Raw genomic sequence first — 57,098 nt, 5'->3', positions numbered from 1 at the left:
GACCGCGGCGAGGTTTGTGCAGGTCCAGCACCATCACGCGCATCTCGCCTCGTGCCTTGCCCAGCACGGCCGCGCAATCGACGCACCGCCGGTGCTGGGCATTATCCTCGACGGTCTCGGATACGGCGATGACGGCACGATCTGGGGCGGCGAGTTCCTGCTCGGCGGCTATCGAGGGTTCCGGAGGCTGGCATACTTCGAGCCGGTCGCCGTGCCCGGCGGCGACAAGGCCAGCCTCGAGCCGTGGCGCAATGCCTATGCGCATCTGCGGGCGGCTTTCGGTCCGGATTTCCTGGCCAAGCTTCCTGCCGATCGGCCCTTCGTCCCCGCCTTGGCCGAAAAGCCGCTTCGGGTGCTGGACCGGATGATCGAGAGGGGCGTCAATGCTCCGCTTGCCTCCTCGGCGGGGCGGCTTTTCGATGCCTGCGCGGCAGTCCTCGGCATCTGTTTGGAGCGCCAGAGCTACGAGGGGCAAGCCGGCATGGAGATGGAGGCGCTCGCCAGCCCGTTCATGGATGCGGCCGAGGCTTGGCCAGCAACCTCGCGGAAGGGCCCGGTTATCTCCTGGAAAGGTCTGTGGGAAGCGCTTCTTTGTGATCAGGCTTTGGGCGCCGAAACCGGGCTGATTGCTGCGCGCTTCCACAGGACGCTGATAGAGATCATCTCGCGGAAGGCCATCGGACTCACTAACGAAAACGGCGTCGGCACGGTCGCACTGTCCGGTGGCGCTTTCCAGAATCGGCTGCTGCTCAAAGGCGTACTTGCCGAGCTCACAGTCGCAGGATTGGAGGGGCTGGCGCACGTAAGCATTCCCGCAAACGACGGCGGTCTGGCGCTCGGCCAGGCAACGATCGGCCTAGCCCTTTCGCATTGAGACCAATCGTTGAAGAAAAAATATCAGCATCGTCCAAATAAGGCGCTGCGCATTGTGACGTGCGGCGGCCAGCTTTGCGCATTTCGTCCGGGCCGTGAGTGGCTGATCGCGTATGGCCGGGTAAAAGGACTAGCCAGGAATGATGCTCCGAGGGAATCGTCGAGGACGGGTACGCAGCCAAGGATCGTGTCGCTTGGCAGTTAATGGGGCTCTGCCTCACTTTGTGTGGTTCATTCGCCGTTGGCGAGGGATGCCGCTATGTGCGGGCATGCGAACGAAAACAAAATGGTCCCCCGGCCCAGGGGCTAAAATACGGGGTGTCGCGCTCACTGATGATGACAGTTGGCTTGTTTCCGCTGCCGGACCGGCGTTCGGCATTTTGCCCAGATTGCGGACGACGGACCCGAAGTCGGCATGGCTGGTCCAACCGCAGCCTTCAGAATCTGCCGGTCCAGGGCAAGACCGTGACGGTGAAGCCTCGGTTGAGCCGCTGGCGGTGCGCACATCAGAAATGTGAACGACAAACATTCACCGACCGTCTGCCGACGATTGCTTCCCCTTGGAGGGTCGCGGAGATTGTCGGTCTGCTCGGCCATAGCACCGGCGGCCGTCCCGGCGAGCGCTTGATGCGACGGCTCGGCATGCCGGTCTGCGACGACACTATCCTGTGGCAGCTGAAGCGAGATGCCGCGGTCGCTCACAGCAACTCCACCATTCGGGTCGTTGGCATCGATGACTGGAGCTGGCGGCGATCATGGCGCTACGGCACGATGATCGTGGACCTGGAGCGCCATTCGGTTGTCGACATCCTGGATGACAGAAGCGTGGCGAGTGCGTCGCAATGGCTAGAGCGGCACCCTTCCGTCGAGATCGTGAGCCGAGACCGATGCGGGCTCTATGCGCAAGCTGTTCGCGAGGGTGCACCGCAAGCGCGCCAGGTGGCTGATCGGTTCCATCTCATGTAGAATCTGCGGGTCGCAATCGAGGAGCAGATGAGCCTTTCGGGCCGCGCCACGGGGCCTGCATTGCTGCCCGATAAGGGTATCGGGAGCGCGCAAGTCGATCTGATGCAGGATGATCCGCACGTTGACGCAACGCATCGGCGCCGGGTGCGCCACGCTCATCGACAATCGCGGCAGACGGTGTTCGAAATGGTTCACGCCTTGCGCAAGGAAAGGGCTGTCCTGTTCCGAGATCGCCCGTCGTACCGGCTACGGCCGGCGCAGCATCGCCAAATGGCTGAATTTCGACACGCCACCCGACCGACGCAGGGCCGCGTCGAGCCGACGTCACCCTTATATTTCGAGGCGTTTCTTAGCCAGTCCTGGAGAGACGGCAATCGCTGCGGACGACACCTGTTCCACGATATCAAACAGCGCGGCTACACGGGCAGTTTCTCGAATCTGGAGCGGCTTCTCCCAAGCTGGCGCCGCGCCGAGAGGACGGGCGAGGACAGTGCGTCGCCTGCTTCGATCATACGCCATCAACCAGCCCGCGATGCTGTCCCCATCCAGGATCCGGCGACCGGCCATGTGATCTCGCCGGTAGTCGCCGCGGCCCTCTGCATGAAGGCCCGGGGTATGCTGACGATCAACCAGGCGAGAAAGGTCGACGTCCTGAAGCAAGGATCACATGAGTTTGCCACGATGCGCAGGCTTGCCATGCGCTTCCGCGGCATTTTGCGGGGCCTGTGAATTGGACAAGCTCGACACTTGGATCGAGGATGCCGTCAACTCCGGGCTCGTCGCCATCACGCGTTTCGCTCGGGTCCTACGCCGTGACGTTGACGCCGTTCGCAATGCCATTGAATTACGGTGGAGCAACGGCCAGGCGGAAGGGCAGATCAACCGCCTGAAGACGATCAAGCGTGCGATGTACGGCAGAGCGGGCTCCGAACTCCTTAGGGCACGCATGCTGCCACTCAACCGGCCTGATCACCACACAAAGTGAGGAAGAACCTGGTTAAGTGCAAAGCGACAATTGCCTCGACGGCGGGTCCCGGCAGGTTTATGCTGCCCAATGTTACCGCAATCCGGAATGGCGATTGAGTACCTTCACGAGTGAAGGGATTCCCGCGGTCTTAGAGATGAGTTGTCGAATGGCGCGAAGTGGCACAGAATCGTGTGTTTGATATCGATCAGGATCGCGAGCTATTTCAGGCGCAGAGAGGTGTTGCGCCCGATGCACAAGTTGCTCCCGGTCCAACGGAAGTGAATGGGGTGGAACTGCTTTGTTGGCCAAATTGTTGACGGAACGTCCGGCGCCCATTGTTGCTACATGTCTGGATTCTTGGGGCGTTTTGGATGATGCAATCCACCATCTCACTCCAAAGGGCAGTGGAATCTGGAACAATGTCGCTTTTGTACGCACGACATCCTTCGTGCCCGATTGGCATATCGTCTTTAACTCTGCTTCTCTTTTTGGGCTCCCTGTTGATATCGAGGCGAGCCCAAACAGGACAATTTTTGCAATCGGCGAACCGCCGACGAAAGCTCATCGCGCATTTCATGAAGGGCAGGGGAAAAATACTATCGTCCTGACGTCTGACGCAGAGCTGGCTGCTCGGCAGAATGCAGGGCGCCGATTCGTTTTGGCTCCACCTATCACTCGGTCTTGGTCTGTAAACAAGACATATGACCAACTTCTGGTCAGCGAAGTCGTGGACAAGCCGCTTCGGCTCTCATGGATTACCAGTAACATCGCCCTGCTTAAAGGGCATCGATATCGGCTGGCGTTTCTGGAACGGCTGAGAGAGGAGCTCGATTTTGACCTGTTCGGCCGAGGTTTTCGGCTGATTGGAGATAAATGGAACGCACTCGCACCTTACCGTTACAGTATAGCTTTCGAGAATACTCGTGCTGATTACTATTTTACAGAGAAGCTTATGGACTGCTTCGTTGCTGAAACAATGCCGATCTATTACGGCAGCCCGGCAATCACGAGGTTCTTCCCTTCGGACTCAATGGTTCTGATTGACCCAGAGGACAAGAACGTAATCCAAAAAATTCAAGAAATCATCAACTCGGACCTCTGGAAGGAGCGTCGCGGCGCAATACGAGAGGCGAAGCGGTTGGTCCTCGAGAAATACAATACGTTTGCTTATCTCGCGGGCTTCATCGAAAGCGTTCAGGATAAACCCTTACCGCCAGAAATTATACACATCGATTCGCCTGAGGTCGATTTTGGAATAGACGAATGAAGTACTCCAACGCTCGCTTCGCGTGCCCGGCGGTTGGTGGTCTGGCGAGATCGGTACGGAAAGCTCGGCGGAGAATGCCTACTGCGCAGAACGGCCGGTACGGGCGCACGAGGTCATGCGCCCCCGGCTGCCGCTGATTAGACGAACTGGGGAAGGCCAGGAACTGAATTGAGGACCTCGTCCACGAGTTCGTCGCCGACACGTTCCTTGGTGAAGGCGATCGTCTCGTTGGCGAGGCCGGCGATCTTTGCCATGCTGAGACCCTCACTCATCAATTGCTGGCCGAGCCCCATAAGGCCGCCACCCTCTGGGTCGTCGCCATGATACTTCGCTACTAATTCCGAAGCTCCCGGAATGGCCTCGATCATGCGGGCAACGGGACCGTCGGCCGCGTGGCTTTGCAGGAAACCCAGCATTAACCCAACGGCCTTCTCTGCGAGAGCCGGGCCGATGCCGGCACCAGTGGCGATGCGCGGTAAGAATTCTTCCATGCAGGGTCTCTCTCTCTTTACACGGGGCCGGTCCGGCGCCCAGCGCCCTTGGCCGAACCACAATTGAACTCCACAAAAATAGGCCGAGCGGAAGTGCTATTGCGCGTAAAACCGCCTCTGTCAACGCAAGCTGCGTCGGACGTGCGTATTTCGCAAAAACGAGACAGTCGTTCCGCTAAATCGGGGACAGCAGTTTCACTAATTCGCGGACAGCAGGATGGGGTCGGCGCTCGGTTGCCTGGTTGAAGTCATTTGCGATTGATTTCGCCGTTTTCGGCGCCGGTCAAGGGCAGCGGTGTTTTTTGCTTTCTCATGCTCGCCGATCATGGCGTGCCACTGGGCGATCGGCAGTTGGGCGGTGATCAGCGTTGATTTCCGGCGATAGCGTTCCTCGAAGATTTCCAGCAGATCGAGACGCTGCTGGTCGGTCAGGCTGTGGGTGCCCCAGTCGTCAAGGATGAGCAGTTGCACCCGAGCCAGCTTGTCGATGAGACGGGGAAAGCGGCCGTCGCGACGCGCCAGGGCGAGATCTTCGAACAGAGGCGGCATGCGCAGGTAGAGCACGGAATGATTCGAGCCGGGCGGCCTGACGTCCGAAGGCGCAGGCCAGCCAAGTCTTTCCGGTGCCGGTCTGCCCGGTGATGACGAGGTTTTCATGCGCCTTCAGCCAGGCGCCTTGGGCCAGCTGTCGCTTGGCACTTAATTGGGGTCTCCCTCACTTTGTGTGGTTCATCTGCTGTTAGTGGCGCTGTCGCTATGGACGGGCATGCGAACGAAAACGAAATGGTCGCCCGGCCCAGGGGGTGACATCGCCACTGCGGTCCTTCGACCAAGTCGATTCAATTCTGAATTTCGGCCTTTAGATGTTTGTAGCGATTGAATCAGCGACCAAGATCCGGGCAATCGCGGTTATGGTGACCGCGAGCCACTAAGCTTGTGCCGTACCCTTACAATGATTCATCAAGGCGTTTACCTCGGCAATCACGAGATCCGGCGTGATGTCGAACTTGCATCGGACTTTGACCGGACAATGCCGCACTTGGTCCAGACCACACCCGCGACATTCAATAACACTCATAAGCATGCTGACCAGGGGACCTCGAAACCCCCAAATCTCCGGTAGATGTGACGCCGTGAAAATGCCGATAGTAGGGCGGCCAAGCTGGGCAGCGACATGCCCGGTGCCTGAATTGTTCGAAACGACGAGCGCGGCCGAATTCACGAGATAATTGAATTCCAATTCCGACAAGTCGACAGCCGTCCGAATGTTCGCGGCTCCACGATCCCGAGCTATGTTCGCAACCTCCTCAAGCGCTTCCAGGCATTCGCCACGGGCAACGAGGACCACCTCACCACGGGTCGAAAGAGCAGCGACAACTTTGCCAAAACTTTCAATCGGCCAATCTCGCAGGCTGGAATTGGAGAACGGAGCCACGACAATCGGGGCATTGCCTGTAGTCGAATTCTGTGGGTGACCCGCTCCGCTTTCGAAATAGGCAGCTGCCTTTGCGACCAGAAAGAGGAGGATTTCTGACACATGCTGGAGACGCGCCTGCTTGCGGTCAATGAACCAATCAAGCCATCTACGAGGGATTTTGTTAGCAAGCCCTATTTTTTGGACCAGCTTGTAGAGGATGGTTCTGCGCAGTTTCAGATTGAATGGCGCTATCGCAATATCGATCTGATGCATGCTGTACGGATCAACTATCGCCGCACGGTGCCTGGCGGGGACTTCAAGCAAGATGGGCCTTGTTTCTTCCGGAACACGCATATCAATGGCAAGATCAAACTCGCCGGTCAGCAGCGGCCTTATGTCGGCGGCTTTTTTGCGCGTTTTGACTTTTGGGTTGCGAGGAAAAAAGTCAAAAGCAATGTGATCGTCGGCGAGGTCGAACTGTTTTGCAGTAGCGATGTTCCAGCTTCCCACCACCAGCGTAATGTGGGCATGCGCAAAACGCTGACGAAGGTCCTTTAGGGGCCCTAGAGACATCCAAAAGTCGCCGACATGATCAAGCTTGAGGACCAAAATTCTCATCCTTGCGCTTGACTGTTCCGGCTCTTCCCAGCTGCGGTATATAATTTGATTGCGGTCGTGCTTTGTAAAATATGCCATTGCCATTCCGAAGATTATACGGTCAACACTGATAGCCAGTGACGCGTGTGTAGGGTTGGAGTGCTCCCCACTTGTCCGCGTCTCCGCAAGAATTCTGCCATCAGATCCAAGCCGCGCTCCAGCAGGAGCTGTCGGGCGAAGTCTGCATCTCTAGCGGTGGTAGCGCGCCAAGAAGCCAGCTATGTCCCGACCCGCAATGTGAAGGGCTTCGTCACGGTCTTGCATGCAGTGAGTTCGAGAAACGCCGAGTAGACGGCGATCGCCAAGCCGCCGTCCCCAGATCTCGAGCATAACGGCAGTGGCCTCGCTCTTTGGTCGATGCTGATCCTGAATGAGACCGTCGCCGCCGGCGACGACATCGCCGGCCGGATTGACCGTCTCCGGCACGCCCTGTCGCTGTGGTCCCGCATCATGGTGGTTAACAAAGGACCCGCCGCAGGCGCTTTTTTCTGCGCGTCCGGGTCGTCCAACATGAAGTGGACGAATCAACCCTGTGATGAAGTCGACCGCCTGCCAGCAGTGAGCTGGCAGGCGGCGTCGATGAACACGTTTATTCGCCGAGCTTGGATAGCGGCATCGCTATCACGCTGAGAGCCTGTTATGCTGGTCCAGCGTTTGATCGCAGTCTTGATCCGTGCGAGCAGCTTGTGAGGGATGCAACCGAACGAGGCGCTGCTCCCACAGTCGTCGCAGGCCCTCCATCACAGCGTCACGCTTAGCCTGATCCGGCGCAATTGTATTGAGGAGATCTCCCAACATGGCTTCGCCCTCAATCCGCATCAGCAGATTAAACAAGTCGTGTGAAATTCGCACACTGTCACTGTTGAAGTGGGTCGTGCTGATCTCGCAGTGAGTTTCCCGACGATCTGGCGCTTTGTAAGCGCGGGTTTGATGGAGGGACACATAGGGCGGCAACGAAACCGCAAGCGCAGTCCAATCCTGCAGCGTTGCAGCCCGCTTTTTTACCAGGAAGGGCCCGACCACAAGTCCATCCAGCTCTGTCGTCAGAAAGGTGGCAATCGCGTCTGCAACCGAATCCACGATCGGTTCGGCATTGTTGTTAAAGGACGTATTGAGCAGAATTGGAGTGCCTGTGCGCTTCTTGAACGCATTGATGACCTCCCAGTACGCGGGATTGGCGTTGTGCGATACTGTTTGCAGGCGAGCGGTACCGTCGACGTGCGTGATGGCACCGAGCAAGGCGCGCTTTGAGTCACGCACGCGAACGACGAAATTCATGAATGGAAATTCGTGCCTACCGTCCGGGAGGTCGAAAAATTCGCTCGCATCCTCCTCCAGCACAGATGGCGCGAAGGGCCGATAGCCTTCGCGCTTCTTGACCATCGCATTGATCCGGTCCTTGTTTGCGGCGGGCCGAGGGTCGGCAAGAATGCTGCGGTTGCCCAGCGCACGTGGCCCAAACTCCGAACGACCCTGCACCCAGCCGATCACGGCGCCGTTGGCGATCCAGTCGGCTGCACTGCTTGCCACGTCATCAGAGCGTTCAACCTCGAGATGTCCGGCCCATGCATTCAGTTCCTGTTGCACGGCGCGCTCGCTCCCGAGATCAGGACCCCAATAGACCTCCTGCAGTCGCTCACACGGCGCGGGGCGGCCCATCTCGTTAGAGACTATCAGCGCAGCTCCCAATGCGCAGCCAGCGTCGTGAGACGCGGGTTGCACGAAGATGTCTTCGAAAAGCCCTGAATACAGCAGCTTACCGTTCATCGTACAGTTGTGGGCCACCCCCCCCGCCAGGCACAACCGCTTCATGCCGGTGGCCTCACGGTGATGCCGGAGAATGTGGAACACGATCCGCTCAAGCGCTTCCTGCAGTGACGCACTCACATCTCGATGCTGCTGGGTGAAGGGCATTCCCTTTCGCCTGACCTCGATATTGCGGAGCAACGCCGGACCGATGCGGTCGAGGTGAACACGGTAGCCACCGCCGTTGGCGGAGAGCTCGTAGAACTGCTCGAAGAGCTCGCGATAGGGAGCGGGGTCGCCGTAGGGCGCGAGTCCCATTACCTTATACTCGTCGAACAAGCCGTAGCCGAGATAGCGGATCGTCTCGAGATAAAACAGCCCAAGAGAATTGTTCTCGGGGAAAGCCTCGAGTTGCGTAATTTCTGTGCCAGACCCTACCGCCAAGAGGCCCGATAGGAAATCACCAGAGCCATCAATCGCTAGAATGAGACTTTGTTCGAAGCCCGACATTGCAAAGGCGCTCACGGCGTGCGCCTGATGATGACTTACGAATGAAATACGCGAACTGTCCAACTTAGTGCCGAACTCACGCGTTAACAGATCCTGCACCAACGTTTTAGCATCCAACGGAATGGAGAGAATGTCCGGGTGGGATGCGGACATACCTTCAAGCATGGCGTTGGCATAGGGCTCGCTGGCGTAGAGCGCGACACGATCAATGTCGTTGAGCTGAACCCCCGCCGCTGACAGACAGTATTGAATCGAACGAATTGGGAGCTTGTTGGAGTGTTTCATCCGATTGAGGCGTTCCTCTTCGACGGCTGCTATCACCCGTCCGTCTCGGACGAGCACCGCGGCGCCATCGTGCATAAAGGCGTTCCGAAGCTCGAATCGGTTTTCATGGACTTGGTCAAGTCCGCCGCTAATTCCTAGACACAGCATTTCTTTCTCCACATAGTGACGGGCAAGCCAAATTGGCCTGCCTCCGTTTCCAACTAAATAGGCCGCATTGTCGCTTGCAGCTGCAACCGCCTGTCAGGCATCACCGGCATCAAAGAACGCCTCATAAGGGGTCCGCCTGAATCAACATGAGATGCTTCGATCGTGGCGCCTGCCGTTCCATGACGCCGAGAGCTTGGCTGGATCACCGCGCCGTGAACTGGCCCGATTTCATTCCCCGAAAGACCGTCGCACAGCGAGTGACACGTGCTGCACTGTCCACCTGCTTCCCGGTCGCACATCCGATAACGCCTTCGGCTGTGCAGGAGGCCGCATCGCGTCATGCGTCGGCCAAACATGGCACCGACTGGAAGCACGGCAATACCGCGTAGATGTAAAGTGCGCTGATGTTGTATGGTAGCGCTGCCGGCCGGGTCTCCAATCCGCTGCCCAGACGAGCCGACCGGATCTGCCTGCGGCAATAAGCCCGCCCACAAGCAGAATCGCGCTGGGCAGCGGGCTCGCCTGCAAGACTTCGCAGCTCAGGAACATTGGGGACGACTAGCGTCGAACCGCCGACATGGTCGGCCAGTTGCAACTCACTTCTCGGCACGACCTCCACTGCACGTCAGGGCGCATGGAAGATTTTCTCCTTGGATGGGTGATCGGTGCGGACGTGCTTTTGTCCATGCAAGATTTCCGAAGAGTTATGAAATCGTTTGTTTCGATCAAAGTCATCCACGCTATGAATAGCTGACGGACATGCGCTTCAAAGGGCTTCAGGCTTCCTGGATGGCTACTCCGATTTGAAGCGCGTGGCATTCCATGCGCTCTGTCACAACATTTCAGCAAAGGGTATGAGAGCAAACCCACACTTCTTTTTCGAAATTCGCTTCGAGCATTCGGGATGAGGTGCTGGGCGATTCACGCAGTCCACGGATCGAAGAGCTCTATTCCGAAGCCTTCGAAATCCTTCATATTACGCGTTGCCAGAGTGAGCTCCTGGGCAATCGCTGTGGCTGCGATCAATCCGTCCATTGACGTCAGCCCGCGGCCGCGGCGCTTCGCAAGACCCATCAGATCGCCCCAGGCCAGAGCAACCGGCTCGTCGACGGGGAGGACTCTCTGCTCGAAACGCTGAGGCAGGTCTCGGGCAAGCCATTCGGCCAGCGCCTCACGCTTCCGACCCTCGCCCATGAGAGCAACGCCGCGCCGGATTTCCGCGATCGACACCACGCTGATGAACGAGCGATCCTCGTCGAGCTTGTCCAGCCATTCCAGAACGCGTGCGTCCGGCGCCGGCCTTGTCACCTCGGACAGGGACATTCGTGTCCAGCAGTAGCCTCACAGCGGCAGATCACGCGGTTCATCGCGTTGACGCTCAAGGTCGAGTTCCGCGCCGCGTAGCGGCGACTCCAGCAGAAACTCCGCAAGCGTACCCTTGCGCACCGTCTTGCGTTGCCATTCCTCGGCGGAGACGACAACGACGCTTGGCCTACCGTTGCGCGTGATCGTTTGCGGCGCCGCCTGCGCACGCTCGATGACTTCCGACAGCCGCGCCTTGGCCCGAGCGACGGTCCAGTTGGCATCCTCTTTTGGAGCAGACTGCATTCTGGCCTCCGTGACCATTGTGACTACGGTGACTATATAAAAATGCATAGTGACCGCAACAGGGGAGGGGGACTTTTTTCTAGAGCCCGGACGCCTTGGTGAGATGTTGTCGCAAAAGTTGAGTTCTGCGACGGTGCAAAAGTCAGTTGCAAAATCGTCGCGACAAAGGCTCGGCAGCTCCCCGAAGTAGCCATTTCAGATTGCTTGCAGGTGCGGATAAAGTCCTTTATGCATCGGCACATGATCAAGTCCGCGCCCATCGCTGCAATCTATTATGCGACGCTTCCATAAGGAGCGGCGCGTTTCGATCATGCCTTGAAACAAGCCGCCGTCAGGCGGCTTGTTCATTGAGAGGACCCCCTGGCGGCAATACCAGGAGGATTCCCTATGGCACTTCCCGATTTATCAACCGGTCATTCCGAACCATGTTCGGCCGCTTTGAAGACGCTCATTGAGCGCGGCTATGTAAATCAAGGGACCGACCTGCCGGGTGTCGATGCCGCCTTTGAAGCAGGCGTCGTACCCGCTTACGCTGGTTTCGATGCGACGGCTGACAGTCTTCATGTCGGCCATCTTCTTCTGATCATGGCGCTTCGTCATCTTCAGCAGACTGGCCATAAACCCATCGTTCTCATTGGGGGTGGGACCACCCGCATCGGCGATCCCAGCTTCCGTTCGGAGGCGCGGCCGATGCTGACGGACGACCGGATCGCCGCCAACATTGAAGGGATCAGAAAGGTCTTTGACCGTCTCCTTGTCTTCGGAGACGGCCCGACGGATGCCGTGATGGTGAACAATGCCGACTGGCTGGACAGCATTCGTTGGATCGACATGCTGAGAGACGTCGGCAGGCATTTCTCCGTCAATCGGATGCTCTCTTTCGACAGTGTGAAGTCGCGGCTGGAAAAGCAGGAGAACCTGAGCTTCTTAGAATTCAACTACATGATCCTCCAAGCGTTCGACTTCCTTGAGCTATCCCGCCGGACCGGTTGCCGTCTGCAGATGGGTGGAGCCGACCAGTGGGGGAACATCATCAATGGCATCGACTTGATACGGCGGACGGATGGAAAGGAAGTCTTCGGAGTGACTACGCCGCTTCTGACGACTTCTTCAGGTGTCAAGATGGGTAAGACGGCTGCCGGAGCTGTGTGGCTCAACGAAGATCGCCTTTCGCCATACGATTACTGGCAATTCTGGCGTAACACGGAAGACGCTGATGTCGTTCGGTTCCTGAAGCTTTTCACCGATCTGCCGATGGACGAGATCGAGCGATTTGGACAGGCTGAAGGAACCGAGCTAAACGCCGTCAAAGAACGTCTGGCCAACGAAGCTACGGCCCTGGCACATGGAACTAACGCCGCCAAACAGGCGGAGGCCACGGCTAGCCAAGCATTTGGGCAGGGCGAAGCCGCAGAGGGGCTACCGACGCTTCATCTAAATGACGCCGAGGGCTTGGCCGGAGTAGCCCTTGTGGATTTGCTGGTACGCGCCGGATTGACCTCCTCCAAAGGGGAAGCGCGAAGGGCGATCTCGGGACGAGGTGTGCGGATCAACGGCAACTTCGTCGAGATTGATACAATGATATCGTCCCAAGACCTCCCGATCCGGCTTTCGCTCGGCCGGAAGCGCCACACTGTTGTAAAGTAGGGTTTCAGCAAATGCTGTCGCAGAAATTCTGCCCGCTTAGCGGGGTGGGTTCAACTGATCCCTGCAACACACTCCGCGAACTTTTCAGCTGGGGTTTGATAAAGCAAGGTCTTTCGCGGCCTCTCATTGAGCTGCCGTGCGATCGCGCTGAGCTTAGTCTGGCTGTGCAGGGATAGATCGGTTCCGCGCGGCAGATATTGGCGCAGTAATCGGTTGGTGTTTTCGTTGGAGCCGCGCTGCCACGGCGACCGCGGATCACAGAAGTAGACCTCGACGTCGGAGGCCAAGGTCAGGCGCTGGTGATCGGCGAGCTCTTTACCTCGGTCCCAGGTCAACGACTGGTACAGTTCGCCGGGGAGTTTCCGTGCCTGTTTGATCAGTGCCGAGACGACGCTTTCGGTATCCTTGTTGGCGACCTTGACCAGCATCCCTTCAGCACATCTTCGACGGCATCTGCGACGAACATGGCATCGAGCACCGGCTCACAAAGATCAACCATCCCTGGGCGAACGGCCAGGTCGAGCGGATGAATCGGACCATCAAGGACGCCACCGTCAAGCGCTTCCACTATGACGATCACGATCAACTGCGCCGGCATCTCGCCGACTTCATCTTAGCTTACAATTTCGCGCGCCGGCTTAAGACCTTCAAGGGCCTAACACCCTACGAGTTCATCTGCAAAATCTGGGCAAAAGAGCCCGAACGGTTCCGACTCGATCCCACCCATCAAATGCCGGGACTAAACACCTAGCCTCCACCTTCGTTGCTTCATTGCTAATGAGCTTAGCAGGTGTTCGATGGTAAGCTCGCTGGTTTCTGCGGGTATCGCCCCGAGCGGCTTGAACGCACACGCCACAGAGCAGAGATCGGTCCATTTTGTTACGAACGAACATCTTGCTTCCGGTAGAGCTTTCTCGAACCAAGGTCCGAAAAGGGTCGCGAGCTGTCCGGTTCCCATCTGTCTCAGTAGGGTGGACAACCGACATGCAGCGGTTACCCGCCCATGCTCGTGTGTTGTTGGTTTGAAGGCTGAGGGTCTGTCACTATCCACTTTCCAATCATACGAATCGGATCACTGTCTTCGTGGTCGATATGGCAGGGCTGCTCGTGTCGTCCTGCACACTCGCGATCGTTCCCAACTTGTCCCGGGGAGCCCGTCTTTACGGGGTAATCGAAAACGTCGTGACAGATGCCAACCATCGCCGGACTGGGCTACTGGGCTGGGCCGCGCCGTCCTTCATGCCGCGCTCGACAAAGCATGGAACGCCGATTGCTACAAGGTTCTGTTGGCGACTGGATATCGGAGGGAGTCCACTCTGCGCTTCTATGAAGGTGCAGGGTTCCAGCAAGGCGGAAAACTTACTTCGAAATTCGCCGCTTGGAGGACGCTTTGGGTCGATTTTCCACCTTCCCTGACGGCCCGGAGGGGTGGGAATCGGCCGCTCGCGTCGTCCCGGCTGCCTAGCGTGGCGGATGAATTAACAGCCAGCGATTTGGCTCTTGCTCGACGAACTCTTTCTGGACGTGCCTGAGCACGTTCCGCTGCCCGGCAAACGGAACCATGTTGACCGCTTGATCGAAGGGGACCCACTGAAACTCGCTGTGTTCGGCATTCAGTCGCACCGTCTCTGTCGACCCCGCGAAACCCACGAAAACCGGCAGGAGGCTAATGGCGTCGCGGTCCGCTTCATAGAATTGCTCGCATATGTCGGCCGAATAGAGCCTCTGCAGCGTCAAGCCCGTTTCCTCCTTAGTCTCTCGCCAGGTCTTCCTTACGATCCGGTCATGGGTCTCGACCACGGCATCGGCGACCGCCGCCTCCCATTCCACGGCGCAAACGGCAAGGATCGCCCAGCGTCGATCCGAGCTGATATCGCGCAAGCCATCTGTGAACATAGCGCTCACCCTGCCGACGCAGGCGAGCGATGCGGTGTTGCGGATGCCGGCGAGCACTTGCGGATCAAGACCCACCGCGCAGGAACTCCAGTCGGTCAAGCAGCCGGTTTGCCGCCGCGGAATTGTTGCCGAGCTCGAACTTGCGAAGCAAGATGAAGCGGCTTATGTTACCGGCCAACATTTCGGTCAGAAGCCCATCCAACCGCTCGCGCGCACCAGCGTCGGCCGGCGCAGCCGATGAGGGCGAGATGAGCGATCCCGCAATCCTGGCATTTCCTCGGCGCGATACCGGTCGAGCCATTTGCGAACCGTCCGCGGGCAGACGCCTGCGGCTTTGGCGACGGCCTCAGGCGTCTGTCCGCTCTCGACCTGCATTACAATTCGCTCTCGACCGAGCGGCGTCAGACGGGTACTCTTATGGATGTTCATCCGGTCCCACTGGAATCACTGAAGCTTCGACAACCTCAGCTTTCCCGGTTCGGACCGGATGGATAACCTTCTGAAAGCTCACAACTAGCTACCAATGCGATCAGCTTTCGGGCTATCGGGGGCATCCAGGGAGGATGGGTATGTTCTTGGCTAACGGGCTCAAGCTGCGGGACCGCGGGTGCACCCTGGCACTGATTTTGGCGATCATATGTGTATGTGCGCCTGCACTGGCGGCAAACGCGTCGGATCAGGCGTGCCGGTCCATCGCCAAGCTCACAATTCCAAGCGTGATCTTTACCGAGGCTAGCCTTCAAAAGCCGCAGGAGATCCCCGCAGATCCCTTCACTGCATTCACCGGCGCCTCGCCTCAGGCGGTAAAAGTGGGCGGGCACTGCCTTGTCCGAGGTGTTATCGGGAAACGCCAGGGGGTCGATGGTCAATCATATGGCACCCGGTTTGAGGTGCGTCTTCCGACGACCTGGAACGACATGTTCCTTTTCCAGGGCGGCGGCGCAGTTGATGGCTTCCTGGCGCCGGCCGTCGGGACCATTCCTTGCCGGAACTCGACCGCGGCTCCCGGGCTCTTGCGCGGCTACGCTGTTGTAAGCATGGATGGCGGGCACCCAAGCCCCGATCCGGCTTTCGGGGTCGATCAAGCCGCACGCATTGATTTTGCGTACGCCTCCATTGGCAAAGTCACTTCGGTCTCGAAGCAGGTGGTGGCCAAGTTCTATGGGGCGGCTCCGAAAAAGTCGGTGTTCATGGGATGCTCGAATGGCGGTCGTGAGGCGTTGATAGCGGCTCAGCGATATCCGCTCGAGTTCGACGGGATTGTTGCAGGTAGCCCGGGTTTTCGTCTCAGTGCCGCCAACATTGCCCAAGCCTGGGATACTCGCGAGTACATGAGCATCGCTCCCAAGGATGAGGCCGGCCATCCCATTCTATCCCGCGCCTTCTCCCAGCAGGATCTGAACCTCGTCGCCAACGCGGTTCTCGCTGCCTGTGATGCCCGCGATGGCATTGAGGATGGCGTCATCAACGCCTGGCAGCAGTGCCGGTTCGACCCAAAGGTCCTGTCCTGCCAAGGCGATAAGACGGACAGCTGCCTCACGGCTGGTCAAGTGCAGGCCATGAGCCGCGCGTTCGCGGGTCCGGAAAGCTCCGATGGCGAAAAGCTTTACAGCGATTGGCCATATGATACGGGCGTTGCGGGCGCGGACTGGAGAATGTGGAAGCTGGGCAAATCCCCCACTTCCCAGTCGGATGCAAACAACATCGTTCTGGGAGCCCGCTCGCTTCAATACTACTTCATGACGCCCCCGGCGCCGAATTTTGACCCCCTGAAGTTCGACTTCGACAAGGATCCGGCACGCGTTGCGGATACGGCCAAGCTCAATGATGCGACCGGCACGTATCTCGCCAGCTTCGCTGCCCACGGTGGAAAGCTGCTCTTGTTTCAGGGACTTTCCGATCCGGTCTTCTCGGCCAACGATCTGGTGCGCTGGTACAAGCAAGTCGTCGAGGTCACAGGCGGCGGCGATTTGGAAGCGACTCGCCGTTTCGTGCGCATGTTCATAATCCCGGGGATGACCCACTGCGGCGATGGCCAAGCCTTCGACGACTTTGATCCTTTGGCCGCCATCGAGGGCTGGATAAACCAAGACAAGGCTCCGGACTCTCTCGCGGCTGGCAGCAAGGCATTCCCTGGCAAGCACCAGCCGATCTGCGCTTATCCCACTCAAGCTGCCTATGACGGTAAGGGAAATCCCGATGAGATCGCGAGCTATTCGTGTCGGGGATAAGAGACCTCGTCATTTGTTCGCTTCAATCTGCGCGCATTCCCGGAACAGGTCTCCCGGACCAAGGATCGGTTGGAAAAGCTAAACCCGGAATTTGTGGGCCGTGCCATAACGCAGTTGATGATCATGCCTGACTACGAAGCGTCGGCCGCCGATAGTCTGGATACAGCGCTCGCTGTGCTCGATGAGGTATTGTTATCGCCTGAGATCTGACCGCCTCATCCCAGCGGACAAAACGGGGCAGGGGAGGGGGCTTTTCAGAGCCCGGACGCCTTGGTGAGATTGACGCGGAAACGATCGCGCCGGCGCTGATACTTTCGAGTCATCTCGGCCGAGGCGTGACCGAGCTGCTGTTGCACATAGCGTTCGTCGACCTCGGCCGACGAGGCGAGGCCGGCCCGCAGGGAGTGGCCGGCGAATTTCTTGGCCCGTTCGCCCTCCGACAGATCGCCGCGCACGCCGGCGGCCAGGGCCGCGCGCTTGACCAGGCGTGCGACCTCCTGGTCGTTCAAGCGATCGGCACCGACGGCTCTGCCTTGACCAGCAACGCGCCGGAACAGAGGTCCGTGCGCAATGTGCGCCAGTCTTAGCCAGGTCTGCAGAGCGGCCACCGGGCAGGTGGCGTCGGAGGAGCCGCGGCCGACCTCGACCTCGCGCCAGCCGGTTTTGCCGCGCAGGGTCACCAGCACGCCCTTGTCAGGAAAAAACTCAATCCAGCCCGAAGAATCCTCGGTCTGGTCGCGACCAATGTCGAGCCCGACGATTTCGGATCGGCGAAGGCCGCCGGCAAAACCCAGAAGCAGCATGGCGCGGTCGCGCAGACCACGCAGCGTGCCGCGGTCGAGGGTCTCGAGCATGGCGATCAGATCCTCGGGCAGGATCGCTTCCTTCTGCCGGGGAGGGGAGGCGTGGGTGTTGCGAACGCCAGCCATCACCGTGGCGATATGCCGGTCCTTGCGGTCCAGCGGCTGGCCGCGCTGGGCAAAATTCCAGGAGAGCGACGAAAGCCGGCGCTCGATAGTTGAAACGGTGTTGGGCTTTTTGTCGCCAGTGGCCGTACCTGACGCGCAGGCGGTGATGTAGAGCCCGACGGTCTGCGGATCAGGTGGGAGCACTTCCAGACCCTGCCGGCGCGCCCAGGCGCAAAAGTGCTTCCAGTCGGCTGCGTAGGCGCGGCGCGTGTTGGCCGAACTCGCCGCCTCGATATAATCGCGCGCGCGGCCGGCGAGCGCCTCAAGATGCGCAGGCAGGCTGGGATTGGCAATGGCTGGAAGGGGAGGGGACGAGGCTAGGTCGGCATCGCCCATCTGCATGACGATATCGACGATGTCGGGCATGTCGTCATCGCCGGAAGCAGCCGATGATCGTTGCGCGTCGCCAGCCATGCTCATGCCGCTTCGATATCCGTTTGGGAGAAGTCTTTGCCGACGAAAAGCAGCGGTTCATCCGCACGCTTTGCCAAAGCATAGGACAGGCAATCGGCAAAATTCAGCGCCGCCGGATGGTGGCCCTGGCCGTAGGCCAGCCAACCCTGGGTCGCAAGATCAACCAATTCGGAGTCGACAGGAATGATGTCGGCCTCGATTTTGCGCAGCCAAAGATCGATCTCGGCCAATACGTGTTCGCCGCGCCTGCTGACCAGCACCATGCGTGCCTCGAGCACGCAGGTTGCCGGGACCAGACGGATTGGGTCCAAGACCAGCGCTCGTTCCAGCCTTGCTGCCTCAGGCTCGCTCCGAAGGATCGCTACAACGGCTGAGGTATCGATCACCATCAATTAGGGATTCCATGCTCGTCATACCCGATGATCTCCTCGTCGCTGCGACTATCCAGTTCAGGCAATCGTGCAACTCTTTCTCGGATGGCGCGCAATTCTGCCAGCAGACGCTCCTGAGCGGTCTCTCCAAAGCCCAAGCGATGCAAGCGCTCGCTAAGGGCCTGATGAATGGCTGCTGTCTTACTGATACCCTGGCGGCGTGCGAGTTCATCGGCGAGAGCAACGGTGGCCGGATTTTTGATGTTCAGGGACACGAAAGACTCCAAAATTCTACCTTTCTGGCGTATTCTACCATGGTCCCCTAGCCCTCGTATACAACGAATGATAATGCAACATTATCATTCGTTTTACAGTTTCGACAGGCGCAGCGCTTTTTGTCCATTTTTGTTGCTAAAAGCGCCGCCGTGATTCATCTTGTTTTCGATGATTCTGCGGCCCAAACCCTCTCCGCACCACTACGCCACGCTTGCCGGTGCCCCTTCGACCGTGCCGATGGCAACAGTGCCGGCCTGGCTGCGCCGAGCCGTCGCGGATGCGCAAGGCCTTGCGGGAAAAGAATTCGAGGACATTGCCATCACTGTCGGCGCTGCCATCGGCGCGCTCGATGCGGTGGTCCGCCGGCAGGAGCGGTGGGCCGGCGCCTGGCGGTAGCGGCTGGCGCTTTCAGCGGCCGCGGCAACAGCAAAACAGGCCGGCCGCGTCGAGGATGAAAGCGCGCTGCGCGACGCCGTGCTGCTCACACGACCGGGCGATTTTTTGTCCGTCGGTCCCGCCGGATCGATGCTGCTGGCTTGGCGCCGGCTGGCCGGCACGCCTGCCGAGAAACTGCTGACCGAGGCGAGCATCGGCGCGGTGCTGGATGACCTCGGTCTCCGCCGCGACGACAACGCAGTCAGCGACCTGGCGGACGAGCTTCGACAGCTTTCCGCAGGTATCGGAATGGTCGGCATGCTGACCGGCGCGTTCACGGCCGCCGAAAAATATGGCTTCGCACGAGCCTTCGGATGCTGGCTCGCCGACGCCCTGCTGGCGCAGCGGCTGGGCTGGGCACACGCGGTGCCGCTGCTGGGCGCTGAAGCGGCCCTGGGCGCAAGCGCGCGCCCGCGCCGATCGGCAGCCGGCTCTGTGGCGACAGGAATTGAGACAAATCCTGAACGTGCCAAAAGTCTGCTGGCCGCCCAGGCGCGCGCTGCGCTGCGCGCCATCGATCTTTTCGCCGAGCTCGAGCGCCGAGCGGGCCGGCTGCTTGCCGTCGCCCCAAAACTCAGGGCCAAGGCGGCGGACCGTGGTGGAGCAACTCTTGTCTGACGATGCGACCGTGGCATCACAACAGATCGCCGGCATGAGCGACCGCGGCCTTCGTCGCCTGTTCGACCGGCTGGTCGAACTCGGCGCCGTGCGCGAGCTGTCCGGCCGCCCGGCCTTCCGCATCTACGGGATCTGACGATCATGGCGGAGGCAGTGCGCAGGCGAGGAGGGAGCCGGTCAGATGAGCGTCGATCAGGCGAACGGCGATCAGCTGACCAGCTGTTTGACCGGGAGCTGGATCACCTGCCGCCGGAGGCGCGCTGGCGCGAATGGATGCATCGCGTCGAGGCAACGATTTTTGCGGCGAGCGAGCCGGTCAACCGCGAAACGCTCGCCCGCATCGTCGGCAAAAGCTGCAGCATTGATCTCCTCATCGACGACATCCGCGAAGAACTGCGCGGTCGACCCTATGACCTCGTCGCCGTCGCCGGTGGATGGAAGCACCTGACCCGGCCTGCCTATGCAGACGCCATCCGCAGTGCAGTCGGCGGTAGCGAGCGCGCGGCAGACCTCACGCAGTCAGAGGTGCTGGTGCTGATGTGCATCGGCTACTTCCAGCCGATCACCCGAGCCGAGTTGTCGTCTTTCTTCGGCAAGGAGATCAGTCGCGATTTTATTGGTCATCTGCGCGGTGCCGGCCTGATCGCTTCCGGTCCGCGTAGCCCGACGCCGGGAGCGCCCTACACTTATGTCACGACCAAAGAATTCCTGCTGGAGTTCGGGCTCGACACGTTGCGCGATTTGCCGGATTTCGAGGCGCTCGAGGATGCCGGGCTGCTGTCGAAGGAGAAGCTGCTGGCGGGGGAGATCATGCCGGACTTTGCGGGCGTCCGAGAGGGTGTCGGAGGCGAACTCGACGAATAGCCGCGGCTTATTGTTTGTGAGGCTTGTCCGAAATTCGTAGCATATTTCTGATGTCTCAACCGTGATCTCGTCCGAAATAGGACTAGATTGTTCGGACAAAGTCCCCAGCGTTAACCCGCCAATCGCCGCCCGAAGCTCGAGTTGTCGCGGAGCCTCAACAGGTTTCCTAGGTTAGGTCGACGCGACTGATAGGTGGTTTGGAGCGTCGGCGCATGTCCCAATCACAGAGGCGTGGGGCACGTTGGACAGGTTGACCTGGCTTCGCTCAAGGTGCTCACTCCAACGACGGGGAGGGGACACGGCATTTGACCGGCCTGCGATCACTGATGCGCATGATCGCGTTTACAGGGACAGCAGGCTCAGCCGCGTTGGCCGGAACGGAAGAGCTCTCGCTCGCTATGCCGGGACAAGCTTCTTGACCTCGATCTCAGCCGAATTCGGCATGTCATCGGCTTCGTACTTGCGGACCCTGGCGATGATGTCCTTGGCGCGCGTGATCTTGTCGTTGCGCCATTGGGCCACTTCGTTCGCCGACAGGTTCTCGAACACTTTGAAGAAGTAGTCCTTCTGGGTGTAGCAGCCATAAAAGCCCAGGCCGACGATCCATTTTTCGAGGCCGTACGAATCGTAGACATAGCCGGCTTCTGCGTTCCAGAATTTGACGAGGCGGACGGTTGGCTTGATCAAATAGGAATTGTTGCCGTTGACAGTCTCGAGCGTGCTGTTGAAATCGTTCGGGTTCGTGCTTTGCCACTCATCGGGACCCTTGGGGATCTGATACGTCGTGCCCCACGAGAACAAGGCGGGCACTAGGTCGAACTTGATATGGTTGAGCTCCAGCACCACCGTGGGGCTCGATTGGTAGAGTTCGGAGTTGGCGTATTTCTGCTCGGCGAACTTACGCAGTCGGGTGAGGTAGGTCTGTGGGTTCAGTCCGCCTTTTTCAAAAACGATCATGTAGTCAACGTCCGAGTGCGCATCCATCTTGCGGGGAAGGATCGTGCCACGGGTGTGCGAGCCGAACCGGAAATGCGACGTTAGGCCATCACCGGCGACCGTGAAATAACTGGCCAGCCGGGAGCTCAAGGTCGTGACCGAGGTCGCGATCGAGGCCTTCTCGTCGGCCGAGAGCACCGCGTCGCTTGCACGGGATACGAGGTAGCTATTGACAGTCATTGGTGGGAACCTTTGTCGACCGCGTGCTTGGCTTCGCCGGCGTTAATGCCGTCGCGGGCCTTCTTAAAATCGCGGTCTGAAAAAGCAGGGCTTGCCTGGTTCAGTTCATCGCGCCGCGTGGTGAAGCCTTTCAGGGCGGTCAGCACGGTTTCGGCATCGGGCGTGTTGTCGAGTTCGACCTCGCGGAAAACGCGGGAATTGTTGCGTAGCGCCAGGTACTGGTCGCCCGAACTCTTATGGTCAGCCGACTTCTCACCGGGTTTCAGGAACGTCATCAGCGACGTGAGGACGGCAACGCAAAGCGCCATGGAACCCGCGACGACAGGATAGTCCTTGAAAAAAGCAGCGCCCGCTGCGGTGCTGAGGATCACCGAGGGAATGCCGAAGACATAGTTCCACACCGCCCAGCGCGCTGAAGCGTTGAAGTGCGCTTTGCCGGAATGAATACAATCTTCTTCCATGCGGAGAAGTTCGTCTGTCACGCGTTCCCGCGTCACGTCGGACATGATGTCTCCTTTGCAGAGAGAACTAGCACGCCTCGCATGGTCAAGCTGCGGAATTTCAATCTATCCCCTTCTTTCAGCGGGTTAATCTGGGACGGTCTGTCGAAGCAACAGCTGCGGCTTGGTTAGGGAATACTGCTGCCGGAGGCGCTTGACGCGCCGCAGTGCCGACGTCTCTTTCCTGCGCTACTAGCTCCCGTCGGACACGGGGCTCGATGCGGCTGAGGCCATTTTCGCTTCTAGCCGAGAGGCCTTTTCCGGGGTGTCAATGTACTGAGAAAGAGCAGGTTTCGGCCCGAAGATATGCCGCCAGACGATCTGGATTTCATTGTTGTGTCGGCGGACCTCGGTGCTGATCGTCGGTACGAGATGCGCATGGGCACAAATCAGCGCATCGCTTGACCGGTCCTGGCCGACGGTCATCCTGTACGCGAATTGAGCGATTGTTCGATTGAACCGGCGAATTTTGTGCTTATCCGTGACGTCGCGGTGCCGTGACAGGACGCCAAACGGCTGACGCTTGCTTGAACCGAGCACCAGCATGCGGGCGGTCAGGGGAAAGATCAGCTCGATGTCACCGGAGTGATCGTAGGGGGTGCGTGCGAGCAGCGGTTTGCGCGGGTCATAGGTGCACACCGGATTGTCGGAGGTGAGGAATGGGATGTCGGTCTTGTTGTGAAGAACCTCGAATCCAAGCCGAAAGCAGAGATCGCCGAACGTCTGGAATTCGTCCTCCATCGCGAGCAGAGTTTCTTGCGGATTGATGCCGACCGGGACTGTGTCGAACTGACCGGCGTAGCGTTCCAAGTCTGGGGGCAGTTTACCGATTTCCTCGAGCACCTTGCATTCGCTTCGCAGCTTAGCCTCCAGCATAAGCGCAATGCGATCACGGGTCGCCGGAACGCGCGTGCACATGATCGTTTGCATGCCTTGGACATTGAAGGATAAAGCCGGTGAAAGACGACGTGCTTGAAGCGCACGGACGGTCTCCGGCCAAACGGTCTCGATCGGATTCCAGAGGTCTTCGAATCTGTGGTTTTCTTGACCGCCACCGGGGAGTTTCTGAGAGTAATAGTAGTTCTCGTACCCAGTTGCCCTCGGCTGCTTCGGCAGCGGTGCCTCTGGCGCCTCGGCCCGATAGACTTGGACGCGGCCGCGGTCATCGGCGAAGCCTTCCATATAGGTGACCGAGATGAAGTGGTGTTTTCGGTTTGTCCGTCCCGCCCCGCTGCGGACCGGATTGAAGATGCTAAATGGCCTCACATCGCCGTCGATGGGGACGTCTCCCCATTTGCCAAAATAGAAGGGTGACTGCTCCATGGTCCTGTGGTCGGTCTCCCCGGTCACTGCACCTTGTCGGGCATGACCCTGCGGATTGGCATCCTCAGCTTCGGCTCTTCACGAAGCGCCGCGTGGCGTCCGTTTTCACCACCCGGATCGAATTGTACTGGCTGGCGAGTACCTTGTAGTCGACGATCAGCTTGCGGGTCATCAGATAGGCCAGAGCGGGGTTTATGCGCCTCGGCTCCCAGCCGTACCGCTCGGCGACCTGGCCTGTATCGTGGGGCATCAACGGGTCGTTGATCAGGTCGGCAGCGATACGCAGCGCGTCATCTTCGGGCGACCAATCCATGAAATATTTGTCGAATGTGGCAAACAGGTCCTCCTTGGGCAAGACGCGGCCGAAGCTGACGGAAACCAGATCGCGCAGCTCGTGCAGAGCGTCCTCGATGTCCTCCTCTGACGCTTCAATGGTGGCCGCCAGCTCATCTACCCCTTTCTGAGGGTGCGAGAACATTGCATCCGACGTCTCCTCAACAAAGATCTTGGCAATTGCCGTTGCGACCTTGGAGTAACCCGTCGCCGGCTGCACAGCCGCAATGGGCGCTGGGCCGAGCTGCGGCTTGCGTGTCACGCCATGGATGTCGTTCACCAGATTGCGCACGCCTTCGTCTAGGCGCGCGGCATCAAGTTCTGGCGAGAGCATGCCCGACAGAAGCGGCGGCAATTCCCGTGCCGCGACACCGTAGCGAAGGGCTATGAAGCGCGCCTGCCCAGAGATGCGGCGGACCAGGCCGGCATCCATCTCCTGCTGGACCCACGGCTTCTGCATGGCGCTCGGAGTCAGCAGCACGATGAAATGCGTGCAGTTGCCCAGTCCCTCGTCGATTTTGCGGCGCAAGGAATCTCCGGAACGGATCTCCCATTCCGCCCACCAGGTATCGATTCCATCCGCCATCAGGGCGCGCGCGACCGTCTCTGCTAGCTCGCGATCGTCGAACGAGTAGCTGAGAAAGGCTTTCGGGGAGCCCTGTTGCAGGGGCAGGAACACAGTCGACGCCTGCTCATTGTCGCTCATCTTGTCCTTCACCAGCGCGAGAAGCTGCGGCGAGCCCTCAATACTGAGCCGCAAATCGTCAAGGGCTTCTCCAAGGACCAGGACAGTGGGAAATTCGCCTGTATCAGGATGGCGAATGGCACTGAACCTCTCCCACAGCTGTTCCTTGATGCTCTCGACAGCCGCAGCTTCAAAATCCTTTGCAAAATCCCCCGAATCAAACGGCCGGCCATTGTATCGCATGCCCATATTGAGTCCTCGTGTTGGTCCCTTGATATGAACATACGCAGAACAAATATCAAAGGGAGGCCATTGAAAAACCACGGTAGATTACGGGTCCGGTACCGGAAATCTTTCGAGTTTCCGGAGCTGAGGGATCCATATTGAGGACAATGGCGTGACGGCAGGACTTGAACCTGCGACCTCCTCGCCCCTAGATAGCGGTGTCACGCACCACCCAGGTCGAAAGCGAGGCGCTCTATCCTCTGAGCTACGCCACGATCTGCCTATGCATCGTTGTCCACGACCAGCTGCGGCTTCTTACGCTTCAACCGGTTCGATCTCTCCTCGGCCGCCTTCTTGATCTCGGCGGCCTTTTCCAAGGCAAACGGCCTGGCGGCCTCGATCAGGCCATCGAAATGATAGCGGTTCGTCATGCTGCCATTGGGCGTGTTGCGCCGTTCCTCCCGGCCAAGAAGTTTAAGGGCCTCGAGGGCGGCAATGCGTTTCTGAATGGTGCGGGGCGTCACCCCGATTGCCTTGGCGATCGTCTCGACCGAGGGGTGGGGCAGGTTGTCGGGCAGCCACCAGTACTGGACCAGGTGGATGATGATGTTCATGTCGAGCGCATCGAGGCCGAGAGCCTGCTGCTTCTCGATGATGATGTTGGGGAAAGCGCTCCAGCCCGTGGCCATGAGTGCCTTGGTCCACTTCTTCTCGTTGGTGCGTAGCTTGTCGACGTCTGCTTTGGCGGTTTCTGGCTGGGCCATATGAGGCTCCCTGTGGTGAACTGCATCCAGATATGGTGGTTTCCCGTGATGACGCAAGGGCATTGGGGACGGTTCTGCATTCAGGGGGAGGGTGTTTCAAGGTTCGTCCGGCCTATGTCCCTGGATTCAGGGGCCGGGGAACCGCGCTGCGCCCGAAGAAGAGGACTTGATAATATGAAGTGTTGATCAGACGAACCGTGCTATATGCAAGCGATAAGATAGGGACCCCCCGACCAGAGGTTCACCCGGGGTGTTGACAAAGAGAGCGTCAATACCCATACTTTGGACGTGAGCATCGCTCCGGGGTTGGCGCCAGGCGCCAGCCGAACTTTTCAAAACGAAGGCCCGGCTAGTCCGGGTCTTTGTTTTTTATCCATTCAAAGCAGCTGTATTTGATGCCGCAGGATGCCAGGTCCTCGGGCGGCAGGTGCGCGTCGATCAAACGCTTGTGGTCCATCAGGGCCCTGTAGGGCCGGTAGGACGGGTCATAGCCGCCCTTGGCCATCGGATAGAGGTAGAGATCGGCGATTTGCAGCATCGGTGTGGATTTGGTTCTGCCGCGGGGCTCCCCGCGCACGATGTCCCTAAACTCCTCGGCAGTTAACGACCCGTAGCTGGCGGAGTTGGCGCCGTCGAACGGCATCCCTTGCGTCTTCAGGATCCGCGTGTAGGCCACCAGGTCGCGGTCCTCGGCTTTGCCGGCGCGCTCGAAGAACACGCGCAGCTTGCGGTCCTGGCTGCGGGCATATTTGGCGGCGCGCTCGATCAGGATGCAGTAGGCGGTCTTGCACATGAACCAGAGCTGGTCCCGGTACCGGTCGCGGTAGCGGGCAACATAGCCCGGTCGGTCGATGACTGCGGCGATGCCGATCACGGGCAGCGCAAGCAGCATTCCCTGCAAATCTCCCAGGAATTCAAAAGCGGACTCCGGCTTCTTCAGCCAGCCGAAGTCGCCACGACCGCCCCGGATCGCCCAGGAGTGAAGCGGATAGGTGATTCCGTGCTTCTGGCAGAAGGCCTTGTGGCGGGCATAGAGCTCATCGACGTCTTCCTCGTTGATGAGGATGCCGCCGAGGGCGAAATAATCCATCTCGTCCCGCCGCTTCTCCTTTGGTTGTCGGTCTGGCTCGCGGCTGCCGCTATCATCGAGGTAAAGGTGGATTTCACGGTCCGTCACGGGCAGGCTTTCATTGTCCGCACAGCTTGGCGCAAAAACCGCAGGCTGCATAGCAATCTGATGACCCGGCCGGGCGAGGGGTTGAGCGCGGCGGCTTCTTGGCATTGCGTTCCGCTTTTCACGGATCATCCGTCACAAGGAGCAGCTTGCCCTCGTTCTCAAATCCGATATCCAGTTTAGATTAGCCTTCTCAATCGGGGATGGACGCGGATGCTTCTATGGCCAAGACCTCCAAGCCCGCGATCTCCTGCATCACCTTGCCGGCGATGCCCTGCAGATCGCCGTACATTCCGACGGTCGACTCGATGACACCCTGGATCTGAGCCTCCCGCTTTGCCCACAGGCGGATTGTGGCTTTCCTTTCCTTGGCAAGGTCGTCCTGCATATCGGAGAATTTCTCGACGATCGCCTCGACCCGGTGGCGAAACCTGGGGCCAGTCAGATAGCCGTAGACCTGCTCCATCTTGGTGGCCTGGCCGTCCTGGGCGAGGCGGGAGTTGGCGAGCTCGATGAGGGACTGCCGGAGCATGATCGCGATCGGAATCGCGCATTTGGGATGGGCGATGTAGACGCCATCCACCAGATCGAACGTTTCGACCCCCGCAGGCAGCGCCTCGGAGATCATCAACGCGATGTCTGCCTTGGCGGCGCGCTGGTCTGTCCGCAGCTTGCCCAGCCAGCCTTGGCTCCAGTTCTTGGTGCGTTTTGATTCCCACAGGATCGCGCCGCACGGCTGGCCGGCCGGTCCCACCACGCGTTGCAGCACGTCACCACCGAACTCACCCTTGGCGACCGGTTCGATGATGTCCATCGGGAACCGGCTGGCGATCAGCGACTCCAGCTCGAGCTCAAGGACCTCGCCCTGAAGCTGCTGAGATCCTTGCTCGGCGCGGCGCTTCAGCTCCTCGATCTGGCGCTGCATGCCGGCAATCTGTTCCTCTTTCTCGGCCACCTTCATCTTGAGGCCGTCTTCGGCTTCGGTCCTGGCCTTGACGCGGACGGCGTCCAACCCTTCCTGGATCCTCTTTTCGATGGTCAGCGCCATTTCGCGCTTTTCATCGTCGAGCGCCCGCTGCTGCTTCATAAATTCGGCCTGCTGCAACTGCGCCGCAGCGAGCTTTTCGTCCCGCGCCCTCAGCGTCGTTTCCATCTCGCCCAGCCTCCTGTCCTTGTCCTCAAGGTCGGTCGAGACGAGAAGTTTTGCCTTGCGGGCCTCTTCGGCGGCGATGGCGGCACGTTCGAGCTTGAGTTTTTCGGCGACCTGGCTGTCGATGTCATCCCGGGCGGCGTCGATAGCCGCCTGCTTGCGTTGAACCTCCTCCTCCCTGGCCGTCATGGCGGCGTTGCTCTGCGCCAGTCGCCGTTCATATTCCTCGCGCGTGGCCGCAATCAGCGGCGCCGCGAGCGACTCATTGAGCTTGATGTCGGTCTTGCAGCTCGGGCAGCTGATTGTCGGCTCACTGAGAGTCCTGGGCTGGACAGTCATCAGGCAGATCCTCGCAAGGGAACGTGGTGCAAAAGAACGCCTCAAAGTATACAGGATTGCAGAGCGGCCGAATAGAACAAAGAGTGAACTTGCCAGTTATCCCCCGGAGAGGGTACCTGCTTGGTCACCTCTTCGACCGAACCGTGGTGAGGGGAGCAAAAGTGCTGACCGCAGATGAAGGGCTATGAGTTTCTGGATCAATTGCTGTCCGAGGAGCGCACCGCTCTGAACAGCAGCCTCGATCGGTTTCTCGTGTTGAACCCGTCGCTGGCCGATCTTCAGATCAACGTTGTATTCGAGAAAGAGCCAAAGGGTGATGAAATCATCCGTGTGGGCCGCAAGGTATTGCCAGACATTGAGCGTTTCCAGGAGACCCTCAAATCATATCTTGCGCAACAGGAGATAGCGCTTCCGGTGCTGCAGATCGATGTCGGGACACCTTAAGATCAAGGCTCGGCCAAAGCGGAGGCCGTTGCGGCGAAGCCGGTAAGCGCGAACGGAACTTTCAAATCGATAGACTACTTGGCCTCGAGTTCTATGAAACGGAAGTTGCTTCGCAAGTGCCCCAACGCTAGTGTTCGCTTCAAAGTACGCGCGGGGGCGCAGTGGGGTTTAGATACAGAAAGTCATTGAGGCTTATTCCCGGCGTTCGCCTGAACGTCACCGGGAAGGGGCTCAGCAGTGCCTCCTTTGGCAAGCCCGGCTCCACATTGAACATGGGCCGTGGCGGCATTCAGAGCACTGTTGGTCTTCCCGGTTCGGGCATGTCCTATTCTTCCAAGCGCAGCGGCAAATCCGCTCTTTTTCTGGGTTTATTGATCGCAGCACTCGTGGCCCTGATCTACCACGCCGCCAGAGGGAGCCGTGCGGCGCAAGTCTCCTTGCTTGTTATCGGCGTCGTCGGTGTGGGGGCGGCCTTGATGGCCCAGAATTCCGACACAAAATCCAGCGCTATGCCAAACCCGACATTGGCACCCCGAACCGATCGCCAGGAACCAGGGCAGACCAAACCGCTGCCGCCGGCAAGCCGCGACATCAGCCCTTCGAATCTGCCGCCATTTGTGAAAGCAGCCAAAGCGCCGGTTCAGCAGGACGCACCTGTTGGCGATAGCTGGCCCACCTCCGCTGGTGATCAGAAAACGCCAAGCACGTTATCGGGAGCCGATCCGGGTTCCTCGGTAGCGGTCGAGCCGCCGCCAGGCGAGCACTTCCCAACGGCAGTCGTGACCAGGACGGCGAATATCCGTTCGGATCCTTCAATGGCCGGGGCCGTGGTGAGTCAGGTGCCGGCGGGCAGCACTCTGACAGTCGTCGAAATCAACGGTCGCTGGACGCGGATCAGCAAGGACGATGTCACTTTAGGGTGGATCAACCGGTCGCTACTCGCGGCGCAGCCTTCCTACCAGTAGCACACCGGGCTCCTGCCACCGGGCCTGCTGTAGGCGCTCCGGCCCCCGCATAAACGCCCATTGCGCATCAGGTCGTATGGGCAATCGCATCTGCCTACCACGGCGTCTCTGACAGGCTCGCCCGAGGCATGCTCGGAAACGCTGCCGTCATCTGATGCAGCTGCTGGAGCGACCGGTGTGTTCGAAGTCAGCTCGACCGGCTTCGCCTCGCTGAGATAGTCGCCATGGATCCATCCGATCTGTGCGGAGACCGTCACATTGTACCAGTCTCCCTGTTGACCGTTTGTCTGGACCAGGTCGCCCAGTGGAAGCGTGGTGATGATACGCGCCTCGGTGTCCGGCGCGACCCTGACACGGACGTTTTTGGTGGTGTACAGCCAGCGAACCAACGTGGCGGGGCTAGGCTTCTGGGCAGCCACCGCGTCGGGCTTTGCATAGGCAATCGAGCTGCTGCTCGGTTGTACCCGAGGCGCCGCGGTGGTGGTTGCCGCGGGGACCGCGGGCGGGGCGGGGGGTGGCGACCGGGCGTCGATGCTCGACATGGCCCACCCGATTGCGCAGAAAACCGCGATGCCCCAGCCGATCCGTTGTTGGCTGACCATTTCACCCTCCCTGCACAATACAAAACAGAGCAGTCCGCGAAAGTCGAATCGACTTTTGGGTGGCTAAATCTCAAGTCAATTGACAGCAGAAACCGAGCATCTGTAGATAGGGAGGGGATTGAAAATTGGGGCGGGCAAGCGCATCGACGCGCTTTGCAATTCCGGTTTCAATAATTTTTGGACGCTACCTGCCGAGTGCCGGGAGACCCGGGCTTGCGGGAAGCGATATTTCGGCGAAAAAGGCGAGTAAAATGTCCAACCAATTTGATCAGATACCGTTTGGGGCGGCAGAGTTCGCGGATAACCCCGAACCTCGGTGCCCGTGCCTCCTTCTGCTCGACACCTCCTATTCCATGAGCGGAGCGCCGATCGACGCGCTGAACCAAGGCCTTGTCGCTTTCAAGGACGAGCTCGCGGCCGACAGCCTGGCGATGAAACGTGTCGAGGTCGCCATCGTCACCTTCGGACCGGTCAACATCGTCGCGCCGTTTCAGACCGCTGACCTGTTTACGCCTAGTACGCTAGCGACCAGCGGCGACACCCCAATGGGTGCGGCGATCGAGCAGGGCCTCGAGATGTTGCGACGTCGCAAAGATGAGTACCGCGCGAACGGCATCTCCTATTACCGGCCCTGGGTGTTTCTGATGACGGACGGCGCGCCCACGGACAGCATCGTCGCTGCCGAAAACGCGGTCAAATCCGGCGAGGCGGCAAAGGCGTTTTCGTTCTTCGCCGTTGGCGTCGAGGGTGCCAACATGGACATCCTCGCCAAGCTCTCCACACGCCAGCCGCTGAAGCTAAGTGGCCTCAAATTCCGCGAGCTGTTCTCATGGCTGTCCGCATCGCTGTCGGGCGTCTCTCAGTCGCAGGTCGGACAGACCGTGGCCCTCCAGTCCCCCGCAGGCTGGGCTGAGGTGTGATGTCTTGGCGCATAGCGTCGGCTAGCGCCATCGGCACTTCGCATGTCACGGCCGGCAAGCCCTGTCAGGATAATTCGGTCCATGCCCTGATCGAGAGCAGGGAAGGTCCAATCCTCGCGGCCGCTGTCTGCGACGGCGCTGGCAGTGCGGCGCACTCGGAGGTTGGGTCTTGGCTAGCCGGGCAGAACCTGCTGGAGCTCATTTTCGTGCACTTCGCGGAGAACGGTGCGCTCGATCAGATCGACCGGCCAAAAGCGTTGGGCTGGGTGACCGAAATTGCCGAGCGCATCGCTGCTCATGCGCGCGCACTCGGGCACGAGGTGCGCGATTATGCATGCACGCTGCTTGTTGCCATCCTCGGCCCCACAAGCACGGTGTTCTTTCAGGTCGGTGACGGCGCAATGGTCGTTTCGCACGGCAGTGAAGACGGATGGTCCTACGTGTTCTGGCCGCAGCACGGCGAGTTTGCCAACACGACCAACTTCGCCACGTCATCAAATGTCGCGGATGTCCTCGAATTCGAGTTCGCGCCGCGGCGCATTGACGAAGTCGCGCTCTTCTCCGACGGTATCGAGAACCTCGTCCTGCACCAGGCTTCGCGCAGCGTCCATCAGCCCTTCTTCGATACGATGTTCCCGGCCGTGAGACGATCGGCGGTGGCGGGCGAGGACTCTACGCTGTCGGATGGGCTGAAGGCCTATCTGCTTTCGCCGCAGATCTGCGAGAGGACCGATGATGACAAGTCGCTGATCCTGGCCACGAGATCGCCAGCTGAACCGAGGGTGGCCGCAAAATGAATGCCAAGGTCCGCGAGGTGTTCACCCTGCGAGGGGAAGCCCTCAAACTTGGCGAGATCGTCGGCCAGGGCGGCGAGGGCGCCGTCTACGACTTGGCTGCACACAAGAACCATGTCGCCAAGATCTACCACCGGCCCCTCGAGCAGCAGAGGATCGACAAGATCCGTGCGATGGGCAAGATCAAGACCGGTTCACTCGAAAAGCTGACGGCCTGGCCGACGGGGCTGGTCTGCTCCAAGGATAGCAAGCCCATCGGGCTGATCATGCCGAAGATCAGCGGTCGCAAGAGCATCCATCAGCTCTACAGCCCCAAAAGCCGCAGAACCGACTTTCAGCGGGTTGATTGGCGATTTCTGACCCGTGTGGCGGCAAACACCGCGAGAGCATTTGCGGCCGTTCATGACAACGCCTGCGTCATCGGCGATGTGAACCACGGCGGTGTGCTGGTTGCGCAGGACGCTACCGTGCGCCTGATCGACTGCGACAGCTTCCAGGTCTCCTATCTGGGCCAGCAATATCTTTGCGAGGTGGGCATCGAGACCTTCACACCGCCGGAGCTGCAGAGCAGATCGTTTTCGGGCATCGTGAGGACGCCCAATCACGACAATTTCGGTTTGGCCGTGATGGTGTTCCTGTTGCTGTTCATGGGAAAACACCCCTTTGCCGGCCGCTACGCGGGAACCGGCGACATGCCGATCTCGAAGGCGATCGAGGAGTACCGCTTTCCCTACGGGGCGAACGCCCCCGCGGTCGGAATGGCGAGGCCTCCGAGTTCCCCCGAACTCGCCATCGTCGGCCCACGACTTGCAAAGATGTTTGAGGATGCCTTCTCGCAAAGGGGAACGTCGGCTGGCAGGCCCGTGGCCCGGGACTGGGTGGCTGCCTTGGCCGAACTTGAAGCTAACCTCAAGCAGTGCTCCGCCAATTCCAGCCACTGGTCACTTGGCTCATCGCCGTGCCCTTGGTGCAAAATGGAAGGCGCTACGGGCGTCCCGCTCTTCTCCACCGTTGTTCCCGCCGGCGGGGCGACGCTTTTCGATATCGCCGGATTCCAGCGGCAGGTGGACGCCATCCCACATCCCGGGCCGGTGCCGACCGTCCCCGAAACGAATGTGACACCAGATCCCAACGCCTTGAAGCTCAAGGGGCACGCGCGCCGCACCAACTTCCGGGCCGGAATAGCGGCCGCAGTGGTTGGCGTCGCTGGCTTGATGATGGCGCAGATCTGGGTGCTGGGCATCGCCTTGGGGGTCTTTCTGGGGTTGAGAGGTTTCTTGAACAGGGACAGTGAGGCTGCGGAATACCGGCGCGTCGCCGCCGAGGCCGCCACCCAGTGGAAAAACGCGCAAACCACGTGGATGCAGAGGGCCGGGCCGGACGCTTTCGACAGGCAAAAAACGGTGCTCGCCGGGCTCAGGCGCGAATGGGACATCTTGCCTTCCAAACGGGTAGCCAGGATCTCGGAGCTCGAGCGCAACCGCCGTCAGGCGCAACTGCACCGGTTCCTGGACAACTTTGAAATCTCATCGGCAAAGATCGAGAGCATCGGACCGGGCAAGAAACAGGTCCTGGAGTCGTATGGCATCGAAACAGCGCTCGATGTCGAGAGAAACAAGCTTTACAGCGTGCCTGGATTCGGACCCAAAACCGCGCAGAAGTTGTTGAATTGGCGAAAGTCCGTCGAAGCCCGCTTCGTCTTCGACCCCTCCCGAGCGATCGATCCACGCGATATCGCGCAGATCGACCAGGACATTCTCGGCGACCGCAAGCGGCTGCAGGGCGCCTTGGTTCTCGGTCTTGAGCAACTCAAGCAGACAAGAGCCCAGATTCTTGCCGCCCGTGAACACAGTCGCCCGGAAATGGAGCGATTGCGATTGGTATTGGATCAGTCGTCGGCAAACGTTGCCGCGATTTCAGGTTGAGACGGCTAACGATGGTTCGCCAATCAGGCTCGGTGAGTTGTGGCATACCTTCATCACCCTGGTTGCGCGTCACTGTGAATTACCGATTTCACCTTGTTGGAGGCCTCGACGGTTTTTGCCGGCCGGAGCGTTGACTTGAAGAGAGGTGAACGGCGGCTTTGCGCCCAATTGCAGCCGCTCCGGTGTCGTCGACCGGCTCCCAAAAGCGGACATCCGCCAGCCCTTGGCACGACGTCCAATTCGGACGGTAACGGACTTGGACGATACCTACTCTGAATTGGGCAAGATTGACCACGTCGCCCTTACTTGGCCCGCCAGCTTCTGGCCCTGGCGAGACCGGAGTAGGCACTGCCTGAACTTGAGAGGGAGCTGGAAGCCAACGGGATTCTCAAAGTGAAACAGCGAACGAGCGCGATTCGCCGCCTGCTAATGCTGCATTTACTGGCTAGCGAGACCTGGACGAAATTTGGATACCGCCCACGGCGAGGAAGCGTTCGCCGGGAAATCCGATCGACCGCATGTATTCTCCACCCGCAATACCCAGCATGGTTGCAGAAAGGCCGAGCCATTCGGCCACGAGACCTATTGTGGCCGCCAGGGCTCCGGAATCGCGCCACACCAAGCTCTCCGGATTGTTGTACGCCGCTGAGACCTTGTCCATGTCGGCCACGAACCGAAGCGTGCAGCCTGCGGCCCCCGGAAGCAGCTGGACCACCTCCGCCCGATTTAATGCAGCCGAGCCAGCGCGGTGGTTGAGCTCAGCGAACCCATGCCTGGGCAAGTATAGCCTCGGCTGCCCATCGTTTGCGCACATCTGGCAGACTATATGGATGCAGTGAAGCCCGCCCGCCGCCGGCGCTGGCCGCCGCTCAATCTCGATCCCGGCGCGCCCGACGCCGCCGTTCGTGACCGTTCTGGCCGAATGCCAGAGCACCGCCTCGATATCCGACCAAGCAATATCACCCCCGACGCTTGATCGGCGGGCCTGCAGCGTTTCCTGGAAGGCGTGCTCATGCGTTGGCTGCGGCGGGTCCAGCACCGATAGGGTGCAGTCGGGCGGGAGCCACGCAACCCATTTCCCTGCTGGCGTTCGAGGGTGGGGTTCGTCAGTGAGGAGTCCAGCCAAGGGCCTGCCATGTGTTGAAGTGCTTGGTGCAGCCGCGGCACCTGCCGCAAGCGTAGTTGCCGGTATGACAGGAATGCGCCCAGGCAAGCGTGCCCTGATCGATTCCCGATCGACGCACCAGCTCAACCGCATCGAGTTCGATGGCGGGCGCCTCGACGACTATCCCGCCCTCCTGCATGGCCATGAGCCGCGATGCCCGCTCCACGAACTCCGGCCGACCGTCGGCGTGGGCGCCATCGGTGGCCAGAGCGCCTATCAGCAGCCGCGACACGTCACGGCGCACCGCCGCCATTCCGGCCAGCGTGACGAGCAGTTGGTTCCGGAAGGGCCACCATTCCGACACTGGCGCCGCGGCGTCGGGCGCGGTACCGGCCATGTCGCCAGAACCCAGGGATGAGCAGTCGACCCGGATCACCTCGTGCGAGATGCCGAGCAGTTGGGCCACGTGGCCGGCGGCGTCGATCTCGGCTTCGGCCGGCTTCTGGCCGTAGTCGATGGTCAATGCGACGTCGGGCCGAAGCCACCATGCGATGCTCACAGAGTCCATCCCGCCCGACAGGAGCAAGGCGGTAGTCATCGCGGCAGTCTCCAGACAGCCTGGTAGATGGCGGTCGCGAAGTCGTTGGTCACCGTCGCTCCGGAGCCTACGAACATCTTGAGATCCTCCTCCCGCGAATTCTCGGCCAGCGCGACGACCGGTATGCCCTTGCGGATGGCGTAGCCCGCCTCAAAGACGGTCCCGGGGTCCATCCCGTTGATGATCGCCAGGAGCACGTCGCAGTCCTCGATGCCGGCGAGATCCGCCAGAGCGACGACCTCGGCCGCGCCGGGTCCGACCTCGTGGATGGGCGAGAATACCTGGGCACCTGCTTGCAGCAGGGCACGCCTGCCCTCCTCCACCAGCCAGCGCTGCCCGAGGTCGAAGAACGGCGCCGCCAAGTATATGCGGCCCGTACCCGGGCGCACCTGCTCGAACGGCATCGTGGCAAGCGTGGCGGCGTCCGGGGTGGGAAGGGCGCGGTGGCCGCAGTACCACGCGGTCGCCCGCGACGCGATGTCCGCCGCGTCATCGGGCGCCATGTCCTCCAGGGCCCACATTGCAGCGAACGTTGCGGAGAAGACGTCGCCGGATCCCAATTTCCAAACGCGCTCCGATCGATAGAGGGGGATTTCCCACGCCCCATCCGGCGTGATTACCCGTGCGCCCAAGGCACCCATCTTTAGCACGACCACCTCGGCGCCGTCGTTCCGGAACAGCCAGTCGGCGCCGGCGCGAGGATCTTCCTCGCCCGTGATCGAGCGCATCTCGAGCCTGTTGAGCACCACTGCAAGCCTCTTGGCCGACGAGCCGTTGGCAGTGAACGCGGCAGCGCCGAAAGCGGATTGTGGATCGTAAACCGCGATGTTGGCGGCGACGACGGCATCGCCCTCGAGCATGCCGTAGCGGAGCACGACGTCGTCTTTGACGGCGAGCGGCGGTCGCTGGCCCATCAAGCCGATCGGCGGCGATATGACAGGGTCGCCAAGCGTATGTGCGTAGTCAAACAACACCAGGAAAGGCAGGTCCGTGGGTACCAACTCGAAGTCGGCGAGCTCGGCGAGGAGTTCGACTTCGCTCCGCGCCCGATCGCCCATGTAAGCGTGCAACCGCTTCCGCGAAGCCTTGACGGTGCCGAGTGCCTGGGCGGCGCGACCGGCGGACCCGAGGACGGCATCCCAGGTCGGTTGCAGGCAGCGCTCGCGGTAGATGCCGCCGACCACCGAAAGGCTGCGCATCAGACGGGAACCACCTCGACGGTGTAGACGCCGCCCGCGATGGCCAGCACCGTCGCCGTGTAGGCCACGCCACGTTGGACGATGCAGTTGATGACTTGCGTATAGCCCAGGAAAGTCAGGGAGCCGCCGATTCGTCCCATCGCGTCACGGACGACAAGGGTGCTGGTAGTGCCGGTGGGGACGACGTCGACGGTGAGAACGGTACCGATGGACACGGGCCCCAGCACGGAAGGCTTGGGGCTGTTGATGGGGGCGTTGTAGGTCTGGCCGCAGGTGTCCGGCCCCCCTCCGATTCCCGGACTCAGATCGTCCCTGCTCGAGCCGCCACCTCCGGACATGCTGTCTTCCCCCTGCTGCGTCCTCCAGTTGAACTCGGATTCGACGCTGGCCGCAAGCCCGCGAATGACGGGCCGATCGATCGCATGGTTCGCCACATCAGTGCATCGAGCAAGGAAGCGCGTAGGCCAGCAGCGCGGCAGAACCCGATGAAACGGGATTCGAGGCCCGCGTAGTCCCTCGCAGGCGTCGCACCGCCGCCGAATATTCCCATATGGACGCACGCCCGCACGATGTGGATATCGAGTATCGCGACCTCGTCGCTCGCCCGGCGGTTCCGGACAACCCAAGATGCCGTTTTGGGGCCGATCCCCGGCAGCCGCGTCAGTGCGTCCCTGAGCGAGATGTCGTCCAGCGCGGCCTCGTCGATATCGGCGATCCTCGCGAGGCACTCTCCCAGTTGTCGCGACCTTTGCCTGGCGAAGCGATACCGGACCAACCTGTCGCCAACTTTCAGAGGCATCGTCAGCATGGCCTCGATCGCACCGACGTCAACGACGGCAGTGCTACGCATCGCTTGCCGCACCCTCCCATATGCCGCGAGACCGACTTCAGCGGGCGCACCGTACCCACCGAGCAGGCAGGCGGCAACTTCCTCCGCCAGGGTGTCGCCAAGGCCGAACGCCTCACCGCCCGCCAATTCCTGCATCCAGGCCTGTGCGGCCCAGAACGCAGGGGTCAACGCTTCTTCAAACCGGCCCCAAGCCACTCCCGGGACCACGGACTCCGCAGGATCGGGCAGGAAGAGTCTCACGGGTGTGCCGTTGTGGAGGGAGATGACGTGTTGCATAAATTGTCCCGAGGAATTATGCATTATATTCATTTCGTGAAACACAGGTCAATGCAATCGACGGATATCATCGATACCGTGAACGCCGTCCTAAGGAGCACTCGCACTCGACAGCGCGAGTTGGCAGAGTTCTGCCGCGTCACCCAAGGGCATGTGAGCAAGGTTCTTTCGCGCAAGGTGCCGCCTTCCGCCGGGCTCGAGGCCGACCTCGCTGACTGGCTCGTGAAGGCGGACAGCACGGCAACGGCGTCCGGTTCGGAGTTGGAGGAGGCCATGAGCCGCCTGCGCAACGCGCCGGAGGAGCATCGAATGCATATTCTGCATATTCTTAACAACCTTTCGGCTCTCGTATGATAGAGAGGGCGCGAAAGGGATTCGGCGGCGAGAATCGTCGGGCACGCGATCCGTGGCCCGGTGCCGCAAGTGCCAGGCTGTCGCAGTACCGTCTTTTGCTTGTGCAAAAAGCTGCGGTCGATTTGTCGCTTGCAAAGGGAGTGTTTACCGTCCCAAGTGTAAAACCAATGAGCAGCGAGACCTGATGACCATGTTGGATCCCAAGCGCCGATGATCCATTCCGGAAACCTGTCTCACCTCGCCCCGCCTGACTTCCGCAAGGACGCCACGCTGGACCGACTGGCCGAGAGGTTCAACGTCGCCCAGTTCGTGAGCTTCTCGCCGTCGCCCTCGGGACCCCGGCAGGAATACTGCCGGCTGGCCGGATTGCCGGCCAACCACCAATTCGCCACCGCCTCGGAAGCCGTGCAGGCGCTGTTCGAACGGAGCGGGGAAGGAACGGTCAACATTCGCACCTTCAGCGAAGCGTCTTCGCAGAGCCGCGAGTTCCTCTATGCGCTGCAGGACTCTGAGGCCGTTCTGACCGCCCTGGCCCGTTTCGCGGCGGACGGAAGCTTCGCCATAGTTAATGAGACCATCGACGTGTCCGATGGCGGCGTCTCCGGCGTGATCCTCGATGATGTCGTGGAGTTCCGTCCCGACGCGACGCCCCGTGGCGTCGAGAGGGAAGGTTTTGCCTCCCTCCCTGCCCCGTGGGCCAACGCCGCCTTCCAAACCGTCTTTGGATTCGGGCCCGAGCTCGCCCACGGCGAGGCGGCCCGCCTCGAGTTCAGCCTCCACCCCGCACCGCGGGGTTACCGGCAGTCGCACGTTCTCTATTGGGAGTTTGGTGCCCACGAAACCCTGCCCGGCAATCGGGTGGACGTTCGGTGGCCCAACGATTTCTCCCGGATGATGGGCGACAAAGCGTTCGGCCTGCTCGTCGCGCACCTGGCTGGTTTTCCGGTTCCACGGAGCACGGTAATTGGCCGGCGCTTGGCCCCATTTGCTTTCGGCACGCCGACCGGGTCCAAGGAGATTTGGACCAGGACGTGTCCGGTGGAACAGGTACCGGGCAAGTTCACCACCTCGCGAGGATGGTTGGACCCCTTCTCCCTACTGTCGAGGGAGGATCCCGACGGCACCGCGATCGTATCCGTGCTGGCCCAGGAGGCCGTGCCGGCCGTCTGGTCGGGCGCAGCGGTGCAGGGTGCGGACCGCATCCTCTATGTTGAAGGCGCCCGCGGCACCGGCGAGGACTTCATGCAGGGCACTACGCCGCCGATGGCCCTTCCGGATATAGTGGTGGCGACCGTCAAGGCCACGCACGCCCGCCTCGTCGCCGCGCTGGGCGACGTACGCTTCGAGTGGGCGTTCGACGGCGAGCAGGTCTGGGTCATGCAACTTCACCGTGGCGCTAGCCGTTCGGCCGGCTCGATCATCGTTCCGGGCGAGGCGGACGGATGGGCAGTATTCGACGTGTCGGAGGGTCTCGAATCGTTGCGGCTGCGGGTACAGTCGCTTCCGACCGGGCACGGGCTCCTGCTGCGGGGCGAGGTCGGTCTGACGAGCCACATAGCCGACGTCGCACGAAAGGCCGGGGTACCCACGCGCATGATTCGGGCGGACGATGCATAGCCAAGGCCGTCGAAATAGAACATAATGAGAACATCCAAGGCCAACCTTGGGTGGACAACCAAGCAGGAGAATAGAATGGCAAACTTCCAGGCTGTCGTGCACGCAAGGCAGGAGGCGAAGCGGGAACTGAGCACTCTGCGGGAGACGGTACGGATCCTGGCCGAGCAGCGTGCGCAGGAGAAGAAGGAGCAGGATGCTGGTAAAGATGGACAGCAGCACGGCCACGTTAATCAGCCGGCCTAGACCATGTACACCGATGCGGACCGCAGCCGAGAAGTAGTCCCCGAGAAGGACGGCCACGACAAAAAGTGGCGCGACGAGTTCGGCCGAGATTACGGGCGGATAATCCACTCCGCAAGCTTCCGCCGGCAGCAGGGCAAGACCCAGGTCTTCCCAAGCAGGGAGTCGGACTTCTTTCGCAACCGGCTCACCCACTCTCTGGAAGTGGCGCAGATCGCTCAGGGCATCGCCGAGCGCATAAACTACGACTACGACAAGGATCTCGGCGGCAAGATCGACCCAAGGCTTTGCGCGACCGCCGGGCTCGTGCACGACATCGGTCACCCGCCGTTCGGCCACAACGGCGAGAGCGCGCTCGACAAGGCAATGCAACGCTACGGCGGCTTCGAGGGGAACGCGCAGACCCTCAGAATCCTGACGCGCCTTGAGAAGAAGTTGCGGTACGCCGAACCTTTGGCGGGGGACGATAGGGCAGGGCTCAATCTCTGCCATCGGACCATCGCGGCCACTCTGAAGTACGACAACGAGATACCCGCCATCCGGAAGGCGGCGGACGGTTTTGTCAAAGGCTACTACGGCTCGGAGAAAATTATCGTCGACCGGGTCAAGGCATCGGCGCTCAACGGCTACGTCCTCGGTCCTGAGGAGAAATTCTGCACGATCGAATGCAGCATCATGGATCTGGCGGACGACATCGCCTACTCGGTCTACGACCTAGAGGACTGCTTCAAAGTCGGGTTCCTGTCCCCTGCGGAGATGCTGGCCTCGGACGACGCCTTGCTCAGCGCGGTAGCGAAACGGGCCTCGAAGCCGATGAAGCGGACGGTGACCATCAATGAGATACAGGCTGTCTTCATGGAGATATTCTCCGAGATAATAGAGCAGCCGGCGGAGGATGCGGATTCGCCGCTCGACGGCATCGTGATAGAAGACGACATCGCCCAACAAGCGAAGCGCGACGAGAGCCTGCTGACATTCGCCGAGGCGTACCGCACCTCCAAGGTCATGAGCGAGGACGGCTACAAGAGGACAGAGTTCTCATCGGAGCTCGTACACCAGTTCATCTCGGGGGTCGAACTCAAAGCCCACAAAGAGTGCCCATCACTCAGCCAGGTATACCTTCCGGAGAAGCTCATGCTCCGCAAGGAGGTGTTGAAGCAGTACACATTTGTGGCTGCGATCTATGCGCCGCGCGTGAAGCTTGGTGAATACCGGGGCTACGACCTCGTCACCGACATCTTCAAGGCCCTGATGGGAGACCGGGGTGACTTGTTGATGCCCGCCGATGTCCGGGGCCGCATTCGGAAAGCGCCTAATGTAAGCGTCAAAGCACGTGAGGTCTGCGACTTCGTCGCCGGCATGACGGACAGGTACGCGATGGAGTTCTGGGCGCGCCTCAACTCCGATGCAGCTGAAAGCATGTTCAAACCGATATAACTTGTGCTCCATCAGTCTGCGTGGACCCTGGTTCCCGCGTCAGCGCGGCGCCGAAGCGGTAGGTGTCGGGCCCGTAGTGCTTTGGGGCCTTACCGCTTGGCTCGATCTCGATGGTTCCGACCGACCAGCCTGGCGGGGTGTGTGAACGGGCGGCCGGTCGTCCAGCCCAAACGGGTAGCCATTGCTATTGATTGGAAGGCAGCCCCGCTGCCGGCGGGTTTTTCGCTTTACGAGGTACCAGCCTTTTGATTCCGGGATCTCAGCGGTCCTGAGAACCCAACTCTCCCGCTGACCTTAGCTGCGTTGCCTCAGGCAGACATTCTCAACATCAGCAAAGAGCCCGAGAGCGGTGTTTGTGAATTTGATGTACCAAAGTCCGCTACGGAATCGGAACCCGCAGATAAAAGAGGTCCGCGCGTCCGACAGCTATTCGATCCTCGACACCCAGAAGCAGTCGGTCGGGTCACGGCCCCCTTCCGGTCATTCACAAGCCGGCCGATAGCCGAAGTGAGCCAGTGCTGTTTACGTCGAAAACACATAGGCCGCCGCTACATGTTCGTGTTTTGTGCTTCGAAAGTCGCATAAATGGCAGTGTGGAACTCAACGGCGGCTCATTGGTTTTGCGGGTTCAGCTCGTGGAAAAGGTCCGTCGGCCTTCCATGAATGCGGGTTTCCGCATCGCCTACCTCGATTTGGTCGATGACCGCCGGACAGGCGAGGCGGAACCGTATCTCGCCCGAGAGCACATTCGCGCGCATGATTTCGACGAACGCGGCTATCTTTTCATCCGCAGTGAGAAACCTGCGTTTGACGGATGCAGTGGTGCTACGCTTGTGGAGCCCCGGGGCGTCTCTATGCGGCAATCCTTCATCGTGAGCCGATGCTATTGTGCAAGTTTCGCAGCACTGCGGGTGGCGATATCGCCCAAGACAGCATGAAGAAGCGTTCCAACTTCCTGTTCGGCGACCCCGGGTGCAATTCCTGATTCGGACAGTTGAACGAGAATTGCCTTGGCGGTGTTGCGCCAGAAGGCGTTCGCGTCCTCTGCGTTCTTGGATTCCAGGACCCGGGCGATCCCTTCGACCAACTTCCGCCGCCGATGCAACGGAAACGCGCTTATGTTTGAATCACACATCGATCACCTCACCCCTTCAGTCGCGCGAATAAGCATTGGCGGGTGAGAAAATTTGGTTAACAGCGCTTTTGGACAATGGTCAGCAATGGAATAAAGCGTCTACCCAACAAGCCAAGAGGTGTGCCACGTGTTGATGATCGGCGCGTGCTGAACGGCATCTTCTGGGTGCTGCGCTCCGGTGCTCCATGGCGCGACCTGCCTCAGCGCTATGGCCCGCGCACCACCTGTTGCAACCGCTTCGTCCGATGGCGAAAAGCAGGTGTGTGGCTGCGCAGTAACGAGTCTGCGGCCTAAGGTTTGCGGAGCCTCACGCCGGCGCGGCTGCCGTTCTCCGGGATGAACTCGACGCCGGCGGCCTAGAGGGCGATGCGCAAGGCAGCAACGGTTCGCTCTTGTGTGGAGCCCTGTCGGGCCGCGACATCTACTTAATGTCTACTCTAGACAGTCGGCGCGACCATAACTTTTGATAACAGGTCAGGGTCGCGGGATGCCGAGCCGCTTGAAATACCGAGTTACGTCCGGATGCTCGCGATCGTCCCGCCTCAACCGCGCAAGCGCGTCATCATCGCCGGCGAGCGCCATAGCCAAACCGGGAGCGTTTATTCTCCACGGAGCACCGGGCATTGTCTGGTTGTGAAGACGGTGCTTGATCACCAGCCGCCTGAGTGTTTCTTCGCTTAGGTTGTAGTCGTACCTGAACAGATCAATGGCCCTCTGGACCGTGATCGCCTCTGCCCGTGCGATGTAGAGCGGCCGAAGCCGTTCGCCTGTTGCCGGCGCTGTTTTGACAGGGCGCGCATTGGTCATTCGGCCCATCGCGCTTTTCTGCGGCCCGCCGTTTCGCCCGACATCAGGGAACGATATCGCCCCCCATGTATTAGAAACCCATGGACACTATGGAACCCCACGGCCACGGGATGGCGGCCGATCTTTTGACATCGGAAGTTGCCAATGCCAGGCAGCGCATCCACCGGACCGAGCTCGCGCTTCAACGCACTGAAGAAATGCTGGCCGAAAATCTCGCGCTGTGCAGCAGGATACGAACTGCGGTCGAGGCCGCAGACCGCTTGGTGAAGATCGATCCCCCCAGCTTTGAAGGACGTCGCGCGGGTTGAACTGGGCCGGCGTTTCATCGTCGCGACCTTGCGGCACCCTGCCGCAAGAGCCTGCCCTGTTGGCATCACAGCGTGAGCAAACATTGGACAGAAGCATTCCAACGTTCACGATGTGCAACACCGACGCTAGATCGACACGATCTTCTGTTCAAACAGCGGGGATTAATGCTGCGGCAAACGAAGGGGGCACGGGGGTCTTCGCGCGAGCCAGTTAGCCGATCTCCCGCTCAGAAATTTCAGCCAAAATATTCCGACCTCCTGATGGAACCCGTTCGTTGCGGGCGAGTTACGGCTCATTGGGGACGGACTTCCCGAACATGACAACGAGCAACAAAGCAGACCATCAGTCTGTCTCCGGAGCGTTTCGGAAACTGATCCGTTCCGAAGGCTATCGTCATCACGTACAAACGTTCTTAAATCTGGAGGTCGAACCAGAACTGCCGCCAACCCTACAGTCATTACTTGCGGCTATTGATCGGGCCAAACAGGGCCCGACGGAAGAAGTCCCTTAGCCGGCTGGCTGAGCGTCAGGTCAAAGAGTATAGAGGCTCGCTTCGTGGCTTGTCCCCCTGATTCCCACTCAGAAGTTATCAAACATTCTTCTTGATTTTTCTCGACAGAGGATCATGAATGTTCCGCGTGGGTTCTCGCTGAGGTGGGAGGCCTTGTATGAATGTTTGGACGAACTGCCGACCCGACAAGGTGACTGCCGAACACCTTGTTCACGAGCTGATCCTACAAGCCCGTCGCGGCCAAATCATCTCCGTCAAAGAGACTATTGCAGCGGTGCGCCGAGACGGGCCACATCTGGCGGAAACTGACTGCGAGCTGGTGGAGCTTATTGTCAATGTTGCCCCAGCCTTTGGCCTGTTCGTCGGGTTCGATCTTTGCGAATAACCGCCTCCTCAACAGGGCGGACCGTGGCGACACGGTCTCGATCAAAGCGGCACTACGCGAAGCTCGGGAGACTGCGCCTTATTTGGTGGCCTCCAACGAAGAACTAACCGAGGCAATCGTCGAGGCAGCAACTGCCATGGGCCTCTGCGTGGCTATCGACGGTCGCGAGTAGCTGTCAGCCAACTTCAGCCGCTGTGGCATCGCAACGGAAGCGCGCCGTCCTGCGCCATTTCAATAGTCAGAGGTAATCCGCAATTACCTTCGCAACCTGCTCACTCTGCCTGTAGAACGGGAACTGGGCTGAGCAAAAGTATTTGCTGGAGGAACTTGATCGGGCCGACAAAGAGTGATCGCATGGCTCTCCACTGGTTCAACCCTCCGGTCCCGGTCAAGACCGAGCGTCCCGGGATCATCCGCAGCGTAAACAACGCCGAGAAAGCCGGCGAGGAGCTGATGAAGTGGACCAAGCGTGGCCCTTGCTGGGACCTCGCGGTGCGCGTTTGCATGGCCGTGATTTTCGACGAGATGGAACCTGAGGAGGCCCGCAAGGCNTTGCTGGGACCTCGCGGTGCGCGTTTGCATGGCCGTGATTTTCGACGAGATGGAACCTGAGGAGGCCCGCAAGGCGTTCCTGGCTGCTGCCAAAGAGGAGGGGACATTACTCCCCCCAATGACAACTAGCTAAATTGGATGCGGTATAAGGTTCTAGGTGTCTATTACCAACACCGCCTTCGCGAAAGGAGCCCGCCGCCGATGAGGGAGAGGCGACGGACCCCGCCACAGCGGCTGCACATCCGAGAAGGACCACTGCCACCTCCAAACCCGCGAGGGCCTACATCGTTCCCTTAGCTGCGGCTAAAGCGGGGTTGGTCAGCGGGCTCTTGCCGCTCTAAGTTCCCCTTATGGGTCCCCTCTGGTTCGCTCCCCCGGTCTACGTGAAGACGAAACGTCCGGGCATTCGCAATGGGGTCAGCCACGTCGAGGGAGCCGCCGAGGAACTCATGGNTGAGAAAGGCGACGGACCCCCCCACAGCGGCTGCACATCCACGAAGAATCCCGCTGCAAGCTCTAAACCCGCGAGGGCCTACATCGTTCCTTAGCTGCGGCTAAAGCGGGGTTGGTCAGCGGGCTCTTGGCGCTCTAAGTTCCCCCTTATGGGTCCTCTCTGGTTCTCTCCCCCGGTCTACGTGAAGACGAAACGTCCGGGCATTCGCAATGGGGTCAGCCACGTCGAGGGAGCCGCCGAGGAACTCATGGGGTGGGACACAAAGGGCCCGAAGTGGACGAAGGCGGTTCAATCCTGCGTCGATGCATTCGAGGGCACGGTGTCCCCCCAAGAGGTCCGTGAAGCCTTTGAGGCGGCTGCCAGGGAGGCCAACGTGTATCTCTCCCCTGAGTAGGAGGTATCATGGCGCCCATCTGGTTCGTCCCTCCGGTGTTCGTGAAGACTGAAACCGGTGTCAGACATGGTTGCACCAATGCGAAGGAAGCCCTTGAGCAGCTCAAGATGTGGACCCGGCGAGGGCCTCACTGGCATAAGGCGGTGACCCTCTGCCTGTCAGCCTTGGAGGGCGATTCAATTGATCCCCACATAATACGAAAGGCCTTTGAGGCTGCCGCTAAGGAGGCAAAGATGTATCTTTCCCCGTAGGAGGAGTTGTCGTGGCAACCCACTGGTTCTTCCCTCCGGTGTACGTCAAGAGCGACCGACCTGGGGTCACCTACGGGTGCAACAACGTCGAGGGTGCCGCCGAGGAACTCATGAAGTGGACCAAGATGGGACCTAAGTGGAGGAAGGCTGTGCAACTGTGCGCCGACGCCTTTCAGGACCGCGTGACTCCGGAAGAGGTCCGTCAGGCTTTCGAGGCTGCCGCCAGGGAGGAGGGGGTGTTCCGTGACTAGCAGGCCGGTGCCCATGGCTATATTGGGAAGGACCCGTTAGGCTGTCTAATGCTGACCAAGTCCGCGCCGCTCGAAATAGACCCGGATACGAGAGCATTCACTCTGGTCGGCGCATTTATGGGCCATTTTGCACTTCTTGAACTGGCATCGGAGCTGCTCTGGGCGAGGTACTTGGCGTCAATGGGGCACGTCGACTAATCATCAATCGAAACACAGGGTTCGACGAGAAGATCAAAACCGGACGCACACTATAGGGGACCGGAACCGGAATGTCAGGCTTCTAAAGCCGATGGCAGAAACCGGATACGCTGTGGCGGCATCTGAGGGCAGGTTCCTCCTCTTGATTATTGCCTGTGAGCTGTGCGCGAAAATCGGGAATGGAAGGGCCGGAGGCAGGAAGCACGGCCTCAGGCCGAGGCGGTAATCAAGCGGGTCGGGAATGATCGCGAAAAGCTCAACACGGCCGGCAGCGAAACTAAAGAAGTAGTCGCGCGTTGGACGGCGGATAACGCTGTTTCGTCTCTGAGTATGGTTTAGGTCAGAGTGGTGAAGCCAACGTCGCATAAGGCAATCAAAGCGTCGAGCGCTAGTCAAGCGAAGTCGCCCGCTCGTGACGAGGTCGCTTTAGCGCCGCCCGCTTTCCGGCCGGTCCAGCTCGCAACGCTCGTGGACACGGTCCCTGCCGGCGATCGTTGGATCCATGAGATGAAATACGACGGCTATCGTATTCTCGTTGCCGTCGGCGGTGGCGAGGCGCGAGCCTACACACGATCTGGTCTGGACTGGTCTAGCCGTTTTCCCTCGATCCTCTCCGAGGCTCGCAAGCTCAAGGTGCGCTCCGCCCTGATTGACGGCGAGGCCGTGGTTGTCGATGTGGAAGGAAAATCTAACTTCCAGGCGCTTCAGAAAGCATTGAAGGGTGCCCCGGCGACTATCGACTTTTATGCGTTCGATCTGCTGCAGCTCGACGGCGAAGATCTGACAAGGCTTCCTCTTGTTGAGCGCAAGGCGAAGCTGGAGGCGATCTTGCCTGCGAAAAATCCGGTCCTTCGTTACTCCGACCATATCCTCGGCCGCGGAGAAGAGCTGCTCGATCGCTTCTGCGCAGCCGGCCTTGAGGGCGTCATCTCAAAGCTCGCGGATTCGAGTTATGTGGCGGCCCGCGGCGCAAGCTGGCTGAAGATCAAATGCATCAGGCGACAGGAATTTCTGATTGTCGGCTGGACGCCGTCCGACAAGGTCCGCGCGTTTCGGTCCTTGATCCTTGGCGTTCATGACGGCGGCAAGCTGCGTTACGCCGGGAAAGTCGGCACCGGCTTCGATACCGCTGAACTTCTTCGTCTCTTGAAGATCATGGCCCCGCTTGAGCAGAAGGCCGCCACCGTCGACGCACCACGCGCCGAAGTGCGCGGCGCACACTGGCTCCGTCCGAAACTGGTCGCTGAGATTGCCTTCACCGAAATGACAAATGAAGGGACGTTACGACATCCGAGCTATCTTGGTCTCCGCGAAGACAAGAAGCCAGAGGCGGTCGTGCTCGAGACGGAACGTCATGCAGCCGATCTCGCCGCGTCTGCGACAACCGCCATCAAAATAAGTAACCGCGACCGCGTCATCTATCCGGAGTCCAACATCACCAAGGGACAGCTCGCCGACCATTACGCCGCGGTCGCGGCGATCATGCTTCCTTGGGTTGGCAGCCGGCCGATCAGTCTGGTTCGATGCCCACAGGGCCGCGCGAAGAAGTGCTTCTTCCAGAAACACGACGCCGGCAGCTTTGGCGACAAAGTCCACCACGTCGGCATCACAGAGAAAGACGGGCACGAGGAACCATATCTCTATGTCGACGATGCCGACGGACTGATGACTTGCGTCCAGATGGGAACGATCGAGCTGCATGGATGGGGGGCTCGGATCGAGGATGTCGAAAAGGCCGACCGCCTCGTGTTCGACCTCGACCCCGATGAAGGCCTCGATTTTGAGGCCGTCCGCGCCGCTGCCTTTCAGTTCCGCGCAATCCTTAAATCGCTGGGACTTACGACTTTCCCGATGCTGACGGGAGGCAAAGGAGTGCACGTCATCGCGCCCCTCACCCCTGGCGCCGAGTGGCCAGAGGTGAAGGACTTCGCGTCTCGCCTGGCGCAGGCGGTCGCCCAGAGCGATCCGGCCCATTTCACGGCCGTCTTGTCAAAGGCGCGCCGCAAGGGTCGCATCTTTGTGGACTATCTACGCAATCAGCGCGGGGCGACCGCTATAATGCCCTACAGCGCAAGATCACGTCCGGGCGCTCCTGTCGCGGCACCGATCACGTGGGCGGAGATGAAGACAATAGATGCGCCCTCTCATTTCCACGTTGGCGATGCTCCTGAATTAAAGAAACGTGCAGCCTCCAAAGCTCTGGCGGGATGGGGTCGCGCTGACCAATCCTTGTCCAATCTGTAGCGTCCGACGCGGGAAGAGGCAGTAAAGCCGGGATTTAAACGGCAACGCGGCGCTCATGGCCTTGCCTAATTGGAACCTGCGGAGATCGGCCTCGTTTGGCTGAAGCCATGGCAAAAATCGATCCGAGGACCGTCGCCAGTCTTTTAAGGGAATACGCGCAACGGGCGTCCATGCGCGGCGACAATCCCTATCGCATAAAGGCATACTTGCGCGCGGCAGACAGTCTGACGGCGCTGTCGCAGCCGCTTGATCGGATCATCGCCGCCGGCGCCGTCACCAAGATCCCGGGGATCGGTGACGCGATCGCAGACATCGTGACCAAGCTTTACCAAACCGGCACGCACCCGAGCCTTGAAAAGCTGCGCGAGGATGTCCCAGCGGGCGTGATGGAGCTGTTTGCCATACCCGGGCTTCGTCCCGATAAGATACTGAAGCTTCATCAGGCGCTCGGCGTGAACTCGCTGGCGGAGCTCGAGGCCGCAGCAAGAGAAGACCGCATACGCCCGGTCAAAGGCCTCGGCGCCGCGCTTCAGACAAAGCTGCTGCAGAACCTGGCCATCGTGCGAAGCGGCGAAACGCAACTTCACCTGCACAAGGCCGCCGCCCTTCTCGAACATGCGGTCATATCGGTGAAGCAACAGCATCCAGAGTTTTCTCGCGTCGAAATTGCAGGCGACTTCCGGCGCGGTTGCGAGCTCGTTTCCGACTTCGTTCTGGTAGCGCAGGGCTTAAAGTCGACTGGTATTGAGGATACGACCCTCAGGCTTGTTGTCACGGACCGGAAGCACTTTGGCGCGAGCCTGCTCGAAGCAACCGGTTCGGCAGACCACCTCGAGCAATTGAAGACGTTCGCGGCCGACAAGGGGTTCACCCTAGACGCCGACGGGCTTCATCGCGGGAGAAAGCTGATCGCGTCAGCGACAGAAGAAGAAATCTACCAAGCTCTAGACTTGCAGTTTATCGAGCCTGAATTGCGCGAAGGCAGGGACGAGATTGAGCGAGCGGCAAAGCAGAAGCTACCCGCCCTCATTCGGGATGAAGATCTGCATGGCATCCTGCATTCTCACACGACCGCGTCCGATGGCACCGAAACGCTTGAGGCAATGGCTGAAGCCACGCGCAAGCGCGGTTTCGAATACTATGGTGTCGCCGATCATTCGCAGTCCGCTCACTACGCAGGCGGCCTTACGTTGCAGGAGATTGCTGAACAGCACCGCGAAGCTGACCGGCTGAACAAGGCATACAATGGAAAATTTCGCATACTGAAGGGCATCGAGGCGGACATCCTGGCGGATGGCTCGCTCGATTACCCGAGTCACATCTTGGAGACGTTCGATTTCGTCGTCGCGAGCGTGCACAGCCGCTTCAAGTTGTCCAAGAAGGAACAGACGGAGCGTATCATTGAGGCGATCGGAAATCCTCGGACGACAATCATCGGGCACATGACCGGTCGCCAGCTGTTGCGCCGGCCCGGTTATGATCTCGACGTCGACAAAGTCCTCAAAGCGTGTGCGAAACACGGCGTCGCTGTCGAAATCAACGCACATCCTTGGCGACTCGACCTCGATTGGCGCTGGCATCAAAAGGCACTCGATCAGGGCTGCATCTTCAGCATCAATCCGGACGCTCATTCGATCCGCGAGCTCGACCACATGCATTGGGGTGTCGAGATGGCGCGCAAGGGCGGTGTTCCTGCGAAGCGGGTCCTGAACGCGATGCGTTTGACGGCTCTCCTTGCGCATCTCGCACGGCGCAGGCAAACGGCCTAACCTGCTTGTGCGCCCGGCCTATCAGTGCAGGAGTCCGTCATTCTCAAAATCTTCCCAGCCGCGCAAACTGGAGTGCGCGTTCTCATCGGGGCCGTAGCCAGTTGAAGCTGCAGTTCCGCGACCGCTTCTTTGAGCACGTTTCATGGCGGCCTTCCCCGCGGCTCGCCGCCTATTGTCTGCAGCTGTCGCTGCGTCCTGTTCGCGCCAGACCGTTACCAGGTCGCGGTCAAGCACATCCTCCACGTGCTGCGGGTCGAACACGTGAAAGGTGATGTTCCTTGCCCGCCCGCGGAGTTTCACCGTTTTCGTCCCGGCGCTCTGCAAGCGACCATCTTTCAGCCAGCGGTGCCGTTCGGCCGTCGAGATCGTCAGAATGTCCTCGATTTCACGGGGGATTACGGGCAGGTCTTCGATATTCTGCAGTGCTTTGGATACGATCCCGAATACCACCTGCACATCATTCTCGGCGCCCTGAGACACGCGCAGGGTAAGCACGCGGGACTCGATATGGAGCAGTTTCCTGAAGTCCGTTGGAAGGCGGGCGCGTATTTCGAGAAAAATACCCCTCGCTCTGACGGACGATCCAAACGTTGCAGCCGGGGTTAAAGGCCACTCTCCAATCAGCTTCGCTGTTGCATTGATTTTTCGGCGCGTGGACATGCCCCTTTATATAGGTCCCCGATAGTCGGCAGCGATGAGCCGATCGCAAAGCCAATATGAGTTCTAATCCGCCAGCGGTCTGAACCACGATGCCCAAAGGCGCAACCACGATTGTGAGCGGGGCCGTTTGCAACTTCGGCTAACAGGAAACGGCAGAGTTGATCTCGAAGTGCGATATCAGGCGCGTCGCCGCCTGGCGGCTTTTTGGGGGCCGTTTGCTGTCCGTCCGGTTATTGCCGAGGGACCAGTTAAAGCCGCCGTTCGGCTCACGACCTCTTCGCGGAATACAAGGCAAGTTCAGATCCCGCGGAAGCCGACATTGAACTGCCTCTCCGTTTACACGTTTGGCAAATGTTGCGAATGGAGGGAGTTGCATGTTTGAAGGTTTCTCGCTGGAGCAGATCAAACTTCCGGAAGCGACGCTCAGAGTGCGGGTTGGTGGAAGGGCCACCGCTTCCTGATGCTGCACGGTCATCCTCGCACCCATGCCACTTGGGATCGCGTGGCGCCGATTTTGGCTGAGGAATACACCGTAATTTGCCCTGGTCTTCGGTGCTCGCCCTTGCGGTGTGTCGCAACACAATCAGCGCGTCCGGTTTGCCGTGAACAGATCTTGCTGATGCACCAGTTCGTCCGCGACGGGCTGACGGAGGCGGCGTGTGCCATTCGGGTGGATGGCCGAAAATAACCCCACCTCTGCATGACGCGAATTGTCCCAGCCCGGGTAGGCCGTTATCGGGTACAGGCAAATACCCTCGAATCGATGCTCCGACACCCATAGCGGCACGCACCTCGTCGCGGCATACATAGTGGAGCCAAGCCGGCCCGCCGGATCCCTCTGAGCCGGTCTCGGCAATGAACATCGGCTTACCGTACCGATGAGCAACCTCGAGCAACATTTCCGACAAAGCGCGGTACTCATGGTGTCCCATCGATATCGTCGGCCCGTTTATTTACCATTGATTGTGCGGCTAGAAATTCAGGCCCACGAAATCGACAACATCTTCGCTCCCGCCCAACTCAGGTTCGACGCGGCCCAGCAACATGTCGTAAGCTTCGAACTGCCCCTGACGGGCGTTTTCGGCCCGACCCCGTTCGCTGCGGGTCCGGTCACGAGGAGCGATTTGGATAAGGGGCTCGGCCCAGACAAATCTGCAGGCGCGGTCGATCTCCCGCATTGCACGAACACCCGCGATGGCAGCCTTCACGAGATGCCGCTTGAACCATCCACGTTTGTTCGGCCCCACGCGGGAAATAGCCGACCTCAACAGCCCATGCGAAAAAGGAGATCTAGTTGATGGGACACAACAGAGGCGGTGTTCCGGCGATCGAACGCTGTACGCTCACGGCTTCTGCCGCGAACGGGCATAGGCATCGATGAAATGCAGCGATCGCTGATCGACATGGTCTGGAGATCCGTAATGGAAGATGTCCCAGATAACCTGGACACCTGCCGATCGGGCCGCCTCGACCATTGGCGCCCAACTTGACCAGTCATAGGCGAAGCTTGCGGAACCGGAGCCTCCACCTGGTGCTCGTCCATACGCCCCACTTCGCTCATTCGAAGTCTTCTTCAGCAGTCGGCTTCGAACTCGGCCGCCTTGTTAGGACCGGGAACCGCGTTGGCGAAATACCGCATCCAATGGGGCGCGCGCCATCTTCGTTGCTCAGTCCAGCTCGTCCTGGCGCGACCGGGCAATGCCGAACCGATTTGGTCGAGCCTTTGTTCCTGTGGTGGACTGTCCGGAGCTGGGTGGCGAAGGAGGAACAAGGAGGGCCGTGCCAAGTTCGGGGCGATATACCACCGCCGCCGATCGACTCGAGCGGCTGCTCAGCAACAAGAGAGGCACGGGATCACATGACCGTTCAGATTCGACTTTCCGAGATCGACCACGCCAGGCGCGAGGATCGTGGCGACGGCGCTTGGAGCATCGCACCGGACTTGGGCTATTTGCGCCTAGCAATCGTCAATGTCGTGTTCTTCGGCGCACCGGGCAGCGGAGATCGGAACTGGATGCTGATCGATACCGGGTTGCCGACGTCCCGCGGCAGCATTCTTGCGGTCGCGGAAAAGCGGTTTGGCACGAACGCACGGCCGGCCGCGATCATCCTGACCCACGGCCATTTCGACCATGTGGGAACGGTTCTAGACCTCGCGAATAGGTGGGACGTGCCTGTCTTCGCGCATCCACTCGAGCGCCCCTATCTGGACGGAACCGCGTCCTATCCGCCACCGGATCCCTGGGTCGGGGGTGGACTGATGGCGCTGCTTTCGCCGCTTTTTCCACGGGGGCCAATTGATCTTGGCAACCGTTTGGAACTCCTACCTGCCGACGGATCGATCCCCGGAATGCCCGGATGGCGATGGCTACACACACCCGGGCACGCTCCTGGGCATATCTCGCTCTGGCGCGAGGAGGACCGCTCGCTGATCGTAGGGGACGCTTTCATCACCACCGGTCAGGAGTCAGTCTATGAGGTCGCCGTTCAGGATCTTGAGATGCACGGTCCGCCGCGCTACTTCACGCCGGACTGGGATGCGGCGGAAAGATCCGTGAAGCACCTGGCTGCCCTGAACCCGCGGATGGTCATCAGTGGACACGGTGCGGCTGCTGCGGGAGTGGGCATGCGTCAAGCTCTTGACAGCCTGGCTGAGCGGTTCAGGGTGTTCGCCGTCCCGCCGAAATTGAAATTCGTGCGCGAGCCGGCGGCAGTCCAAGGTAGCTGAGGCTAACCGAGCCGTCGTCGTTCTGAAGTATGGTCAAGTTGGGCAGACTCTGTCTCTCGAGCCGGTAGAGTTACCCGTCGGGTCGCGCGCCCCATCGTCGCCGACAAACTCTGACAAGCGGAACAAACCCGGGAGGCGCCGGGTTAGGGCGTTCGATCGGCGCAGGGCGACTGCGGCCAAGCGCCCCGAAGTTCTGCGTCAGGAGAAGACGTCAGATGGAAAACGAGTACCCGTAGGACGCGTCCTGTCCGCCCGCGAGCCGACCGGCAAGAAGTTGTTCGAGTCCACACGCGTCGGCATCCGCCAAGACTTGGCTTTGATTCGCTCATCGGCCAAAACCGTGGAGGAGACCAAATGGCAAATCTGGGAAGATTGGCGATCGCGATGCTTCGCGTTCTGGCATACCAAAACCGCGACAAGCTCTGTGAATTGATTCCGGGAGCGGGGTATCTTAACCCAAACGACCCGCAACGCAGAATTCTGGCTCAGATAACGAATGGCGTGTCGAGGGCTGACCTTGGTGAGATCCTCGACCGGTTCAGGGAGGTGGGGGCAGGATCGAAGGTCGACTCGTGGGTTGGCAGCGGGCCAAACCAACCGATTGAGCCAAGGGACGTCCAAGCGGCAATGGACGAAGGTACACTCACGTCCATTTCGATGCAGACGGGTCTTTCGCGCGAGGAGCTAATCAGAAGGATTGCGCGGGATCTACCCGAGACAGTCAACGAGATGACGCTGAATGGTGAATGGCCGCCTGAGCCGACACATGGCTTGGATAAGTCGACCCTGCTCGACAATGTATCCTAGGGGACACAGCCAGGAATGCAGCCGGCCAAGGCGAGATCCAGGGTGGCAACTCTACACGGGGGGACGCTCCTGCGCGATCGCCTTCATCCGCTCGCGAACCAAGGGTCTGTTTCGAGCGCGCCGAACGCTCAACTGGCCGCCATCCTGAAAATGCGGCACCGCTGCATCGCGGCGCCCTCGCTCGCGTATATCGGTGAGCGGAAGAAGGCGCGTTCCTGGCTGGCCAGAGCGCTGGCGATCGATCCGGACGACTTCGTGACGCAGTACAACGCCGCTTGCATGTATTCCGTGCTCGGGGAAGTGGAGGAAGCGGTGCGGTACCTGGAAAGAGCCGTCGGAGGAAGCGTGAGTCAGAACGTATTGGAACGAATCCGTCACGAAGTCATTTCGACGCCATTCGCGATCACCCGCGGTTCGTGCAGCTTCTTAGTTCACTTGCCTTGTGACGCACAGCTGTACTTGCACAAGCTTCGGCCTGCCTAGCAGCCGCGTTCGGTTTGGGTGGCGGATTCAACTGATCGCAGCAACACACGCTCTTTTCTGAAAGATGGAGTGTGAGCCATGAAGCAGCGAAGTCGCATCTACTACTCGGCCGCTCAGCGCCTGAGATTTGGGTTCGATGGCAGGCGGGCGAGTCGATGAGCTCGATCGGACGACGATTCGATCGGGAGTCTTCATCGGTCCGTTCTTGCCGCCGCGCCTGGGCCTTGCACTGGCGGGCTGCCGGCCTTGCCTGTCGCCGGTGGTGTTTTCCCCCACATTTTGCTGCCGCTGCTTGTGCTGCTCACCTGGCCGCTCGCCATGGGCAAGTATTTCGCCCCGGCATCGTCTCTGCGGGGTTTGCTTCGTCGGCAAAGGACATCGCCAGCTGGCCTCACAGCTGCGGTCGATCGCGGCCGAATCGGGATTGATGCTGGCCGACGCGCTGGCCGGCGGCCGCTTCACCCGCTACAATGATCTGTTGATGCCTGCCGGCATTATTGCCGGGGCCGGCGACCGGTTGTTCGATGCGAAAGCCGAGGCTCTTAGACTACAAACGGAGATTCCTGGTTCCTTTGTCGATATCATCCCGCAGGCCGGCCACATGGTCCACCACACCGCACCGCTAGCTGTTCTCGCCATGGTGGACAGGGTCGCTGCCGCGGCCAGCATGCACTAGGCCGGCACTGGCGCGATCCCGAAGAAGTGGAATCGCGATTTTCGGAAAAGATCATGCTCAAAAGCAATAGGTAGAACCCCGTCCCGACTCTATCGGGTGGCGAATCCGATGATTTACTTCACGGCGGCACGCACTTCAGCGAACCGCATCCTGTGCATCCATCCGCGCCGGTTCGGCTAACATCGACGTCGAGGTCCCGTATCTTGGGGATTTGGCCAGGGGAACGGCCCCAATTCCGTGTTCGGCTTCTGCCTCTTTGTGGCTGCCAGCATCTAGTCGTCTGCAAATCGAGGCCACGGACTGACAAGCACCCCCGCACTACAAGGAGCTGGCGGTCGGAGAACAAATGTAGACATGTCGCACCATCCTTGCGGGTACGGCTTGCGATGCATACTGACGGTCGAGGGCTTAATGTAACCAAATCAACGGCTCGGCGTTTCGGTCAGCGCCGTTGCAATGAGCGAAGCCATAACCTCTGTCACGAGCATAGACTGGCGATTTCATGAATCGCAATTTTCTGGTGATCGAACCTGAGGAAGGCATTGCCGTGCTCAAGGGGCTTGCCTCCTCGGCGCGGATCTCGATGCTGAAACTGCTGCATGAGAAGGGGCCGATGAATGTCAACGAAATCGCCGCCGTGCTGTCGCTTCCGCAGTCGACCGTCTCGACCAACATCCAGGTGCTGGAGGATGCGGGGCTGATCCGCACCGAGAACCTGAAAGCGAAGAAAGGCAGTCAGAAAATCTGTTATCCGACGGCCGAAGAAGTGCTCGTCGTGTTCAAGAGCGAATATCGTGCGGTCAAGAACGACGCGATCGAAGTGTCGATGCCGATC

52 protein-coding genes, 1 tRNA gene and 10 pseudogenes (1 of these 63 running past the window's edge) are annotated in these 57,098 nt (G+C 60.0%); 32 read left to right on the top strand and 31 right to left on the bottom strand.

Annotated features, from left to right (window positions below; translation table 11 throughout):
* The 3 genes and pseudogenes from X773_RS65520 to X773_RS73815 all read left to right on the top strand — a co-directional run.
* Positions 1–874 carry the 3' end of a carbamoyltransferase HypF gene (locus tag X773_RS65520; protein ID WP_031212424.1) on the top strand. The gene continues 1,391 nt to the left of window position 1, outside the view, so the window shows 874 of its 2,265 coding nt (coding positions 1,392–2,265); its start codon lies beyond the left edge, outside the window; its stop codon occupies positions 872–874.
* A gap of 268 nt (positions 875–1,142) precedes the next feature.
* Positions 1,143–2,824 (top strand): annotated as a pseudogene (locus tag X773_RS75050) (ISL3 family transposase).
* Between the two features lie 283 nt (positions 2,825–3,107).
* A complete protein-coding gene (locus X773_RS73815) occupies positions 3,108–4,073 on the top strand; it encodes a glycosyltransferase family 10 (RefSeq protein WP_198023618.1) in 966 nt (321 codons plus the stop codon).
* Between the two features lie 137 nt (positions 4,074–4,210).
* Here X773_RS73815 and X773_RS65505 read toward each other — a convergent pair whose 3' ends face one another.
* From X773_RS65505 to X773_RS75045, 4 genes are all read right to left on the bottom strand, one after another.
* Complete coding sequence (locus tag X773_RS65505) at positions 4,211–4,564, bottom strand: hypothetical protein (RefSeq protein ID WP_023679095.1); 354 nt, start codon at positions 4,562–4,564, stop codon at positions 4,211–4,213.
* A gap of 198 nt (positions 4,565–4,762) precedes the next feature.
* Positions 4,763–5,128, bottom strand: a complete 366-nt coding sequence (locus X773_RS65500; protein WP_280952125.1) for an ATP-binding protein — start codon at positions 5,126–5,128, stop codon at positions 4,763–4,765.
* On the bottom strand, positions 5,016–5,249 hold the full coding sequence (locus X773_RS79365; RefSeq protein WP_348625942.1) for an ATP-binding protein: 234 nt from the start codon (positions 5,247–5,249) through the stop codon (positions 5,016–5,018). The genes X773_RS65500 and X773_RS79365 overlap by 113 nt, the downstream gene beginning before the upstream one ends.
* A 243-nt stretch (positions 5,250–5,492) precedes the next feature.
* Positions 5,493–6,677: a glycosyltransferase family 9 protein gene (locus tag X773_RS75045; protein ID WP_198023617.1), complete on the bottom strand. Its 1,185-nt coding sequence runs from the start codon at positions 6,675–6,677 to the stop codon at positions 5,493–5,495.
* Positions 6,678–6,995: 318 nt separating this feature from the next.
* Between X773_RS75045 and X773_RS0138870 the strand changes: the two genes are divergently transcribed.
* Positions 6,996–7,268 carry a hypothetical protein gene (locus X773_RS0138870; protein ID WP_031212413.1) on the top strand — a complete coding sequence of 91 codons (273 nt, stop codon included), beginning with the start codon at positions 6,996–6,998 and terminating at the stop codon, positions 7,266–7,268.
* Here the strand turns inward: X773_RS0138870 and X773_RS65495 are convergent.
* The 3 genes and pseudogenes from X773_RS65495 to X773_RS65480 form a co-directional block, all read right to left on the bottom strand.
* Positions 7,260–9,326, bottom strand: a complete 2,067-nt coding sequence (locus X773_RS65495) for a carbamoyltransferase (RefSeq protein WP_023679092.1) — start codon at positions 9,324–9,326, stop codon at positions 7,260–7,262. The genes X773_RS0138870 and X773_RS65495 overlap by 9 nt on opposite strands.
* Before the next feature lie 921 nt (positions 9,327–10,247).
* Positions 10,248–10,671: pseudogene (locus X773_RS65485) on the bottom strand (type II toxin-antitoxin system VapC family toxin).
* Positions 10,668–10,934, bottom strand: a complete 267-nt coding sequence (locus tag X773_RS65480; protein ID WP_023679089.1) for a type II toxin-antitoxin system prevent-host-death family antitoxin — start codon at positions 10,932–10,934, stop codon at positions 10,668–10,670. The pseudogene X773_RS65485 and the gene X773_RS65480 overlap by 4 nt, the downstream one beginning before the upstream one ends.
* A 387-nt stretch (positions 10,935–11,321) precedes the next feature.
* On the opposite strand from X773_RS65480, the gene tyrS reads away from it, so the two are divergent.
* Positions 11,322–12,581 (top strand): tyrosine--tRNA ligase, encoded by a 1,260-nt coding sequence (gene tyrS / locus X773_RS65475; protein ID WP_031212411.1) that lies wholly within the window; start codon positions 11,322–11,324, stop codon positions 12,579–12,581.
* 50 nt (positions 12,582–12,631) lie between these two features.
* Here the strand turns inward: tyrS and X773_RS65470 are convergent.
* Positions 12,632–13,009, bottom strand: a pseudogene (locus X773_RS65470) (IS30 family transposase); the annotation flags it as partial.
* 5 nt (positions 13,010–13,014) lie between these two features.
* Here X773_RS65470 and X773_RS65465 point away from each other — a divergent pair.
* Positions 13,015–13,332, top strand: a pseudogene (locus X773_RS65465) (integrase core domain-containing protein); the annotation flags it as partial.
* Between the two features lie 710 nt (positions 13,333–14,042).
* On the opposite strand, the pseudogene X773_RS77530 reads toward X773_RS65465, so the two are convergent.
* The 3 pseudogenes from X773_RS77530 to X773_RS75030 all read right to left on the bottom strand — a co-directional run.
* Positions 14,043–14,342, bottom strand: a pseudogene (locus X773_RS77530) (NUDIX domain-containing protein); the annotation flags it as partial.
* A pseudogene (locus tag X773_RS78360) lies at positions 14,331–14,688 on the bottom strand (Tn3 family transposase); the annotation flags it as partial. The pseudogenes X773_RS77530 and X773_RS78360, both read right to left, overlap by 12 nt.
* An 8-nt stretch (positions 14,689–14,696) precedes the next feature.
* Positions 14,697–14,906 (bottom strand): annotated as a pseudogene (locus X773_RS75030) (leucine zipper domain-containing protein); the annotation flags it as partial.
* Between the two features lie 140 nt (positions 14,907–15,046).
* On the opposite strand from X773_RS75030, the gene X773_RS65460 reads away from it, so the two are divergent.
* Positions 15,047–16,708, top strand: coding sequence for a tannase/feruloyl esterase family alpha/beta hydrolase (locus X773_RS65460; protein WP_156937414.1), 1,662 nt, complete (start codon positions 15,047–15,049; stop codon positions 16,706–16,708).
* A gap of 254 nt (positions 16,709–16,962) precedes the next feature.
* Here X773_RS65460 and X773_RS65455 read toward each other — a convergent pair whose 3' ends face one another.
* The 3 genes from X773_RS65455 to X773_RS75025 are packed head-to-tail and all read right to left on the bottom strand — an operon-like array spanning position 16,963 to position 18,736.
* Positions 16,963–18,096 (bottom strand): site-specific integrase, encoded by a 1,134-nt coding sequence (locus X773_RS65455; RefSeq protein ID WP_023679080.1) that lies wholly within the window; start codon positions 18,094–18,096, stop codon positions 16,963–16,965.
* Positions 18,093–18,479: a type II toxin-antitoxin system VapC family toxin gene (locus tag X773_RS65450; protein WP_023679079.1), complete on the bottom strand. Its 387-nt coding sequence runs from the start codon at positions 18,477–18,479 to the stop codon at positions 18,093–18,095. Before X773_RS65450 ends, X773_RS65455 begins: the two co-directional genes overlap by 4 nt.
* Positions 18,479–18,736 carry a type II toxin-antitoxin system VapB family antitoxin gene (locus X773_RS75025; protein WP_031195575.1) on the bottom strand — a complete coding sequence of 86 codons (258 nt, stop codon included), beginning with the start codon at positions 18,734–18,736 and terminating at the stop codon, positions 18,479–18,481. The genes X773_RS65450 and X773_RS75025 overlap by 1 nt, the downstream gene beginning before the upstream one ends.
* 238 nt (positions 18,737–18,974) lie before the next feature.
* On the opposite strand from X773_RS75025, the pseudogene X773_RS65440 reads away from it, so the two are divergent.
* Together X773_RS65440 and X773_RS65435 are read left to right on the top strand one after the other, a co-directional pair.
* Positions 18,975–19,926 (top strand): annotated as a pseudogene (locus X773_RS65440) (DUF1403 family protein).
* A gap of 5 nt (positions 19,927–19,931) precedes the next feature.
* Positions 19,932–20,654, top strand: coding sequence for an SMC-Scp complex subunit ScpB (locus X773_RS65435; protein ID WP_023679077.1), 723 nt, complete (start codon positions 19,932–19,934; stop codon positions 20,652–20,654).
* 396 nt (positions 20,655–21,050) lie between these two features.
* Here the strand turns inward: X773_RS65435 and X773_RS65430 are convergent, their stop codons facing one another.
* The 8 genes from X773_RS65430 to X773_RS0138845 all read right to left on the bottom strand — a co-directional run bounded on the left by X773_RS65430 (position 21,051) and on the right by X773_RS0138845 (position 28,323).
* A complete protein-coding gene (locus X773_RS65430) occupies positions 21,051–21,788 on the bottom strand; it encodes a nucleotidyltransferase (RefSeq protein WP_245274777.1) in 738 nt (245 codons plus the stop codon).
* Between the two features lie 38 nt (positions 21,789–21,826).
* The gene (locus X773_RS65425; protein ID WP_023679075.1) at positions 21,827–22,336 is read right to left on the bottom strand and encodes an SLATT domain-containing protein; all 510 of its coding nucleotides are present in this window, start codon (positions 22,334–22,336) and stop codon (positions 21,827–21,829) included.
* Positions 22,337–22,522: 186 nt separating this feature from the next.
* Complete coding sequence (locus X773_RS65420; protein WP_023679074.1) at positions 22,523–23,653, bottom strand: DUF4238 domain-containing protein; 1,131 nt, start codon at positions 23,651–23,653, stop codon at positions 22,523–22,525.
* A gap of 64 nt (positions 23,654–23,717) precedes the next feature.
* A complete protein-coding gene (locus X773_RS65415; RefSeq protein ID WP_245274776.1) occupies positions 23,718–24,995 on the bottom strand; it encodes a toll/interleukin-1 receptor domain-containing protein in 1,278 nt (425 codons plus the stop codon).
* Positions 24,996–25,066: 71 nt separating this feature from the next.
* Positions 25,067–25,171, bottom strand: a tRNA-OTHER gene (locus tag X773_RS65410).
* 6 nt (positions 25,172–25,177) lie between these two features.
* Positions 25,178–25,660: a helix-turn-helix domain-containing protein gene (locus X773_RS65405; RefSeq protein ID WP_023679072.1), complete on the bottom strand. Its 483-nt coding sequence runs from the start codon at positions 25,658–25,660 to the stop codon at positions 25,178–25,180.
* A gap of 349 nt (positions 25,661–26,009) precedes the next feature.
* Complete coding sequence (locus tag X773_RS65400; protein ID WP_023679071.1) at positions 26,010–26,888, bottom strand: DUF3800 domain-containing protein; 879 nt, start codon at positions 26,886–26,888, stop codon at positions 26,010–26,012.
* Between the two features lie 139 nt (positions 26,889–27,027).
* Positions 27,028–28,323, bottom strand: coding sequence for a DUF2130 domain-containing protein (locus X773_RS0138845; protein WP_031212405.1), 1,296 nt, complete (start codon positions 28,321–28,323; stop codon positions 27,028–27,030).
* 174 nt (positions 28,324–28,497) lie between these two features.
* Here X773_RS0138845 and X773_RS65395 point away from each other — a divergent pair, with 174 nt between their 5' ends.
* The gene (locus X773_RS65395; RefSeq protein ID WP_023679069.1) at positions 28,498–28,767 is read left to right on the top strand and encodes a hypothetical protein; all 270 of its coding nucleotides are present in this window, start codon (positions 28,498–28,500) and stop codon (positions 28,765–28,767) included.
* Between the two features lie 161 nt (positions 28,768–28,928).
* Positions 28,929–29,732: a DUF4236 domain-containing protein gene (locus tag X773_RS65390; protein ID WP_084641511.1), complete on the top strand. Its 804-nt coding sequence runs from the start codon at positions 28,929–28,931 to the stop codon at positions 29,730–29,732.
* On the opposite strand, the gene X773_RS76650 is transcribed toward X773_RS65390, so the two are convergent.
* A complete protein-coding gene (locus tag X773_RS76650; RefSeq protein ID WP_156937413.1) occupies positions 29,723–30,334 on the bottom strand; it encodes an SH3 domain-containing protein in 612 nt (203 codons plus the stop codon). The genes X773_RS65390 and X773_RS76650 overlap by 10 nt on opposite strands.
* Before the next feature lie 125 nt (positions 30,335–30,459).
* Between X773_RS76650 and X773_RS65385 the strand changes: the two genes are divergently transcribed.
* From X773_RS65385 to X773_RS65375, 3 genes are read left to right on the top strand one after another with little or no spacing between them, the layout of a single operon-like run.
* Positions 30,460–31,254: a VWA domain-containing protein gene (locus X773_RS65385; protein ID WP_245274775.1), complete on the top strand. Its 795-nt coding sequence runs from the start codon at positions 30,460–30,462 to the stop codon at positions 31,252–31,254.
* Positions 31,254–32,051: a PP2C family serine/threonine-protein phosphatase gene (locus X773_RS65380; protein WP_023679065.1), complete on the top strand. Its 798-nt coding sequence runs from the start codon at positions 31,254–31,256 to the stop codon at positions 32,049–32,051. The genes X773_RS65385 and X773_RS65380 overlap by 1 nt, the downstream gene beginning before the upstream one ends.
* Positions 32,048–33,973 (top strand): hypothetical protein, encoded by a 1,926-nt coding sequence (locus X773_RS65375; protein ID WP_023679064.1) that lies wholly within the window; start codon positions 32,048–32,050, stop codon positions 33,971–33,973. The genes X773_RS65380 and X773_RS65375 overlap by 4 nt, the downstream gene beginning before the upstream one ends.
* Before the next feature lie 445 nt (positions 33,974–34,418).
* Here X773_RS65375 and X773_RS65370 read toward each other — a convergent pair whose 3' ends face one another.
* From X773_RS65370 to X773_RS76645, 4 genes are all read right to left on the bottom strand, one after another.
* Positions 34,419–35,012 carry a hypothetical protein gene (locus X773_RS65370; protein ID WP_023679063.1) on the bottom strand — a complete coding sequence of 198 codons (594 nt, stop codon included), beginning with the start codon at positions 35,010–35,012 and terminating at the stop codon, positions 34,419–34,421.
* A 67-nt stretch (positions 35,013–35,079) separates the two neighbouring features.
* Entirely contained in the window at positions 35,080–35,676 is a 597-nt protein-coding gene (locus X773_RS65365; protein ID WP_023679062.1) for a 7-cyano-7-deazaguanine synthase, read from the bottom strand.
* Entirely contained in the window at positions 35,673–36,875 is a 1,203-nt protein-coding gene (locus X773_RS65360; RefSeq protein WP_023679061.1) for a PfkB family carbohydrate kinase, read from the bottom strand. The genes X773_RS65365 and X773_RS65360 overlap by 4 nt, the downstream gene beginning before the upstream one ends.
* On the bottom strand, positions 36,875–37,309 hold the full coding sequence (locus tag X773_RS76645; RefSeq protein ID WP_156937412.1) for a hypothetical protein: 435 nt from the start codon (positions 37,307–37,309) through the stop codon (positions 36,875–36,877). Before X773_RS76645 ends, X773_RS65360 begins: the two co-directional genes overlap by 1 nt.
* Positions 37,310–37,425: 116 nt before the next feature.
* On the opposite strand from X773_RS76645, the gene X773_RS76640 reads away from it, so the two are divergent.
* From X773_RS76640 to X773_RS65340, 4 genes are all read left to right on the top strand, one after another.
* Entirely contained in the window at positions 37,426–38,355 is a 930-nt protein-coding gene (locus X773_RS76640) for a hypothetical protein (RefSeq protein WP_156937411.1), read from the top strand.
* 210 nt (positions 38,356–38,565) lie between these two features.
* Positions 38,566–39,972: a hypothetical protein gene (locus X773_RS65345; RefSeq protein WP_023679057.1), complete on the top strand. Its 1,407-nt coding sequence runs from the start codon at positions 38,566–38,568 to the stop codon at positions 39,970–39,972.
* Positions 39,973–40,047: 75 nt separating this feature from the next.
* Positions 40,048–40,215 carry a hypothetical protein gene (locus X773_RS76635; RefSeq protein ID WP_156937410.1) on the top strand — a complete coding sequence of 56 codons (168 nt, stop codon included), beginning with the start codon at positions 40,048–40,050 and terminating at the stop codon, positions 40,213–40,215.
* A gap of 3 nt (positions 40,216–40,218) precedes the next feature.
* Entirely contained in the window at positions 40,219–41,649 is a 1,431-nt protein-coding gene (locus X773_RS65340; protein WP_023679055.1) for a deoxyguanosinetriphosphate triphosphohydrolase family protein, read from the top strand.
* An 883-nt stretch (positions 41,650–42,532) separates the two neighbouring features.
* Here the strand turns inward: X773_RS65340 and X773_RS65335 are convergent.
* Entirely contained in the window at positions 42,533–42,784 is a 252-nt protein-coding gene (locus tag X773_RS65335; protein WP_031212394.1) for a DUF6074 family protein, read from the bottom strand.
* 75 nt (positions 42,785–42,859) lie between these two features.
* On the opposite strand from X773_RS65335, the pseudogene X773_RS75015 reads away from it, so the two are divergent.
* Positions 42,860–43,051: pseudogene (locus X773_RS75015) on the top strand (transposase); the annotation flags it as partial.
* 207 nt (positions 43,052–43,258) lie between these two features.
* Here X773_RS75015 and X773_RS73805 read toward each other — a convergent pair.
* The gene (locus X773_RS73805; RefSeq protein ID WP_023679052.1) at positions 43,259–43,591 is read right to left on the bottom strand and encodes a hypothetical protein; all 333 of its coding nucleotides are present in this window, start codon (positions 43,589–43,591) and stop codon (positions 43,259–43,261) included.
* Between the two features lie 110 nt (positions 43,592–43,701).
* On the opposite strand from X773_RS73805, the gene X773_RS65330 reads away from it, so the two are divergent.
* From X773_RS65330 to X773_RS65305, 7 genes are all read left to right on the top strand, one after another.
* Complete coding sequence (locus X773_RS65330) at positions 43,702–43,899, top strand: hypothetical protein (RefSeq protein WP_023722969.1); 198 nt, start codon at positions 43,702–43,704, stop codon at positions 43,897–43,899.
* Between the two features lie 669 nt (positions 43,900–44,568).
* Entirely contained in the window at positions 44,569–44,796 is a 228-nt protein-coding gene (locus X773_RS75010) for a hypothetical protein (protein WP_023679050.1), read from the top strand.
* 354 nt (positions 44,797–45,150) lie between these two features.
* Entirely contained in the window at positions 45,151–45,408 is a 258-nt protein-coding gene (locus X773_RS75005) for a DUF982 domain-containing protein (protein WP_084641508.1), read from the top strand.
* Between the two features lie 542 nt (positions 45,409–45,950).
* On the top strand, positions 45,951–46,196 hold the full coding sequence (locus tag X773_RS65320; RefSeq protein ID WP_023679046.1) for a DUF982 domain-containing protein: 246 nt from the start codon (positions 45,951–45,953) through the stop codon (positions 46,194–46,196).
* Positions 46,197–46,458: 262 nt separating this feature from the next.
* Positions 46,459–46,698: a DUF982 domain-containing protein gene (locus tag X773_RS65310; protein WP_023679044.1), complete on the top strand. Its 240-nt coding sequence runs from the start codon at positions 46,459–46,461 to the stop codon at positions 46,696–46,698.
* Between the two features lie 543 nt (positions 46,699–47,241).
* On the top strand, positions 47,242–49,140 hold the full coding sequence (gene ligD / locus X773_RS0138810; RefSeq protein WP_348625941.1) for a DNA ligase D: 1,899 nt from the start codon (positions 47,242–47,244) through the stop codon (positions 49,138–49,140).
* A gap of 107 nt (positions 49,141–49,247) precedes the next feature.
* Entirely contained in the window at positions 49,248–50,909 is a 1,662-nt protein-coding gene (locus tag X773_RS65305; protein WP_023679042.1) for a DNA polymerase/3'-5' exonuclease PolX, read from the top strand.
* 21 nt (positions 50,910–50,930) lie between these two features.
* Here X773_RS65305 and X773_RS65300 read toward each other — a convergent pair whose 3' ends face one another.
* A complete protein-coding gene (locus tag X773_RS65300; protein ID WP_023679041.1) occupies positions 50,931–51,569 on the bottom strand; it encodes a hypothetical protein in 639 nt (212 codons plus the stop codon).
* 374 nt (positions 51,570–51,943) lie between these two features.
* On the opposite strand from X773_RS65300, the pseudogene X773_RS78355 reads away from it, so the two are divergent.
* Positions 51,944–52,122, top strand: a pseudogene (locus tag X773_RS78355) (alpha/beta hydrolase); the annotation flags it as partial.
* Positions 52,123–52,540: 418 nt separating this feature from the next.
* Here X773_RS78355 and X773_RS78350 read toward each other — a convergent pair.
* Positions 52,541–52,747 (bottom strand): hypothetical protein, encoded by a 207-nt coding sequence (locus X773_RS78350; RefSeq protein ID WP_023679040.1) that lies wholly within the window; start codon positions 52,745–52,747, stop codon positions 52,541–52,543.
* 680 nt (positions 52,748–53,427) lie between these two features.
* Here X773_RS78350 and X773_RS65290 point away from each other — a divergent pair.
* The 5 genes from X773_RS65290 to X773_RS65270 all read left to right on the top strand — a co-directional run.
* Positions 53,428–54,297, top strand: coding sequence for an MBL fold metallo-hydrolase (locus X773_RS65290; RefSeq protein WP_023679038.1), 870 nt, complete (start codon positions 53,428–53,430; stop codon positions 54,295–54,297).
* Between the two features lie 354 nt (positions 54,298–54,651).
* A complete protein-coding gene (locus tag X773_RS65285) occupies positions 54,652–55,104 on the top strand; it encodes a YidB family protein (protein ID WP_023679037.1) in 453 nt (150 codons plus the stop codon).
* A 15-nt stretch (positions 55,105–55,119) separates the two neighbouring features.
* Entirely contained in the window at positions 55,120–55,587 is a 468-nt protein-coding gene (locus X773_RS65280) for a tetratricopeptide repeat protein (RefSeq protein WP_023679036.1), read from the top strand.
* Positions 55,588–56,011: 424 nt separating this feature from the next.
* Positions 56,012–56,263 (top strand): hypothetical protein, encoded by a 252-nt coding sequence (locus X773_RS73800; RefSeq protein WP_156937409.1) that lies wholly within the window; start codon positions 56,012–56,014, stop codon positions 56,261–56,263.
* A gap of 502 nt (positions 56,264–56,765) precedes the next feature.
* On the top strand, positions 56,766–57,098 hold a 333-nt coding region (locus X773_RS65270), incomplete at its 3' end, for a helix-turn-helix domain-containing protein (RefSeq protein ID WP_023679034.1).

The organism is Mesorhizobium sp. LSJC280B00 (assembly GCF_000502835.1).
Lineage (GTDB): Bacteria > Pseudomonadota > Alphaproteobacteria > Rhizobiales > Rhizobiaceae > Mesorhizobium.
The sequence above is the reverse complement of the archived record's forward strand: the minus strand, read 5'-3'. Positions and strand labels throughout refer to the sequence as shown.

Excerpts from the sequence above, each read along its gene's own strand:
- X773_RS65505 (WP_023679095.1), bottom strand. The coding sequence starts at position 4,564 with ATGGAAGAATTCTTACCGCGCATCGCCACTGGTGCCGGCATCGGCCCG.
- X773_RS75045 (WP_198023617.1), bottom strand. The coding sequence starts at position 6,677 with ATGGCATATTTTACAAAGCACGACCGCAATCAAATTATATACCGCAGC.
- X773_RS0138870 (WP_031212413.1), top strand. The coding sequence starts at position 6,996 with ATGCTGATCCTGAATGAGACCGTCGCCGCCGGCGACGACATCGCCGGC.
- X773_RS65495 (WP_023679092.1), bottom strand. The coding sequence starts at position 9,326 with ATGCTGTGTCTAGGAATTAGCGGCGGACTTGACCAAGTCCATGAAAAC.
- X773_RS65480 (WP_023679089.1), bottom strand. The coding sequence starts at position 10,934 with ATGCAGTCTGCTCCAAAAGAGGATGCCAACTGGACCGTCGCTCGGGCC.
- tyrS (WP_031212411.1), top strand. The coding sequence starts at position 11,322 with ATGGCACTTCCCGATTTATCAACCGGTCATTCCGAACCATGTTCGGCC.
- X773_RS65460 (WP_156937414.1), top strand. The coding sequence starts at position 15,047 with ATGTTCTTGGCTAACGGGCTCAAGCTGCGGGACCGCGGGTGCACCCTG.
- X773_RS65455 (WP_023679080.1), bottom strand. The coding sequence starts at position 18,096 with ATGAGCATGGCTGGCGACGCGCAACGATCATCGGCTGCTTCCGGCGAT.
- X773_RS65450 (WP_023679079.1), bottom strand. The coding sequence starts at position 18,479 with ATGGTGATCGATACCTCAGCCGTTGTAGCGATCCTTCGGAGCGAGCCT.
- X773_RS65435 (WP_023679077.1), top strand. The coding sequence starts at position 19,932 with ATGGCGGAGGCAGTGCGCAGGCGAGGAGGGAGCCGGTCAGATGAGCGT.
- X773_RS65425 (WP_023679075.1), bottom strand. The coding sequence starts at position 22,336 with ATGTCCGACGTGACGCGGGAACGCGTGACAGACGAACTTCTCCGCATG.
- X773_RS65420 (WP_023679074.1), bottom strand. The coding sequence starts at position 23,653 with ATGGAGCAGTCACCCTTCTATTTTGGCAAATGGGGAGACGTCCCCATC.
- X773_RS65405 (WP_023679072.1), bottom strand. The coding sequence starts at position 25,660 with ATGGCCCAGCCAGAAACCGCCAAAGCAGACGTCGACAAGCTACGCACC.
- X773_RS65400 (WP_023679071.1), bottom strand. The coding sequence starts at position 26,888 with ATGCAGCCTGCGGTTTTTGCGCCAAGCTGTGCGGACAATGAAAGCCTG.
- X773_RS0138845 (WP_031212405.1), bottom strand. The coding sequence starts at position 28,323 with ATGACTGTCCAGCCCAGGACTCTCAGTGAGCCGACAATCAGCTGCCCG.
- X773_RS65395 (WP_023679069.1), top strand. The coding sequence starts at position 28,498 with ATGAAGGGCTATGAGTTTCTGGATCAATTGCTGTCCGAGGAGCGCACC.
- X773_RS76650 (WP_156937413.1), bottom strand. The coding sequence starts at position 30,334 with ATGGTCAGCCAACAACGGATCGGCTGGGGCATCGCGGTTTTCTGCGCA.
- X773_RS65380 (WP_023679065.1), top strand. The coding sequence starts at position 31,254 with ATGTCTTGGCGCATAGCGTCGGCTAGCGCCATCGGCACTTCGCATGTC.
- X773_RS65375 (WP_023679064.1), top strand. The coding sequence starts at position 32,048 with ATGAATGCCAAGGTCCGCGAGGTGTTCACCCTGCGAGGGGAAGCCCTC.
- X773_RS65365 (WP_023679062.1), bottom strand. The coding sequence starts at position 35,676 with ATGACTACCGCCTTGCTCCTGTCGGGCGGGATGGACTCTGTGAGCATC.
- X773_RS65360 (WP_023679061.1), bottom strand. The coding sequence starts at position 36,875 with ATGCGCAGCCTTTCGGTGGTCGGCGGCATCTACCGCGAGCGCTGCCTG.
- X773_RS76640 (WP_156937411.1), top strand. The coding sequence starts at position 37,426 with ATGGACGCACGCCCGCACGATGTGGATATCGAGTATCGCGACCTCGTC.
- X773_RS65345 (WP_023679057.1), top strand. The coding sequence starts at position 38,566 with ATGATCCATTCCGGAAACCTGTCTCACCTCGCCCCGCCTGACTTCCGC.
- X773_RS76635 (WP_156937410.1), top strand. The coding sequence starts at position 40,048 with ATGGCAAACTTCCAGGCTGTCGTGCACGCAAGGCAGGAGGCGAAGCGG.
- X773_RS65340 (WP_023679055.1), top strand. The coding sequence starts at position 40,219 with ATGTACACCGATGCGGACCGCAGCCGAGAAGTAGTCCCCGAGAAGGAC.
- X773_RS65335 (WP_031212394.1), bottom strand. The coding sequence starts at position 42,784 with ATGTGTGATTCAAACATAAGCGCGTTTCCGTTGCATCGGCGGCGGAAG.
- X773_RS73805 (WP_023679052.1), bottom strand. The coding sequence starts at position 43,591 with ATGACCAATGCGCGCCCTGTCAAAACAGCGCCGGCAACAGGCGAACGG.
- X773_RS65330 (WP_023722969.1), top strand. The coding sequence starts at position 43,702 with ATGGCGGCCGATCTTTTGACATCGGAAGTTGCCAATGCCAGGCAGCGC.
- X773_RS75010 (WP_023679050.1), top strand. The coding sequence starts at position 44,569 with ATGAATGTTTGGACGAACTGCCGACCCGACAAGGTGACTGCCGAACAC.
- X773_RS65320 (WP_023679046.1), top strand. The coding sequence starts at position 45,951 with ATGGGTCCTCTCTGGTTCTCTCCCCCGGTCTACGTGAAGACGAAACGT.
- X773_RS65305 (WP_023679042.1), top strand. The coding sequence starts at position 49,248 with ATGGCAAAAATCGATCCGAGGACCGTCGCCAGTCTTTTAAGGGAATAC.
- X773_RS65300 (WP_023679041.1), bottom strand. The coding sequence starts at position 51,569 with ATGTCCACGCGCCGAAAAATCAATGCAACAGCGAAGCTGATTGGAGAG.
- X773_RS78350 (WP_023679040.1), bottom strand. The coding sequence starts at position 52,747 with ATGCGGGAGATCGACCGCGCCTGCAGATTTGTCTGGGCCGAGCCCCTT.
- X773_RS65290 (WP_023679038.1), top strand. The coding sequence starts at position 53,428 with ATGACCGTTCAGATTCGACTTTCCGAGATCGACCACGCCAGGCGCGAG.
- X773_RS65285 (WP_023679037.1), top strand. The coding sequence starts at position 54,652 with ATGGCAAATCTGGGAAGATTGGCGATCGCGATGCTTCGCGTTCTGGCA.
- X773_RS65280 (WP_023679036.1), top strand. The coding sequence starts at position 55,120 with ATGCAGCCGGCCAAGGCGAGATCCAGGGTGGCAACTCTACACGGGGGG.